47 protein-coding genes and 3 pseudogenes are annotated in these 43,216 nt (G+C 62.9%); 25 read left to right on the top strand and 25 right to left on the bottom strand.

Annotated features, from left to right (window positions below; genetic code table 11):
• Positions 1-51 precede the first annotated feature (51 nt).
• Positions 52-954, bottom strand: a complete 903-nt coding sequence (locus tag IVB47_RS32220) for an alpha/beta hydrolase (protein WP_247467524.1) — start codon at positions 952-954, stop codon at positions 52-54.
• Positions 955-1,384: 430 nt separating this feature from the next.
• Here IVB47_RS32220 and IVB47_RS32215 point away from each other — a divergent pair, with 430 nt between their 5' ends.
• Positions 1,385-1,528, top strand: a complete 144-nt coding sequence (locus tag IVB47_RS32215) for a hypothetical protein (protein ID WP_247467522.1) — start codon at positions 1,385-1,387, stop codon at positions 1,526-1,528.
• Between the two features lie 214 nt (positions 1,529-1,742).
• Here the strand turns inward: IVB47_RS32215 and IVB47_RS35625 are convergent.
• A pseudogene (locus IVB47_RS35625) lies at positions 1,743-1,904 on the bottom strand (response regulator); the annotation flags it as partial.
• 352 nt (positions 1,905-2,256) lie between these two features.
• Here IVB47_RS35625 and IVB47_RS32205 point away from each other — a divergent pair.
• Positions 2,257-2,367: pseudogene (locus tag IVB47_RS32205) on the top strand (IS1595 family transposase); the annotation flags it as partial.
• A 167-nt stretch (positions 2,368-2,534) separates the two neighbouring features.
• Here the strand turns inward: IVB47_RS32205 and IVB47_RS32200 are convergent.
• From IVB47_RS32200 to IVB47_RS32190, 3 genes are all read right to left on the bottom strand, one after another.
• Positions 2,535-3,422, bottom strand: coding sequence for a hypothetical protein (locus IVB47_RS32200; RefSeq protein WP_247467521.1), 888 nt, complete (start codon positions 3,420-3,422; stop codon positions 2,535-2,537).
• Between the two features lie 146 nt (positions 3,423-3,568).
• Complete coding sequence (locus tag IVB47_RS32195; protein ID WP_027569099.1) at positions 3,569-3,757, bottom strand: hypothetical protein; 189 nt, start codon at positions 3,755-3,757, stop codon at positions 3,569-3,571.
• Positions 3,758-3,992: 235 nt separating this feature from the next.
• Positions 3,993-5,954 (bottom strand): PAS domain-containing sensor histidine kinase, encoded by a 1,962-nt coding sequence (locus IVB47_RS32190; protein ID WP_027569098.1) that lies wholly within the window; start codon positions 5,952-5,954, stop codon positions 3,993-3,995.
• Between the two features lie 334 nt (positions 5,955-6,288).
• On the opposite strand from IVB47_RS32190, the gene IVB47_RS32185 reads away from it, so the two are divergent.
• Complete coding sequence (locus IVB47_RS32185) at positions 6,289-7,608, top strand: hypothetical protein (protein WP_247467519.1); 1,320 nt, start codon at positions 6,289-6,291, stop codon at positions 7,606-7,608.
• A 285-nt stretch (positions 7,609-7,893) separates the two neighbouring features.
• The gene (locus IVB47_RS32180; protein WP_081747940.1) at positions 7,894-8,154 is read left to right on the top strand and encodes a DUF1127 domain-containing protein; all 261 of its coding nucleotides are present in this window, start codon (positions 7,894-7,896) and stop codon (positions 8,152-8,154) included.
• A 109-nt stretch (positions 8,155-8,263) separates the two neighbouring features.
• Here IVB47_RS32180 and IVB47_RS32175 read toward each other — a convergent pair whose 3' ends face one another.
• From IVB47_RS32175 to IVB47_RS32160, 4 genes are read right to left on the bottom strand one after another with little or no spacing between them, the layout of a single operon-like run.
• Positions 8,264-8,764, bottom strand: coding sequence for a heme-binding protein (locus IVB47_RS32175; protein WP_247468169.1), 501 nt, complete (start codon positions 8,762-8,764; stop codon positions 8,264-8,266).
• Positions 8,765-8,793: 29 nt separating this feature from the next.
• Entirely contained in the window at positions 8,794-9,477 is a 684-nt protein-coding gene (locus IVB47_RS32170; protein ID WP_247467517.1) for a hypothetical protein, read from the bottom strand.
• 3 nt (positions 9,478-9,480) lie between these two features.
• Complete coding sequence (locus IVB47_RS32165; protein ID WP_247467515.1) at positions 9,481-10,389, bottom strand: DUF1259 domain-containing protein; 909 nt, start codon at positions 10,387-10,389, stop codon at positions 9,481-9,483.
• A gap of 17 nt (positions 10,390-10,406) precedes the next feature.
• Positions 10,407-10,640, bottom strand: a complete 234-nt coding sequence (locus tag IVB47_RS32160; RefSeq protein WP_027569090.1) for a hypothetical protein — start codon at positions 10,638-10,640, stop codon at positions 10,407-10,409.
• Positions 10,641-11,134: 494 nt separating this feature from the next.
• Here IVB47_RS32160 and IVB47_RS32155 point away from each other — a divergent pair, with 494 nt between their 5' ends.
• Genes IVB47_RS32155 through fetB form a run of 3 tightly spaced genes read left to right on the top strand, consistent with a single transcriptional unit; the run spans position 11,135 to position 13,566 of the window.
• On the top strand, positions 11,135-12,169 hold the full coding sequence (locus IVB47_RS32155) for a Cj0069 family protein (RefSeq protein ID WP_247467512.1): 1,035 nt from the start codon (positions 11,135-11,137) through the stop codon (positions 12,167-12,169).
• 3 nt (positions 12,170-12,172) lie between these two features.
• Positions 12,173-12,769, top strand: coding sequence for an ABC transporter ATP-binding protein (locus tag IVB47_RS32150; protein ID WP_247467509.1), 597 nt, complete (start codon positions 12,173-12,175; stop codon positions 12,767-12,769).
• A complete protein-coding gene (gene fetB, locus IVB47_RS32145) occupies positions 12,766-13,566 on the top strand; it encodes an iron export ABC transporter permease subunit FetB (protein ID WP_247467506.1) in 801 nt (266 codons plus the stop codon). Before IVB47_RS32150 ends, fetB begins: the two co-directional genes overlap by 4 nt.
• An 11-nt stretch (positions 13,567-13,577) precedes the next feature.
• Here the strand turns inward: fetB and IVB47_RS32140 are convergent, their stop codons facing one another.
• From IVB47_RS32140 to IVB47_RS32130, 3 genes are all read right to left on the bottom strand, one after another.
• Entirely contained in the window at positions 13,578-14,759 is a 1,182-nt protein-coding gene (locus IVB47_RS32140; protein WP_247468167.1) for an MFS transporter, read from the bottom strand.
• A 115-nt stretch (positions 14,760-14,874) separates the two neighbouring features.
• The gene (locus tag IVB47_RS32135; protein WP_247467502.1) at positions 14,875-16,242 is read right to left on the bottom strand and encodes an NAD(P)-binding domain-containing protein; all 1,368 of its coding nucleotides are present in this window, start codon (positions 16,240-16,242) and stop codon (positions 14,875-14,877) included.
• Between the two features lie 51 nt (positions 16,243-16,293).
• Positions 16,294-16,611: a helix-turn-helix domain-containing protein gene (locus IVB47_RS32130; RefSeq protein ID WP_247467499.1), complete on the bottom strand. Its 318-nt coding sequence runs from the start codon at positions 16,609-16,611 to the stop codon at positions 16,294-16,296.
• A gap of 133 nt (positions 16,612-16,744) precedes the next feature.
• Here IVB47_RS32130 and IVB47_RS32125 point away from each other — a divergent pair, with 133 nt between their 5' ends.
• From IVB47_RS32125 to arsC, 3 genes are read left to right on the top strand one after another with little or no spacing between them, the layout of a single operon-like run.
• A complete protein-coding gene (locus IVB47_RS32125) occupies positions 16,745-17,107 on the top strand; it encodes a metalloregulator ArsR/SmtB family transcription factor (RefSeq protein ID WP_247467495.1) in 363 nt (120 codons plus the stop codon).
• Positions 17,100-17,804: an MIP/aquaporin family protein gene (locus tag IVB47_RS32120; protein WP_247467491.1), complete on the top strand. Its 705-nt coding sequence runs from the start codon at positions 17,100-17,102 to the stop codon at positions 17,802-17,804. The genes IVB47_RS32125 and IVB47_RS32120 overlap by 8 nt, the downstream gene beginning before the upstream one ends.
• Positions 17,801-18,202 carry an arsenate reductase (glutaredoxin) gene (gene arsC, locus IVB47_RS32115; protein ID WP_247288792.1) on the top strand — a complete coding sequence of 134 codons (402 nt, stop codon included), beginning with the start codon at positions 17,801-17,803 and terminating at the stop codon, positions 18,200-18,202. The genes IVB47_RS32120 and arsC overlap by 4 nt, the downstream gene beginning before the upstream one ends.
• A 27-nt stretch (positions 18,203-18,229) precedes the next feature.
• Here arsC and IVB47_RS32110 read toward each other — a convergent pair whose 3' ends face one another.
• The 3 genes from IVB47_RS32110 to IVB47_RS35620 all read right to left on the bottom strand — a co-directional run bounded on the left by IVB47_RS32110 (position 18,230) and on the right by IVB47_RS35620 (position 21,082).
• Positions 18,230-19,207 carry a tripartite tricarboxylate transporter substrate binding protein gene (locus tag IVB47_RS32110; RefSeq protein ID WP_247288790.1) on the bottom strand — a complete coding sequence of 326 codons (978 nt, stop codon included), beginning with the start codon at positions 19,205-19,207 and terminating at the stop codon, positions 18,230-18,232.
• A gap of 74 nt (positions 19,208-19,281) precedes the next feature.
• On the bottom strand, positions 19,282-20,187 hold the full coding sequence (locus IVB47_RS32105) for a VOC family protein (protein WP_247467488.1): 906 nt from the start codon (positions 20,185-20,187) through the stop codon (positions 19,282-19,284).
• Positions 20,188-20,203: 16 nt separating this feature from the next.
• Positions 20,204-21,082, bottom strand: a complete 879-nt coding sequence (locus IVB47_RS35620) for a zinc-dependent alcohol dehydrogenase family protein (RefSeq protein ID WP_247467485.1) — start codon at positions 21,080-21,082, stop codon at positions 20,204-20,206.
• 134 nt (positions 21,083-21,216) lie between these two features.
• Between IVB47_RS35620 and IVB47_RS32095 the strand changes: the two genes are divergently transcribed.
• The 8 genes and pseudogenes from IVB47_RS32095 to IVB47_RS32055 all read left to right on the top strand — a co-directional run bounded on the left by IVB47_RS32095 (position 21,217) and on the right by IVB47_RS32055 (position 26,192).
• Complete coding sequence (locus IVB47_RS32095) at positions 21,217-21,918, top strand: FCD domain-containing protein (RefSeq protein WP_027569077.1); 702 nt, start codon at positions 21,217-21,219, stop codon at positions 21,916-21,918.
• A 94-nt stretch (positions 21,919-22,012) separates the two neighbouring features.
• Complete coding sequence (locus tag IVB47_RS32090) at positions 22,013-22,876, top strand: fumarylacetoacetate hydrolase family protein (protein ID WP_027569076.1); 864 nt, start codon at positions 22,013-22,015, stop codon at positions 22,874-22,876.
• A 9-nt stretch (positions 22,877-22,885) separates the two neighbouring features.
• Positions 22,886-23,479, top strand: a complete 594-nt coding sequence (locus IVB47_RS32085) for an amino acid synthesis family protein (protein ID WP_247288779.1) — start codon at positions 22,886-22,888, stop codon at positions 23,477-23,479.
• Between the two features lie 95 nt (positions 23,480-23,574).
• Positions 23,575-23,848: pseudogene (locus IVB47_RS32080) on the top strand (LysR family transcriptional regulator); the annotation flags it as partial.
• Positions 23,849-24,030: 182 nt separating this feature from the next.
• On the top strand, positions 24,031-25,185 hold the full coding sequence (locus tag IVB47_RS32075; RefSeq protein WP_027569073.1) for a helix-turn-helix transcriptional regulator: 1,155 nt from the start codon (positions 24,031-24,033) through the stop codon (positions 25,183-25,185).
• 190 nt (positions 25,186-25,375) lie between these two features.
• Positions 25,376-25,561 (top strand): hypothetical protein, encoded by a 186-nt coding sequence (locus IVB47_RS32070; protein ID WP_027569072.1) that lies wholly within the window; start codon positions 25,376-25,378, stop codon positions 25,559-25,561.
• A gap of 60 nt (positions 25,562-25,621) precedes the next feature.
• Positions 25,622-25,789 carry a hypothetical protein gene (locus tag IVB47_RS32065; RefSeq protein WP_247359867.1) on the top strand — a complete coding sequence of 56 codons (168 nt, stop codon included), beginning with the start codon at positions 25,622-25,624 and terminating at the stop codon, positions 25,787-25,789.
• A 205-nt stretch (positions 25,790-25,994) separates the two neighbouring features.
• Entirely contained in the window at positions 25,995-26,192 is a 198-nt protein-coding gene (locus IVB47_RS32055) for a hypothetical protein (RefSeq protein ID WP_035961901.1), read from the top strand.
• A gap of 196 nt (positions 26,193-26,388) precedes the next feature.
• On the opposite strand, the gene IVB47_RS32050 is transcribed toward IVB47_RS32055, so the two are convergent.
• Positions 26,389-27,150 carry a hypothetical protein gene (locus IVB47_RS32050; RefSeq protein ID WP_085395547.1) on the bottom strand — a complete coding sequence of 254 codons (762 nt, stop codon included), beginning with the start codon at positions 27,148-27,150 and terminating at the stop codon, positions 26,389-26,391.
• 15 nt (positions 27,151-27,165) lie between these two features.
• On the bottom strand, positions 27,166-27,354 hold the full coding sequence (locus tag IVB47_RS32045; protein ID WP_027516916.1) for a hypothetical protein: 189 nt from the start codon (positions 27,352-27,354) through the stop codon (positions 27,166-27,168).
• Positions 27,355-27,607: 253 nt separating this feature from the next.
• Here IVB47_RS32045 and IVB47_RS32040 point away from each other — a divergent pair, with 253 nt between their 5' ends.
• Positions 27,608-28,594, top strand: coding sequence for a DUF2336 domain-containing protein (locus IVB47_RS32040; RefSeq protein WP_247467481.1), 987 nt, complete (start codon positions 27,608-27,610; stop codon positions 28,592-28,594).
• On the opposite strand, the gene IVB47_RS32035 is transcribed toward IVB47_RS32040, so the two are convergent.
• The 3 genes from IVB47_RS32035 to IVB47_RS32025 are packed head-to-tail and all read right to left on the bottom strand — an operon-like array spanning position 28,591 to position 31,581.
• On the bottom strand, positions 28,591-28,935 hold the full coding sequence (locus IVB47_RS32035; protein ID WP_027569068.1) for a DUF1491 family protein: 345 nt from the start codon (positions 28,933-28,935) through the stop codon (positions 28,591-28,593). The two genes, IVB47_RS32040 and IVB47_RS32035, sit on opposite strands and share 4 nt — an antisense overlap.
• A gap of 56 nt (positions 28,936-28,991) precedes the next feature.
• Positions 28,992-29,687, bottom strand: a complete 696-nt coding sequence (locus tag IVB47_RS32030) for a peptidoglycan-binding domain-containing protein (protein ID WP_247467479.1) — start codon at positions 29,685-29,687, stop codon at positions 28,992-28,994.
• Positions 29,680-31,581, bottom strand: a complete 1,902-nt coding sequence (locus IVB47_RS32025; RefSeq protein ID WP_247467475.1) for a PAS domain-containing sensor histidine kinase — start codon at positions 31,579-31,581, stop codon at positions 29,680-29,682. Before IVB47_RS32025 ends, IVB47_RS32030 begins: the two co-directional genes overlap by 8 nt.
• A 384-nt stretch (positions 31,582-31,965) precedes the next feature.
• Between IVB47_RS32025 and IVB47_RS32020 the strand changes: the two genes are divergently transcribed.
• Positions 31,966-32,391 carry a DUF5330 domain-containing protein gene (locus tag IVB47_RS32020; protein ID WP_247467472.1) on the top strand — a complete coding sequence of 142 codons (426 nt, stop codon included), beginning with the start codon at positions 31,966-31,968 and terminating at the stop codon, positions 32,389-32,391.
• Positions 32,392-32,459: 68 nt separating this feature from the next.
• Positions 32,460-32,891, top strand: a complete 432-nt coding sequence (locus tag IVB47_RS32015; RefSeq protein ID WP_247399201.1) for a SufE family protein — start codon at positions 32,460-32,462, stop codon at positions 32,889-32,891.
• A gap of 5 nt (positions 32,892-32,896) precedes the next feature.
• On the opposite strand, the gene IVB47_RS32010 is transcribed toward IVB47_RS32015, so the two are convergent.
• A complete protein-coding gene (locus IVB47_RS32010) occupies positions 32,897-33,313 on the bottom strand; it encodes a MucR family transcriptional regulator (protein ID WP_027569063.1) in 417 nt (138 codons plus the stop codon).
• Between the two features lie 175 nt (positions 33,314-33,488).
• Positions 33,489-34,361 carry a DUF308 domain-containing protein gene (locus tag IVB47_RS32005; protein ID WP_247467470.1) on the bottom strand — a complete coding sequence of 291 codons (873 nt, stop codon included), beginning with the start codon at positions 34,359-34,361 and terminating at the stop codon, positions 33,489-33,491.
• A gap of 313 nt (positions 34,362-34,674) precedes the next feature.
• Here IVB47_RS32005 and IVB47_RS32000 point away from each other — a divergent pair, with 313 nt between their 5' ends.
• Together IVB47_RS32000 and IVB47_RS31995 are read left to right on the top strand one after the other, a co-directional pair.
• Positions 34,675-36,324, top strand: a complete 1,650-nt coding sequence (locus IVB47_RS32000; protein ID WP_247467469.1) for a glycosyltransferase family 39 protein — start codon at positions 34,675-34,677, stop codon at positions 36,322-36,324.
• A 180-nt stretch (positions 36,325-36,504) separates the two neighbouring features.
• Positions 36,505-37,284: a class II aldolase/adducin family protein gene (locus IVB47_RS31995; RefSeq protein ID WP_007593534.1), complete on the top strand. Its 780-nt coding sequence runs from the start codon at positions 36,505-36,507 to the stop codon at positions 37,282-37,284.
• A gap of 207 nt (positions 37,285-37,491) precedes the next feature.
• Here the strand turns inward: IVB47_RS31995 and IVB47_RS31990 are convergent, their stop codons facing one another.
• From IVB47_RS31990 to IVB47_RS31980, 3 genes are all read right to left on the bottom strand, one after another.
• A complete protein-coding gene (locus tag IVB47_RS31990) occupies positions 37,492-38,886 on the bottom strand; it encodes a M20/M25/M40 family metallo-hydrolase (protein WP_247467467.1) in 1,395 nt (464 codons plus the stop codon).
• Positions 38,887-38,938: 52 nt separating this feature from the next.
• Positions 38,939-40,267 (bottom strand): glycosyltransferase family 87 protein, encoded by a 1,329-nt coding sequence (locus tag IVB47_RS31985; RefSeq protein ID WP_247467465.1) that lies wholly within the window; start codon positions 40,265-40,267, stop codon positions 38,939-38,941.
• 133 nt (positions 40,268-40,400) lie between these two features.
• Positions 40,401-42,029: a helicase HerA-like domain-containing protein gene (locus tag IVB47_RS31980; protein WP_247359878.1), complete on the bottom strand. Its 1,629-nt coding sequence runs from the start codon at positions 42,027-42,029 to the stop codon at positions 40,401-40,403.
• Positions 42,030-42,375: 346 nt separating this feature from the next.
• On the opposite strand from IVB47_RS31980, the gene IVB47_RS31975 reads away from it, so the two are divergent.
• Complete coding sequence (locus IVB47_RS31975) at positions 42,376-42,741, top strand: DUF2267 domain-containing protein (RefSeq protein WP_247288751.1); 366 nt, start codon at positions 42,376-42,378, stop codon at positions 42,739-42,741.
• Between the two features lie 26 nt (positions 42,742-42,767).
• Positions 42,768-43,175, top strand: coding sequence for a DUF4332 domain-containing protein (locus IVB47_RS31970; RefSeq protein ID WP_211382897.1), 408 nt, complete (start codon positions 42,768-42,770; stop codon positions 43,173-43,175).
• Positions 43,176-43,216 lie beyond the last annotated feature (41 nt).

The raw sequence follows: 43,216 nt of genomic DNA, 5'->3' as shown, positions 1-43,216 counted from the left end.
ATCGCCCGCCTTCGCGGGCGATGACAGTTGAGTGTGTGGCGAACAGCGGGCCTAAGCCGAGAAGAACTCGCGCAACGCCTTGGCGGTGACATCGGGGTTCTCTTCGGTGAGGAAGTGTCCGGAATCCACCGGCATGCCAGCGACGTTGGTCGCCCATTGCTTCCAGATGTCGAGCGGGGTGGCGGCGGCTTGCGCCACGCCGGCGTTGCCCCACAGCGCCAGCATCGGAATGGTGATCTTCTTGCCGGCCTCGAAATCGGCCTTGTCGAGATCGTAGTCGAAATAGGCGCCGGCGCGATAATCCTCGCACATCGCGTGGACGCGGGCGGGATCGCGGAACGGGGCGATGTAGTGTTCGAGCGCACGCTCGTCGATGGCCTCCAGCGTCTTCGACCTGGTCTGGCTCGCCATCTTGAAGCGCAGGAAGAACTCGCCATTGCTCGAGATCAGTGTTTCCGGCAACGGGGCCGGCTGCGCCAGAAAAGTCCAGTGATAGATCTTCAGCGCGTAGGCGCGGTTCATCCGCTCCCAGTAATTATAGGTCGGCAGGATATCGAGCACGGCGAGACGCGACAGCCGGCCGGGATGATCGAGCGCCAGCCGATACGAGACGCGGCCGCCGCGATCATGGCCGGCGAGCGCGAAGTGCACGTGGCCGAGTTGCTCCATCGCCTCGACCATGGCGTTCGCCATCGCCCGCTTGCTGTAGGGGATGTGCAGCGCGTCGCTCTCGGGCATGTCGGACCAGCCATAGCCGGGCAGATCGGCGATGATCAGCGTGAAGCGGTCGCTCAGCTGCGGCGCCACGCGGTGCCACATCACGTTGGTCTCGGAGAAGCCGTGCAGCAGCAGAAGCGGCGGTCCCTTGCCGCCGACGCGGGCGAAGATTCGGCCGAAGGAGGTGTTGATCCATTCGGAGGCGAAGCCGGGATAGAGGTCGGCGAGATCGGACATCTTCTGCATCCTTATCTGTCAGCGCGGGATCTGTTCGGTCTTGAGAATGCCCCAAAACAAAAAAGTCGAAAAACAACCCCATGCACAGTAGCGGGGGCATTGAAATCATTAGCCATTTTGGTTGCACCAAATAGGCGTTTGCCGGACCGATACATCCCTGCCCGTCGCGCTGTTCGGCTTTGACTCGTCGGGCAAAACACTGGCAGAATGCCATCATCGAAAGTTCACCCGCGCGGAGCAATCCGCTGCGGGTTTTTTCATGCTGGAGCAGCTTGCGCTTAGAATGGCGGGGCTCGTTCGAGATTGTCCCCGCCTGAATTCGGAACGAACATTCGACCCTTGAATCATTCCACGTCGGCTGAGTGTCGGATGTCCAACCGGGTCGCGCTTAAACCAGTTCGCCCGTGAGGCCGCAGCGGAATTGCTGCGCATGGCAAAAACCACAAAGGATCCCACGGTCGCTGCTGGCTTCGTACAGCGTGCCTCAGACCTGAAAGACCGCACCGGCGAGCTTCCTGCCATCGATGTCGAGGCCATGGCCGAAGAGCCGCCCACGCCCTTGGCGAATAACTAAGGCTGCCTCGGTCGGCGAAGGCTTCGTCCACTCCCCTCAGGACTGAGCGGGCGGAGCTCCGGTGTTCAGAAGTTGAGCTACGGCGGTCACGATTTGCGCAGGGTGCAAATGGCTTGGTCAGCAAGATGCTGTTGGGCACGCCGTGGGCGGGCCATTGATCGGCCGCCGCGCCTGTCATGTAAATCACAGAGATGTCCGGATTTAGCTCCCTGGCGCGATGGCCGACTTGCCAGCCATCGAGCTTTCCGAACAAATTTATATCGGTAACGAGTGCGCGATACTTGGTTTGGTTGCCCTGCAGAAGACTAACTGCATCCTCCCCACTGACGGCGACTTCGGCTTCAAAGCCGCCATCCGACAATGCGTCGGCCACCATGTCGCGGATAAGCTGTTCGTCTTCGACGACGAGGATAGTAACTCCCGCCCCTTGCATGCTGGCCCCCCTGCGCACCCCGCTGTGCGATCGGGGAACGAACTCGCGATAAAGAGTTATGTTCCATTTTGAACACAGCGAGCAAGGGTCCCCCGCCCAACGAATGTCAGCTCGACTTCAGGCGTGCAGCTTCTTGCGCAACTTCCCGATCAATTCGCGAAGGCCCGCGACATGCTCGTGGAGGATGCGCCGCCGGGCCTAATCGCCCTCGCGGACTTTTACTTTTGGCTTGGCCGGCGGCTTATCGCGCCTGACATCACACCAGCCGCACGGGAGTATTATACTTCCCGTACCCGACTTTCGCTACAGCAACCGCGTGGCGCTCGGCGTAAACGATACCGACCGTGCAGAACGTGCCTTGAAGGGGGCCGCTGGGAAGCGGCTCACCTATCGAACGACTAACTAGCCAAGGGGCACCATATGGCAAAAGCCGCCGCTCCCCAAAGGGGAAAAAGGCAAAGCCGAAACCAAAGCTAAGTGACAAAGAGCAATCCGAGCTGTTTATGGAAACCGCTCGGGAGCTTGGCGCTGACGAAGCGGGAGATAAATTCGAGGCGGCGCTTAAACGTATCGCTAGGGAGAAAACTTGAGCCCCCACCTGATGGTGTGGTGCTTATGATCTATCTTCTCAGCAACACGCTCCATGAATGCATGGACCTTGGTATAGGCTCGTAAAGACTGATGCTCATCGTATTGTTTACGGACATGCATCACTTGATTTCGATACTCGTCTTTAAACCCACTTAGATCAGCCAAAGCCCCACTGTAGAACGCGAGAGCATCATCCTTAGGCTTACCTGGGCGGACCTTATGAACAATCCTTTTTGCGTAATTATCCAGTTCGGTAATGATCTCCTGCCAAGTCCCCCATTCGAGCGGCTTATTGCGCGGCAACTGGATCTTCCTCTCTTTCGCTAGAGCCCTGAGGCCGTACTCCGCCACGCGCATGCTGTGAAATACAGACGCAATATTGTGGCCGAGGGCGTAGCAATCTATGGCTGCTAGAGCTTCATGCTTAGCTGTCGGGAACGCTTCATTGATGCGCTTCCAACTGGGGTAAAAACCCTGCATCACCCTAAGTTTGTCGGGCGGATAATGATAGAACATGCATTTGCCAAGCTCGCCAGAAAGCGTTTCTCGCAAAACTCGCACCTCAACGATAAAGTCCTCGGGCTTCATTTTGAAACCGAGAGAGGTGCTGAAAAGCATAATCCGATGATGCGTTGCGTCTAAACCTAGCTGCGTTGCGAGTTGGGAAATCTCGTTCAGTAGCGACTTAGCGCGGTCGCGATCCCAATCCGTAATGGCGGGCTCACCAAGGTTCTTTCCGAGGTCGGCAAGAGTTAGCAAGCCTCCGGGCTGCGAAAGTGGCGCCAAGTTCGAGGGCGGGATTGGACGACGCTCCAACATTCCGAGCATCTGGAAAATGTGAAGCGTCTCAATAAGATGAAAATTCATCATGTCCGCAAGACTCACCAGCCCGAAAGGGAGTTGAGCGGCGGGCGCGAATCGACGACCCCCGGCGCTACTCATGGTAGCACCGAGGTATAATATTCCCAGCCGCACGGCCGCAGGCGGCCTGGATCTAGATCGATCTTTTAACTCTCTCAGGGCTGCGGCGGTTCTTCTGGCGGGCTTGGTGGCGGCAGTCCGTATTCCAAGGCGCGCTTTGCCGCCAGCTTTCTGTAAGCCGCCGCCTGGTTCAACAGCTGAGTTTTGAAGGTCGAATCCTGCTCGCCCGCTGCCAATTTCTCCAGACTGACGGCGCGCTCCAGGTATTCGGTCAACAGTTTCATCGCCGCCCCCGGCTTTTCTCGGACCCGTAAAAATCTCACGGCGCGAAAAAAGGTCAAGCGGGGAAAGTCCGGCTACCGATCCACTCCCTCAGGGTGAGCGCAGTACGGGAATCTTGGTGCCCGTTGAGGCACCAGGCAGACAGGGAGGGATGACGGCTAAGGCCCAGAGAGCGGACGGTGCTACAGTGACCGCCGCTGGCCAGCGGTCAGGATACTACCGCTGGTTAGACCTTGGTCATTCAAACTGATCCAGAATCTCTCGCACCTTCAGCGCTAGTTTGGCTTGCGAGATTGGCTTCTCCAGCAGGTTGACGCCTTCATCAAGCCTTCCCTGATGGACCACGGCATTGCGCGAATAGCCGGTCATGTACAGGATCTTCAGTCCAGGTCTGATTTGATGCGCGCGCCTGCCGAGTTCGCGACCATTGATCCCCGGCATGACCACGTCAGTGAGAAGAAGGTCCACCTTCGAGTCGTCTTGCAGGAGAATGGTCAGAGCGGCCTGGGCGCTGCGGGCCGAGAGGACGCGATAGTTGAGCTCCCGCAGGACGTCAGAAATATAGACGCGCAGATCTTCATCGTCCTCGACGACGAGAACGGTCTCGGATAGCTCACCCTCGGCAATTTCCTCGGGTGCGATTTCCTCGCGCGGTGTGCTTCCGGAAAAGCGCGGAAAGTACATCTTGATGGTGGTGCCTTGCCCCACCTCGCTGTAGATTTTTGCGTGGCCTCCGGATTGCTTGACGAAGCCGTAGACCTGGCTCAGGCCAAGCCCGGTGCCGTGGCCCGGCTCCTTTGTCGTAAAGAAGGGCTCAAAGGCGTGACTGAGAACGTCCCGCGACATTCCGCCTCCGGTGTCAGTCACGCAAATAGCGACGTACTGACCAGGCGCCAGTTCAGGATTGAGCCGGCAGTAATCATCGTCGGCGGAGATGTTGGCTGCTTCCAAAGTCAGCTTTCCGCCGTCGGGCATGGCGTCACGAGCGTTGATTGCCAGGTTGACGATGGCTGACTCCAGATGATTCGCGTCGGCTTCGATTTCCCAAAGACCCGCACTTCCGACGGTCTGGACTTCGATGCGCTCTCCGAGCGTGCGCTGAAGGAATTCCTGCAGGCTATTGACGTAGTTGTTTATGTTGATTGGTTTGGGATCGAGCGCTTGTCGGCGCGAAAATGCCAACAAGCGACTGGTCAACGCCGCGGCTCTCTGCGCGCCTCGTTTGGCGTTTGCGAGCGCCCGGTTCAGATTGGCTCCGGGCGCCTTGGCGTGCCGTTCAGCTGTCTCGAGATTGCCAAGGACGATCATGAGCAGATTGTTGAAGTCGTGCGCGATCCCGCCGCTGAGTTGCCCCACCGCCTCCAGCTTTTGGGATGCGGCGAGTTGCTCCTGAACGTGCTTGAGCTCGTCCTCAGCGCGCTTTCGGTCCGTAACGTCGCGCGTGACTTTGGCGAACCCGACGATGTTTCCGGCCTCGTCCGTGATGCGATCGATGATGACCGACGCCCAAAAGCGGGAGCCGTCTTTTCGCAGGCGCCAGCCTTCCGCTTCGAAGCGACCATGCTCCGCCGCCTCTGAAAGCGCACGCTTGGGCACACCGAGTTCTATCTCTTCAGGCGTGTAAAAAGCGCTGAAATGCCGACCGATGATCTCCGGCGGCGCGTAGCCCTTGATCCGCTCTGCTCCGGGATTCCAGGTTGTCACGTTGCCGAGTGGGTCGAGCTGAAAGATCGCGTAATCGACCACGGCCTCGACCAGCTGGCGATAGCGCCGCTCACTATCGAGAAGCTCTTCATGGGCTTCCTGACGTTCGGTAACGTCTCGCGTGACCTTGGCGAAGCCGATCACTTCACCGGCTTGATTGCGGACGGCATCGATGATGACCGATGCCCAGAAACGGCTTCCGTCCTTGCGGACTCTCCATCCTTCGGCGCTGAAGCGGCCTTCTCGTGCTGCGACGCTCAAGGCGCGCTCTGGAAGCCCATTGGCGCGATCATCTGGCGTATAGAAGGATGCGAACGACTTGCCGATGATTTCGTCAGGCGAGTAGCCCTTCAACCGCTGGGCACCGGAGTTCCAGCTGCGGACTGTGCCGTCGAGGTCGATCATGTAGATGGCGTAATCAACGATTGCGTCGATGAGCAGTTGAAGGCGCGCAGTATCGTCGATCCCGTCAAGTTTTGACTGGTGGGCTTGCAAATGGTCGACTCCGGTGTCGGGGGAAACAGTTTAACCGCGAAGTCTTTTTATTGTTCCGTAGTGCTGCTCCGTGCCAGCCTCGGATGGCATGATCTCTGTCGGGGTCTGAAGTCCGTTAAGGGCGGTTATCGGATTCCAGAAAAAGCGCTGGTGGCATGTCTGCTGAGGGCCAACAAGCGGACTTCGCTGAACTGAGCGCCTATCGGTTTCGGTACCGAAAATGGCGATGCCGCCCCGATGTCGCTCCGCAAGGACCACGGTTTACCAACCATTAGGGTGCTGCGGGCCACAACCAAAGGCTGTTCCACCATCTAGCGAAGAGCCTCGACCGCAGGTGAAATCTCAAGCGCTATTTAAGATTCTTGGCGACACTTGCATCTCCGCTGTGATTGCCGCCTTCTCGGCGGCTTGCGTCTGGAGCGCGGCTGTCGCGATGGGCATCGTGCTCATGTTCGCGCCCGGCTTAATGGTTCTTTTTTTCGCTGCATATGCCGCGCCGTTCATTCTTTTGCCCATCTATGGACTTGCGAAACAGCGAATCGGCTTTGTTTTTGGACCGATCATCCTTGCCGGCATCGTCTATGGCGGTTCGTTCTTACTGATAACGGAAGAAAAGGATCTGTTCATAGGTCTCACATCCTACACGGCCGAACCCGAGCGAAAAAACCATAGGCTGCTCGCGGTTGAAGACGACAACAATAATCTTTGCGATAAGGTCTGTATCAAGGTTCTGGCCACATCCAATCACACGGTTGCGCTTCGATCTAACACTCGGGCTCCCCGTAGTTGGATGCTCTATTCCCAAGCTGAGGGCGCTACATGTCTTGGGAAAGATAACGCCAGACTTGCTCTTGAATTTCTTCTATGGGGCTACCCCGGAAAGTGTGCGACGCGACGGGAAGTCGCCGAATTTGAGGACGGTTTACTGTTACGTATAATAACGTCAGACGCGAGATGGCCACGAAAGTCAGATCTTCCGAAGGGGTTCACGGGCGAAACCGACGAATATTTTGAACGCATTGGCGGCAAGGATCGCTTTCTGGCTCGTCATATCAAAGGTGGCCTCTCGAACCGAACGCAATTCCTGCTTCTGTTTGAAAGGCGACCGCCAGCAATCGATGCAGGGCCGCCGATCGACCGGTTGTCTTTTCTCGCAAACGCTATCGGAACTGACATCGAAACTCTCCGAAAACCAGCCGAGCCGTTCCCATTCGACGAAGTGCTGACTGGCGTTGAGAAATACTTCGATCAAAAGGACGCGATTGGCGCAGATGCGCTCGGAACGGCAAGATGGACCTGGTCGCAGATCGCATCCAATGCATCGAGGACGCAACCTCAACTATTGAGAGAGCGCATTCTTCGTTTGCTCAAAAGTCACGAAGCCTTTCGGATCAACATGGGCATCGAAGCCATATACAACTTGCGATTAGATGAGCGCACTTTTCCAGATGATGTGATGCTCGACCTGGTGTTTGCTCCGATAACGGAACCAGCCACGATTTCACTTCTCGAAAAACAGTTGGAGCGACAATTTGCTCGGGGCCGGCTGGCTCCGGCTGGCGACGTGCTCGAACGAGCAAGAAGTCATTTGAACGACCCAAACCTCAAGCCTTGGCAGTCACGCATCCTCGGTCGCATTAGTCAGCTCCAATGAGAAGATGCTACCATGATGGGGCCACCGCTTCTGCGGCGGACAGAGTCGCTCAGCGTAAACACGCAAGTATGCTCCTTCGCAGAGCTGGAGGAGTAGGATACCCCATGACGTAGAGATAACCACCGACCCACAGCAACCTGAGGTCCGCAATGGGTCACTTGCCGAAGTCGGCAGGGTCGCTTGCGCGTCAAGGACGAGCATGATAGCAAGCGCCATCGGGTCAAACACAACCGCCCGACCAGCTTTCGAGCCAAGCGTTGTTTCGCTCCATTATGGAGGTGAAACATGTCTTGCGACAGCACCACTGGCTCAATCTGCACATCCAACGCAGCCTTCGTTCCTTCTCCAAACCCTGGATGGTTCTGGAAACTCACGCTCGCGCTGCTGGACGGCATCACACGGCGCCGCCAGTACGACGAGCTTCTCGAACTGGACGACCGGCTTCTCGCGGACATCGGCTTATCGAGAACAATCGTTGGGGAAGCTCGACGGTCTTATTTCTCAGGTTGGCGTGACAAATCGGATATTGTCGATTCCTGTCGGTGAGCGCCCGACACCTGCGCGTGCGAAGGCGGCGCGTCTGCTTGTCTCTGCGGATCGGACGGCCGCCAAGCTCGCAAAGGTCTGAAGATTTTTCCACCACGATCTTTACGCCTCAGAAGTCCAGCTTGTCTCGTATGGCGTCAATTCCGGCTTTCGCGCAGGCTTCGTCCGCGTCACCGCCCGGCGCACCGGACACGCCGACCGCTCCGACCAGGGAGCCGCCGGCTTCGACGATCAGTCCTCCGGCGATGACGACCGTTCCGGGAAGGTTGCGAATGCCCGCCTGCATCATGCCCGGCTGGCTGATCGCATTCAGCTCGGTCGTGCTGGTCTTGAACGAGGCAGCTGTCCACGCCTTGCCTGCTGCCGTCGAGGGCGTGTGAGGGCCTGCAAAGCGGTCGCGCAACATCACTTGCGTGACGCCGAAGCGATCGACGACCGCAACTGCAACCTGGTATCCACGGGTGCGGCAGTTCGCCAACGCAGCGCGCGCAAGATCGAGCGCCAGTTCCGGACCGAGGGATTTGTAGGCGACCAGACCTTCCTCCGCCCGTACCGGGCAGATGGACGCAATCAGCAGGGCTGTCACAACGGACAGGCATCGAACGTTCATGGCAATCTCCGGCATAGGTGACCAAGCGCCTATTTGATCCCACCATATGTCAGATCATCGAACAGGGTCACGCTATCTGCCTTGGTCCACAGGCCGATCATGCCGGCGTCCGGAATGGTGGCGTCTTCCACCTCGAACAATTGCTTTCCGTCATAGCTCACCTTGAACCGACTTCCTGCGAAGTCGCAGCGCAGCAGGTGCCATTGCCCCAACGGCACCGGCGCGCTGACGCCATAGCCGCCTCTGCGACCCACGATCTCAAGTGATGTTCGGACGCCATTGGCCGTCTTGTACAGCACGACATTGTCCTCCAGCGCATTCGCGCGGACCACGTAGTAATTGTCGGCATCCTTCGCACGCCAGATAACTCCCGCCGCGCGATCCTCGGAGCCGGCGACGGCCTTGAATTTCACCTCGACGAAGCCGTCACGGATGGACGTATCGCGCTTGATGGCGAGGGGAAACGTCGCTCGTCCGGATTGCTTGAGGACGTTCGGCTTGCTTGGCGCTGTCGACTCGGCCTCGACGGTCCATTTTGGCTGTCCCTTGCCGGTCATCGTCAAAGTCCATCCGTCGGGCGAGGTTCCGGCAGCAGCGTTGTCGAAATTCAAGGTCTCGGCCATGGCGTTCCCTCCCACTAACAAAGCCAGCATGGATGCCAGCGCAAGCATGCCCACGAGCTTGTCCAGGTGCTTGTCCACGTACTTGTCCATGCGTCAGCCCTTCGTGCTCGCCGTCTTGTCGAGCGCCGCACGGAGACCCTCTGCAAGTTTGACGGCATCGTCGTTGGCCCAGAAATGCATGAAGAAGAGACGCGGCTGTTCGTCCAGCATGTGGCTGTGCAGCGCGGTCACCTCGATGCCGTGCGTCCGCAGCGCCACGACGACCGGGTTTACCTCGTCGCTGGTCAGCACGAAGTCGCCGGTGATGGCCGCCCTACCCGCGCCCGTCGGCTGGAAATTGATGGCGATCGCGACGCCCATCGCGCCGACGGGCGTCAACAACATGCCGTCTTCCGTGATGGGGTCGCGCCGCTTCACGTTGAACTGGTAGACGCCGCCGTTCGCCTGCCCCTTGACGCCAATGATCTGATCGAGCTTCGCGGTGTCGAGGTCGATGGCGGGCGGCGGGTTCGCCGGCGCCGTGACCGTCAGCGGAGTCTTGCTTTCGGCCAGCGCATCATGGATCGCCGAGGCCAGTTTGACGGGATCGCCGTGTCCGGCGACATGCATGTAGAACGTTGCCGGGCTCGCACGCAGCAGATGATTGTGCACGGCGGTGATCTCGAGCCCGCTCGCGATCATTTTCGCCATCACGGGATTGATCTCGGTCTCGAGCAGCACGAGATCGCCCATGACCATGGCGCCGCCATGCGCAGGCTTGAACGCGATCCAGCCGCCCAGCGCCAGCGCCGGCTTGATCGCAACCCCATCCAACGTCACGGAGAGATCGCTGCGGGGAAAGCCGTAACGGCGGACGTCGTCCGAGACGGCGGGCTTGCGACCCAGGGTCTCGTCCACCTTCTGCCAGTCGGCATCCTGAGCATATGCCGGGATGAAGGGGCCGAAGCGAAATGCAAGAAGACAGACACCAATGCGGACCACGGCCCAAATGATTCTTTTCATCGCGCTACTCCTCACCTTCAGTTTCGCTCTTTGACCTGGCCGCTGCTGTCGACGACCAGCGTCACCGCCTTGCCGTTCTTCACCGCCTTGGCGGTGATGCCTTCGGCCGTCGACTTGATATCGCTGACTTGCGTGTAACCGGCCGCCTGGATCCTGGCGACGAGCTCCTCCTGCGTCAGAGCGTGCGCGCTCGACAGCCCGCCCGCGATCGCAAGCAACAGGATCGTGCGGAAGATTGGTCGTGTTCGCATGATCATTCTCCTGGTTTGTCCTGCCTCAAGTTTTCTTGCCCCAGGTGAAGTCCGTTTCGCGATCTTCCCCTACGCGACACCCACAAGGCGCAAGAGGCCGCGGGCATTAATGTGCACAGCGACGCGACCGGCGCGGACGCCGTGCCGAAAAGTCGAGCCGGTCTGACGGATGAAATCGGGGATGTATGATGACATGCTGCGCCCTTGGTGATCAGGACGCGATGCTTGGGCATGTCGCCTCACGGGGAGATCGCACATCCCCGAGCCCCAAGTAAAAACCCGAGGGCGGCAGCTGTCAACGGGCCCAGGCTTTGGGCGGCGCACCGACGCCGCCGGCGAACGTCACAAAGAGTTCACCGCTCCGCGGAACCCCGCCGGCCACGCCTTGAAACTGGCGGACGGCCCCGCTACTGTCCTTTGCGTGGGGACAAAGCAGACTCCCCGTGAGGCCTCGGTCCAAGCTCTGCGCAGCACGCCATTTGTGGAGCTTGCGCATGGACACCGAACGACACCCTTCTCACCAACATACCGTCGCCATCCTCTCACGCGGAGACGCTGCCGCGCGGCGGGATGCGACGGCGCAAAACAGCCGCTTCGCGCAGCTTTTCGAAGCGCTCGCCGCCGTCGGCATTGAAGCCCTGCCGGCGATCTATGATGAAGGCTTCGCCGAGGGCGTCCGTGAACAATTGCTCGCGGCGGACGGCGTGCTGGTCTGGGTCAACCCCATTCAGGACGGTCGAAATCGCATTGGTCTCGACGCATTGCTGCGGGACGTCGCGGCGCAGGGTGTGTGGGTAAGTGCCCATCCCGATGTCATCCTCAAGATGGGCACCAAGGAGGTTCTGTATCGTACCCGCTCGATGGGCTGGGGAAGCGACACGGCGCTATATGAAACCGCAGCAGCGATGCGCGCCGAGTTACCGATGCGGCTCGCCGCTGGTCCGCGCGTGATCAAGCGCAACCGGGGCAATGGCGGCCAAGGCGTCTGGAAGGTCGAGAGTCTGCCGACCTCCTCCATGATAAAGGTGCTGGACGCGACCAGGGACGCGCCCGAGGAACTGACGCTGGATGATTTTCTCCGTCGTTGCGCCGAGTATTTCGAGAACGGTAGCGTGATCGACCAACCATTCCAGCCTCGCCTGGGCGAGGGCGTCGTACGTTGCTACATGGCCGGCGATCGCTGTGCCGGCTTCGGCCATCACAAGGTCAAAGCCCTGGTTGATTCGCCAGCCGCACGCGCCGAGGCCGGACCACGGCTCTATTCGTCCAACGCAGACCCGCGCTTCCAGCGGCTGCGTCGCTTGATGGAAGACGAGTGGACGCCGCAGCTGACGTCGTTGCTCGATATTCCGCGGCTCGACCTGCCTGCGATTTGGGACGCCGACTTCATGCTTGGCCCGGTCCTTGCCGACGGGACCGACAGCTATGTACTCGGTGAGATCAATGTCAGCTCGGTGCATCCTTATCCGGACGAGGCGCCGGCGGAGATCGCGAGGCGAGTTGCCGATCGGCTCCGGCGCAAGCTTTGAGACATGCTGACGGTCCGCGCGCTCAAGCGCTTGCACATCTCCGTTTCATTCGACTTGCAGGACGGCGAATGCGTCGCCCTGCAAGGGCCCTCGGGCGTAGGGAAGACCCAACTCCGTCGCGCGATCGCGGATCTCGATCCCAACGAAGGAATGGTCAAACTGGACGGAACGCTCAGGGAGGCGATGCCCGCCCCCGCCTGGCGCAAGCGAGTGACCTACCTCGCTGCCGAGCCGGGCTGGTGGACAGACATCGTGCAAGATCACTTCGGCGGCTGGGATGATGCCTTGCCACTGGTCACGAGACTGGGATTGCCCTGCAGTTGCGGTCCCTGGCCGGTCCAGAGACTTTCGACCGGCGAGCGACAACGGCTGGGGCTGGTGCGGGCGCTGATGCTGCGATCGCGGGTTCTTCTCCTGGACGAGCCGACTTCGGCCCTCGATTCGGCATCGACGGCGGCCGTGGAATCCTTGATCGCCGAACGCATTTCGAATGGAACGAGTGTCGTCTGGAGCACTCACGACAACGCCCAGGCCCGCCGCGTCGGGTCGAGGGTCCTTGTGATGAATGCCGAGGGCGGAATTGAGGACAATCGGCCGTGAGTTACATTCACCTGGCATACGGCGACTTGGTTCTGCCCGCGCTCCTTGTCGTCATGGACGGCGCTCTCTCGCTCGCTCTCCGCCTCAAGCTTGAAAAGCAGCTGGCCATCGCCACCGTGCGGATGGTGGTTCAGCTGGTGCTCGTCGGATACGTATTGACGTTCCTGTTTGCCGCGGTCTCGCCGCTCTGGACCGCCCTCGCCGCCGTCGTCATGGTTCTGTTCGCATCACGGGAAATCGTCGCTCGGCAGAAGCGACGCCTACCGGGTATCTGGAGCTATGGCTTAGGAGCGGGATGCATGCTGCTCGCGGCCGGTACCGTTACGATGTTCGCGCTTCTGACGGAGCTACGCCCGGATCCCTGGTATCATCCGCGCTATGCGCTGCCATTGTTGGGCATGATCCTGGGCAACACCATGACAGGAATAAGCCTGGGGCTGGACGTGCTGACGAATACACTGGTGCGCGAACGAGCCGCCATCGAAGCTTGCCTTGCTCTTGGCGGCACCCGGTATCAGGCGTTGCTGCCGGTCCTGCGAGACGCATTGAGAAGCGGCTTCACGCCAATCATGAACAGCATGGCTGCGATCGGCCTTGTCTCTTTGCCGGGGATGATGACCGGTCAAATCCTTGCAGGCGTCGAACCGATTGACGCCGTCAAGTATCAACTCCTGATCATGTTCTTGATCGCCGGCGGCACGGGATTGGGAACGCTCGCCGCCGTGATGGGAGGTGCTCGCCTTCTCACCGATCATCGGCATCGATTGCGCCTCGATCGATTTTCCACCGCCGAGTAGAATTGCGCGACTCACATCGACTGCGCCCGAACAGACTGGCCCTTCCGCGCCCACAGCAGCGCGAATGGACCCAACGCGATTCCGGCCGCGAGGACGCTGAACGCCAAGAGCCAGCCGGTCGCGCTCTGCGGGCCGCCGGCTGCGTCGAGCGCGGCGCCGGTGCCCCAGGCACCGACCGCCGACAGGCCGAAGCCGACCGTCGAATGCAGGGCCAGGGTCGCGCCGCGATGTTCGGACACAGCCGCCGCGGACATGCCGGCGGTCAATGCGCCCGAATCCGCCGGCACGGTCAAACCGTAGGCGAGCAGCAGCAGCGCAAGGACCCATGCCGGCGCTGTCGCATTGAAGCCGATGACCAGCGCGACGCAGGCCGACGCGATCATCACGACCGTGATCGCGCGATGGCGCCCGAATTTCAGCGCCGCCTCGTTGCCGAGGATGCTGGCCGGCATCGAGATCACCGCGAAGCAGAAGCTCAGCACGACGGGACTCAACCACGACGGCGCGCCTTGGTGGCCGACGACGAAGGTCCAGAACCCGACCAGCCAGGTGCGGATACCGTAGAGCTCGAAGCAATGGGCGCCGTAGCCGAAGATGTATCCGAGCGCCTCGCGATTGGCGAAGACGGGCGCGAAGTTCAAGAGACGTCCCGTCTTCGGCGCGGGCCGCTGCGCCTGCATCAGAAGGCACGCGACGACCATTGCGATCGGACCGAAGCCGGTGACAAGGAAAGCGGTCCGCCATCCCCAGCGGTCGGCGATCACTTGCGCGACCAGGAACGAGAGGCCGACGCCGACCGAGAAGCTCGACGTGTATAGCGTGACGGCGCGCGAGGTGTCGCCGGCGGGAAGCCGGTCCGTCAGCGCCTTCAGGCCCGGCATATAGGCGCCGGCAAATCCAAGCCCCGCCAGGGACCAGATCGCGGTCGCGGACCAAAACCCTTGCGCGAAGATTCCGAACGCTGCGGTCGCCAGTCCGCTGACGATCGACCCCCAGAGCAGAACGAGGCGCGCGTCGATCCGGTCGGTCAACGTCGTCAGCACGGGCACGGCGAGCATGTAGCCGAACGCGTAACCGCTCGCCATCAAGCCGCCTTCGGCCGCCGACAGGCCCCACGCCGGCATCAGATGCTGCGCCAGATTCGCGGACAACGTCACATGCGGCAGCAGATTGCCGACCTGGCCGATGCACATCACCGCGATCAGAGACCGCCCGCTCAAATTACGAATGCTGTCCTCCCGCCCCCACGCCGACACGGCGCACCAACCACAAGGGGCAACTCTCCGGCTTCACCTGCAAGACCCAAATTCATGAACAACCGCAGCCGGAAGCGCCGGCCTTCTTCGCCGCTTCGTCGGCGGCGCAACAGGCCGTTGATTCCTGCTTCGCCGGCCCACCGCAACATCCTGATACGGCGCCGGCGGCTTCGACGCCGCCGCGCGTGCAGACGCCGGTCTCCGGCAGCACGAGTTCCACCCTTGCGGCGGCTTTCTTGTCGCCGGCGAGATCGGCCGCAATCGAGCGCACCTGCTCATACCCTGTCATCATGAGAAAGGTCGGCGCGCGGCCATACGACTTCATGCCCGCCATGTAGAAGCCCGGTTCGTCGTGCGAGAGCTCGCGCGCGCCGTGCGGGCGCACCGTGCCGCAGCTGTGCTCGTTGGGATCGATGAGCGGCGCCAGCGCGACCGGCGCCTCGATGGCGGGATCGAGCCGCAGGCGCAATTCGGACAGGAACGAAAAGTCGGGACGAAAGCCGGTCGAGACGATCAGCTCGTCCACGATCAAACTCCGTCCGCCGCAACCCGAGCCGGCCGCGATCTCGAGGCGGCCTTCGGAGTCCGACAGATGCGTGACGCCGAATTCGGTTTCCACCCTGATCTTCCCGAAGGCAACGAGCGCGGCGAAGGCGCTGCCGAGCTCTCCGCGTGCGGCAAGCTTGTCATTCCGGCCGCCGCCAAAGGCCTTGGCGGGATCGGCGCCGCGCAACAGCCAGATCGCTTGCGTCCCCGGCACCTCATCCGCGAGCTGCACGAGATCGATCAGCGTGCCCACCGCGGAGTGGCCGGCGCCGAGCACCGCAACGGTCTTCCCGGCATATCTGGCGCGGCCGGCACCGCGGACATCGGGCATGCCATAGGCGATGTGACCGGCGCATTCACGCTCGCCGATCGCGGGCAGACCATTGCCTCCGGCGGGATTGGGCGAGAACCATGTGCCTGATGTGTCGATCACGGCATCCGCGCGCAGCACTTCAGGACCTCTGCCGTTCTGGTAGCGGATTTCGAACGGCGCCTGCTCACGCCCCTTCGTCTTCGCCTTGTCGAAGCCGACGCGGCTGATGGCCGTGACACGGCTGGATGTCCGGATCACCTCGCGCAACGGCGTTCGCGTCGCAAGCGGCGTCAAATATCGGTCGATCAGCTCGCCGCCGGTCGGATAGGAGCCCGGGTCCGGCGAATTCCATCCCGTCGGCGCGAGCATGCGCGCGGCGGCCTTGTCGATATTGTAGTCCCACGGCGAGAAGAGCTGGACCTGCTGCCACTGGCGAACCGCGTGCCCCGCTTCGGGTCCTGCCTCGAGCACGATGGGTGACATGCCGCGTTCAAGGACATGCGCAGCTGCTGCGAGGCCGACAGGCCCTGCCCCGATGATGGCGACCGTCTTTGCGTTCATTCGACTTCTCCCATAATTCTAGAATCAGCGAAAAATGCTAGCCAAAAAAGTTCACGCCGCGGTTTGCGTCGTCTTGCATCCGACTTCGTCTGCGCAGCACTCCGCCGCCAGGAAATCGACCAGACCCCGCATCGCGTCGAAGTTTGCGTGGCAGATCAGCGTCGTCGATTCCCGGACCTGGCTGACGAGCCCGACCGAGACCAGGGTCTTGATGTGATGCGACAGCGTCGACGCCGGAATCTTCAGCTTGTCCTGCAGGCGGCCAACGGCCATGCCCTTGTGCCCTGCCCGCACCAGGGCACGATAGATCTGAAGCCGGGTCCGGTTACCCAGGGCCTCCAGGCGTGCTGCTGCGTCGTCGATCTTCATGACCGCCAGGATGCGCCTGCGGATGCCAAGTTGTCAAACCATATTTCTAGAATCTTCGAAATATCGGCTCGGCCGCCCAACGGGCAAGAATTCCGGATTGACGCGCTCCAATTAGTTCCATAAGTCTGGATATATGGAAACAGAAGAAGCCGTCCTGGCGCTCGCCGCGCTATCCCAATCGACCCGGCTGGAGGCCTTCCGTGCACTGGTCAGGCACGAGCCTGATGGTCTCGCTGCCGGCGATCTCGCACGGCTGTTGGAGGTCCCTCAAAACACGCTCTCGGCGCATCTGTCGATCTTGACGCGCGCGCGGCTGGTGACCTCCGAGCGGCGCAGCCGCTCGATCGTCTACCGCGCCAACCTCACCGAATTCCGCGACGTCGCGGTCTTCCTGCTGCGCGATTGCTGCGGCGGACGGCCGGAAGTCTGCGAACCTGTCGTCGAAACCCTGCAAGCGTGCTGCAAGCCGAGACGAAAGGAGCGAAGCCGTGCCTGATCAATTCGATCTTCCGCGGCGTCTCGCGGCCGAGGCGCTCGGCACGGGCATTCTGGTTGCCACGGTGGTCGGCTCCGGCATCATGGCGGAGACGCTGACCAGGGATGTCGCGCTTGCGCTTCTCTGCAACACCCTGCCGACCGGCGCCATTCTGGTCGTCCTGGTCACCGTGCTCGGTCCGATCTCCGGCGGACACTTCAATCCGGCAGTGACCCTCGTCTTCACCGGCAAGCGGGAGCTGCCGGTGAACGACGCCGCATTTTACGTCGTCGCGCAGATCGCCGGCGGCATCGCGGGAACGATGGCAGCGCATCTGATGTTCGGACTGCCACTATTCGATTTCTCTGAGAAGATGCGAACCGGAGGACCGCAATGGTTCGCCGAAGCCGTCGCCGCTTTCGGTCTGGTCGCGACGATCCTGGCCGGCATCCGGTTTCAGCGCACTGCGGTCCCCTGGCTGGTCGGTCTCTACATCACCGCGGCCTATTGGTTCACGGCCTCGACCTCGTTCGCCAATCCGGCCGTGGCCATTGCGAGGTCGCTGACCAACACGTTCACGGGCATACGTCCCGCCGACCTGCCCGGATTCATTCTCGCGGAGCTCTGCGGAGCGTTCGCCAGCGTGCTGCTGATGAATTGGCTGCTCGCAGACGCCCGCGCGGCCGACCCCATCCCAATCGCGGAGACCACCCGATGAGCGTCACGATCTACCACAACCCCGCCTGCGGCACATCGCGCAACACGCTGGCGATGATCCGGCAGAGCGGCGTCGAGCCGGACGTGATCGAATATCTGAAGACGCCGCCCTCCCGCGAAAGACTGGTCGAACTCGTCAAGGCCCTCGGCGTCTCCGCTCGCGCGCTGCTGCGCGAGAAAGGCACGCCCTACAAGGAGCTCGGCCTCGATGACCCCAAATGGTCCGACGACGAGCTGATCGACCAGATGCTCGCGCATCCCATCCTGATCAACCGTCCGATCGTGGTGACGCCCAAGGGCACACGCCTGTGCCGTCCCTCGGAAGCGGTGATCGATCTCCTGGACCGTCCCGTCGGCCGCTTCGTGAAGGAGGATGGCGAGGTGGTCGAAGCGCGATAGGCTTACGAGATCCCTGTCCTATTGGGATCAGATCTTCGGGATCTTCGCCCGCTCCACCACGCCGGTCCATTTGCTGATCTCGGTCTCGATCAGGGCCTTCATCTCCTCCGGCGAACTGCCGCGAACCTCGCCGCCGACGGCGGTCTCCAGACGCTGCTTGAGGTCGGGATCCCTGAGTGCGTCGAGCGTCGCCGCATTGAGTGTGGCCATGATGGCGGGCGGCGTTCCCTTCGGGGCCAGCAGGCCGGCCCAGGTGCGCACGTCGTATCCCTTGATACCGGCTTCCTGAACCGTCGGCACATCGGGCAGCAATGCGGTGCGCGTCGGCGAGGTCACCGCCAGGCCGCGGATCGCACCGGCCTGGATCTGCGGGGCGAGCAGGACCGGCGTGCCGACGATCACCGGAACCTCTCCGCCGAGCAGCGCGGTGACGGATTGGGAGTCGCCGCGATAGGGCACGTGCACAATCTCGACGCTGGCGGCTGCGTTCAACAGCTCTCCTGCAAGATGGTGCGTGCTGCCGAAACCGACCGATCCGAAGGAGAGCGCACCCGGCTTCTGCTTTGCCATGGCGACAAGCTCGCCCAGCGATTTTGCCGGATAATCGCTACGCACCGCGATTACGAGCGCGTAATAGACCAGCGTCGAGATCATCTCGAAACTCTCGGCCGGCTGGTAGGCGAGGCTCTTGTAGGTCGCGGCGGAAATCGCGTGAGCGCCGGTGACGAGCCCGATCGTGTAGCCATCGGGCGCCGCTTTCGCGATGGCATCCGCGGCGATGTTGCCGCCGGCGCCGGGCTTGGCCTCGACGATGATCGGCTGGCCGAGCTTCTTCGAGAGCCCGTCGGCGATGATGCGCGACAACGTGTCGGCCGCGCCGCCGGCGGCAAATCCATGCAGCAGCCGGATCGGGCGCGATGGATAATTGTCCGCCGACGCCGAAGTGGCTGCTAAAAAGCCGCCAAACAGAAAAATCGCCGCAGCAAGCCGCTTCATCCTTCGCATGGATGCGTCCTCCCTTTGACTGTTCTATCGTTGGCCGCGACGAGGCGGCGTTCTTCAAGTCGAGTTTGAATCCGCTAGCGGGCGAACTCCGTGCATTCAGGCGATGGCGGCATGCCCCAGACGTCGCGCGGCAGACCGACCCAGACTTTTGGCCGCTGCGGTCGATCGCGATGCCAGGGACGCGGCTCGAAGTAGCCGAGCTCTTCGTCAGTCATGCGGTCGAGATCGAAGAACAGCTCGACCACATGCCCGTCGGGATTGCGGTGGTAGATCGCGGTGTTGTGCCCGGGGCCATGACGAACCGGCCCCCAGAGAACCGGCAGCTTGTGCCGCGCGAGATGATCGCAGGCCTCGTGCATGTGGGCGGCACCACGCAGCTCGAACGCGACATGATGCAGGCCACGGACGGGCGCGCGGGCGAAGTTCAACGTGTGATGCTCGAAGCCGCTGCGCATGAACACGAAGCGATCCTCGATCCAGTCTGAAACCCGCAGGCCCATCATGTTCGCGTAGAACTCCGAGGCGGCGCGCGGATCGGGCGTGCCAAGCGCGACATGGCCGAGCTTGGTGACGGCAAGCGCACCGATCCGCTCCTGCGCAGGCGTCGGCGTCCAGCCCTGGATCAACTCGAAGCGCGTGCCTTCGGGGTCGCTGAACGACAGCGATTTGGAAACGCCAGGCAGGGGATCGCTATGCAGCTCGGGCCGCAGATCGGCCTGCTTCAGCGCGGCGCCCAGCGCCTCAATCTGGACATCAGGAGATATCTCGAAGGCGATGCTCGTCAGCGCCGCGTCGCCGGGTTCGATCACCAGCGAAAGCTGCTCGGAATCGTTGGCAAGGAAGATGCGGTTGCCGTCGCGGCCGACGAGGCCAAGACCGATCACGGCGCGGTAATAGTCGAGCAACCGCTCGGGATCGGGCGAGGCAAAGCTCGCGTGCCGGAGCCGGGTGAAGCGTGCAATGGGTGCTTGTGTCGTCATCGTGCAATCCACCCCCTCATGGCGTCATGATGATCTTGCCGAGCGCCGAGCCTTGCTCGAGCAGCGTGTGGGCCTGCCTGACCTCGTCGAGCTTCAGGACCGCCGAGATCGCCGGCTTGATCGCATTGCGGCTCAGCGCGTCGATCACGTTGCGCATGAGCGCGCGACGCCCGTCGCGATCGTGGTCGTAGATGTGGAAGGAGAAGCAGCGTATCGCCGGGCAGATGTCGAGATGGTCGCGCATCGCCGCCATCAGGTTTTCTTCCGGCAATCCTGCGAAGGCGTTGTACGACAGCAGCGTCCCCCATTTGCCGAGCGCGCCGAGATAGCCGGTGAACTCGGGCCCACAGACGTGATCGAGCACGAGGCCGACGCCCTCGCCATTGGTCAGCTCGCGGGTCCGCGCCACCACGTCTTCGCGGCGGTAGTAGATGACGTGATCGGCGCCGTTGCCGCGCGCGAATGCGGCCTTCTCCTCGTTGGAAACCGTGCCGATGACATTCATCTGCGCGAGCTTGGCGAGCTGCACCAGCGCGGTGCCGACACCACCCGCCGCCCCGATCACCAGCACGCTGGCCGGTGCGCGCGGATGGCGGCACTCGTTCAGCAGCGCGTAGGCCACTTGGTAGTTCGACAGGCACACGGCCGCTTGCATATCGACATCGTCGGGCAGCAGATGAATAGCGTCCGCCGGCGCGACCACATAGTCGGCGTAGCAGCCGCCGCGCTGCGACAGGTCGCGCGCGCTCAGCAGCACCTTCTGGCCGATCGCAAACCCTTCTACGCCGGACCCGAGCGCGGCAATGCGGCCGGCGACGTCGTTGCCGGGATTGGCCGGCAGCGGCGGCATCCATTTGTAGACGCCACGCCGGATCAGCACATCGGGCTGGCCCACCCGGCTGACGCACCAGCACCGCCCTCATGATTTCATCTCCCGCCCATATTTTCGAAAATAATATCGTTTACGAAAATTATTGCAAGATGCTCGTTACCGCGGCATGTTGGGCCATCGATTCAATGACAGAAACCATGTCCGAAAGCGCCATTCGCCCCCGCAAGGAATTCGGCAAGACCGTTGCCGCCGACATCACCCATCGGCTGCGCGAGGAGATCATTGCCTGCGGCCTGGCGCCGGGCGAGCCGCTGCGATTCGACGTCCTGCGCGAACGATTCGGCGTAAGTTTCACGACGCTGCGCGAGGCGCTGACGGCGCTTACCGCCGAAGGCCTGGTCGACGCGCAGGAGCAGCGCGGATTTCGGGTGGCGCCGGTCAGCCGCCAGGACCTGGTGGAAGTCACCGATGCCCGGGTGCTGATCGAGGTGGAATTGATCCGCCGGGCGATCGAGCGGGGCGACGACGATTGGGAAATCGCCGTCATCTCGACGTTGCATAGATTGAAGCGAATCGAGCAGCGCGATCCCGAACATCCGCTGCGCGATCCCGAATGGAAGATCGCCCACCGCCAATTCCACCAGGCACTGGTGTCCGCCTGCGGCTCCGCTACCCTTCTTGCCATTCGCGCCGACCTGTTCGATCGCGCCGAGCGCTATCGGCATCTGTCGGCCAATTTCCGGCCGCGGCCGCGCGACAAGGCCGGCGAGCACCAGGCGATCATGCAGGCCGCCATCTCGCGCAATCCGGATCTCGCGGTTCAGCTGATCGAGACGCATATCCGCACGACGGCCGACAACGTCGCGACCTACGCCGCGCATCTGCTCGATATCGAATAGGCGGCAACGGCTTTTTACGGCCGTGGGCTTGCGCCCCGCCGGATTTTCGAAAATAATATACAAGATCGAAAATGCCAACCTTTGGGGCGTAACCATGAAGCTGCTGTCGTTCTTGGACGGAAATCGGGAAAGCTGGGGCGCCGTTGTCGAAAATGGCGTCGTGGATCTCGGCCGCGCCCTGCCCCAGTACCCTGTTCTCGCGGACTTCCTCGGCAGCGACGACTATGCGCGGCGCGAGGCCATCGTCGCCGGACACAAGCCCACGATGGCGCTGAGCGACGTCAAATATCTGCCGGTGATCCCGCGTCCGGAGAAGATCGTCTGCGCCGTGCGCAATTATCTCGACCACCACAATGAAGCCGTGGCGTTCGGGATGAAGCGCGAGATCACGGAGTTTCCGCCGATCTTCCTCCGGGTCTGGCGCTCCCAGGTCGCGCACAACGCGCCGGTGATCCGGCCGAAGGTCTCGGACAATTTCGACTGGGAGGGCGAGCTGGCTGTCGTCATCGGCAAGGGCGGCCGTCACATCAGCCAGGCCAACGCCTGGGATCACGTGGCGGGCTACTCGATCTACAACGACGTCAGCGTGCGCGACTGGCAGCGTCACGCCCAGCAGATCGCCTCCGGCAAGAACTTCGTCGGCACCGGCCCGTTCGGACCATGGCTGGTGACGCCGGACGAGATCGGCGATCCCACCAAATTGAAGCTCGAGACGCGCGTCAACGGCGCGGTGGTACAATCCTCCGACACCTCGATGCTGATCTTCTCGATCCCGCGGCTGATCGAGTACAGCTCGACCATCTTCGACCTCGTCCCCGGCGACGTCATCGCCACCGGCACGCCGGCTGGCGTCGGCTTCACCCGCAAGCCGCCTGTTTTCCTCAAGCCCGGCGATGTGGTCGAGGTCGAGATCGAGAACATCGGCGTGCTGCGCAATCCCGTCGTCGACGAAGCATAGCGCCTGCGCATGTCGTCTCAAGACGTGTCCCATGACATCCGCAAGACCGCCCTTAGCGTCGAGACCATCTGGCACGAGCGCGGTCCCCGGCTGGAGAAGCCTCTGCTGGTCGGAACGGCCATTGCGGTGATCCGCAATCCCTTCGCGGGCCGCTTCGAACCTGATCTGATGCCGTTTCAGGCATCCTTGCGCGAGCTCGGGCGCGAGCTTGCAACGCGGCTGATCGCGCAGCTCGGCGGTGCCGCGCAGATCGAAGCCTATGGCAAGGGAATCATCGTCGGCGAGGACGGCGAGCTCGAGCACGGCGCGGTCTGGCACGAGGCCGGCGGCCAGGGCATGCGCGAGGTGCTCGGTCAGCCCAAGGCGATCGTTCCAGCGGCGAAGACCATCGGCGGTCCGGGCACGCGGCTCATGGTTCCGCTCGGGCACATCCACGCCGCCTATGTCCGCAGCCATTTCGGCACCGCGGAGATGACGCTGTGGGATTCACCACGGCGCGACGAGATCGCATTCGGGCTCGTGATGGCGACCGGCGGCCGGCCTCACGCGCGCATCGGAGGCCTCGCGGCATCCGCGATCTCCGCGCACGACGGACAGCGCTGACGGCCCGAGCAGCGCACTCAATGTGCGTCGCACCTGCAGCGCTCATAATCGGCGGGATCGTGGCTGTTGACGACGCCCACGCGATCGCCGTGGTTCAGATCATCTCGAAGACCATGTTGCGCGCTGACGAGCATTTCGTCGCGATGTGAGCGAGCGTTATGTCGCAGCGCCGCCGCCGTCGCATCCGCTGGCACTGAAGGAGAAGCTTCGCACCGCCGATCTCGCCCGCGTCCCCTTGATCGACCGCTGCCATTGCGAGCAAAGCGGCAATCGGAAGACTGGGCCATGGCGCTGGTCGCTGCCGGGGTCGGCATCGCCATTGTCCCGGAAGGCGTGGCGCGCGGCAATCCGGACGTCGCAGTGTCAGAAGCAGCGCGCCAAGTCTCCACGGGGCCGAGCGGCCGTGGCGAACGCGAAGAGATCGCCTCGTCCGCGCTAGCGCATCCTTATTGCAGCGCAAAGTAGCGCTCTAAATCCATCAAATCATGTGCTATGTATATTACGCCGGTTGTTTGCCTAAAAACTAATCAAAGAAGAATGAAAGAGGCGTCATGATCGGTTTGGAGGGGGTTTCCGCCCAAGCGTTATCCGACACCATCGGCGCCATCTACGACTGCGCCCTCAATCCGCAGCTTTGGGCGGCCACCTGCCGGAAGATCGCCGATCTCTGCGAGAGCACGGCGGGCGGCATCTGCGTTCACGACATGAAGCACGTCCAGAACGACCAGCTGTTCGTGTTCGGCTACGAGCAGACGTTTCTGGAAAAGCTCGGCGAGAACTACGCGAAGACGCCGATGGCGGCCGCGGATATCGTCGCCGACATCGGTCATGTCAGCGCGCTCTCGATGAACGATCTCGATGAGCTGCTCGAAAGCCGGTTCTACCGGGACATTCTCCAGCCTCACGGATTGCAGGACATCATCTGGTTTCCAGCTCTGCGGACCGGCGGGCGCATGGCCTCCATGCATGCCTCTCGGACGGCGAAGACGCATCGCTATCAGCAGCTGGACATCAACCTGTTCAAGATGCTGTCCCCTCATGTCTGCCGCGCCCTCACCATCTCCGACGCACTCGACCTCAGGACGCTGCGGTCGGAGATGCTGGAGCGGACATTCGACATGCTTGCCGTCGGTGTCTTCCTGACGGCGCGCGACGGCCGGGTCGTCTACATGAACGAGACTGCCGAGCGGCAGATCAAGACCGGCAACGCCGTTCGTGTTCTCGGCAACCGGATCTTTCCGACCGATGCCGCCGCCCGCGACGCGCTGTCCAAGGCCATCGACGAAGCGTCCCGCGACGATGCGGATTTGAGCGGACACTCGCTCGCGATCCCCGATATCGACGGCGCCGGCTACATCGCCACCCTGCTTCCTGTCGATCGCGGTCAGCGCAGCGGAATCCTCGCCCCGTTTGCCGCATCGGTAGCCGTCTTCATGAAGGACCCCGCCGAGGTGCCGATGATGCCGGGCGAGGCTTTTGCGAGGCTCTACAAGCTCACGGGCGGCGAGCTTCGCGTGCTGATGACGCTCGCGCAAGGTCTCGGCGCGAAAGAGGCGGCCGACATGCTCGGCATCGGCGAGTCAACGGTGCGCTCTCACCTGCAGCGCATCTTTGCCAAGACGAACACGACGAGGCAAACGGATCTGCTTCGCCTGCTGCAAAGCGCGACGCCGCCGCTTCTGCCCGCACAAGGCGCTGTCGGCTAATTCGTCATCTGACATACGCCTAAATCGTCGTCATTTGCCTGCGCCGCCGGCTTGCGCCGCGCTACGCATGCCGGGCGAAATCTCCAGACACGAAAAAATTCGCCGACGACGGTTGCGTTTCATTGGTTCCGATGATGCGGCGATGCGGGATGACTGATTTTCTCATCGTCACGACATCAGGAGATCAACGATGCGGACGGCAACTGGCGGGCGCTGCCTCGATACGGACGACCATCGGCCCGAACCAAAGCGATGGCGTCTCGCGTCTTACGTCTTTCTGATCGCGCTGATGTTGCTGGCCATGTTCGAGCAGAAGCAAGCCAGCGACGTCTCAATTCTTGCCACCGGCCCACTGCCGGCAATCAACATTCCTTGAGTGAGGCCGCGTTGGCGCACCCTTTGCTTCGATTTGGTTTTTATCTGCATTGGACATTTCATGACTCAAACCGCGAGCGATCAAGCGTTTTTGCTCATGCTGATTTCAGCCTGCCTGGGCGCGTGTTTCGTTTGGGCGTTCTGGGAAATCGAGGAAGCCCGCCGGCGCCGGCAACGGTACGACGAGTTCACGCGCGAAGCGCAACGGCCGGTCAGGCCCGGCCATTAGCCCACGGTCCGGATCATCATGCGAGCCCTCGCAACCGCCACCATTGCGAGCGCTTTTGCTCGCGCATTCCCCGCGTCTTCGTTGCGGGCACATGTTCTCAAGCAGCTCACTTTGTGCTGCGGAGCCGTCCTCTTCGTATGGCTGCTGTCGCTGACTCACGGGTTGGATCTCAGCGCCGGGTTCTTCTGACCGATCGGGTTCGACCATGAGCATCATGTCAGTTTGGTCCGGAGCGGCCTCTCAGGCTCCCAACCGCCACGTCGAACCGGAATCGCGAGGCATCTTCGCCTTCATCATGTCGGCGCTGCACGCCTCGCGACGGCATCAGGCAGGTCGCGTCCTGCGCCATTACGAGCACTTGCTCACCAACGAACTCAAACATGATGCCGGAGAACGAGAATGATCGTTGCGAACAGGACAGCTGAGGCAGGATTGACGGTGCGGTCTCCGCAGCGCAGTGAAATGCGTTGGCTCCTGGCGGTCGCAGCCGCATTCCTCGTCGTTCACATCGTCGCCGTGATGATCTGGGGACGCGCGTCGGCGAGCGAGGCCGCGGCTCCAGTGCAGCCGACCATATCGCCCTTGTGCGACTAACTGGGTTAGCCCTTCGAGACGACCGCGCGGCCGTAGGGCGGCTGGGCCGCGACCGGCGGGTTGGCGGTCTGGGCGGCGAGTTCGCCGATCAGGCGGTCGGCATCGGCGGCCATGCCGTCGGGCGCCTGGATCACCAGCCGCTCCAGCCCCCAGCGATAGGACGAGACGCGCTGCTCGAGGCACTGCTGCACCCACTGGATGATCAGCGAATTCTCCTGCATGCGCTCGACCGCGTCCTCCTTCTCCTTCGGCGAGAGGGAGGAGACACGCGCCATGCTGGCATTGCGCTTCTTGTCGAGGTCGATGACGCGGATCGCGGAGGCGAAGAACGGCTCGAAGCGGGTGATGTCGTTGCGCACGTCCTCCATCAGCTGCGTGTAGCGCGAAGAATGCGAACGGTGCGGCTCGTCGATCAGTGTGCGACCATACATGGTGCGGTCGAACACGATCTTTTGCCGCCAGGGCGAGGGCAGCGCCTTGTAGTCGCCGAACACACTCTTCCAGGCGGGCCGCGACAGCGGCGGTTCGATCAGCGGATAGGCGAGGTCGCGAAGCTGGCGCTCTTCGTCGGTGAGCTGGAATTGGGATGGCTTCAGGCCGACGCTGGAGGTGACTTCCGCGCCCAGCCAGCGATGCATGTCGTCGCTGCGCATGTCGGCGCGGGTCCGGCCGAAATCGCCACCACTACAGGCGGCAAGCGTCGCGCCCAGCACTGCGAGCATGATGGCCGTTACGACCGGCCGGATCTGGCGGAGGTTCTCCGGCATTGCAAAGACCGAAGGCTAACGGCGACGACGACGGCGCCCCGGCGCTGTGCCCTGCTCCGGCCCGTGATCGCCGCTGGTTTCGTCGCTCTCGCGCTCGATGCGGATCACGGGAAGGATCAAAATCGTGCCCATGTCCGCGCGCGGAGCCACGTCCCCCGACGCGCTCACCCGGCGACCGGCCGGAAATTCGATGATGGTCCCCATATCAGCTCTCTTCAATTGCCGCGCGACCCGGCGCGCCTCTGCAACATGCATTCATTAAGATCAGTTCATGGTTAACGGGGTGTAAACGTGCCGGCGGGACCGTAACCGCACGGGCGGGACCCGTCGTCCCGTTGCGGCACGAGAACGCTTCAAATAGCCGGTTCGGCTTCACGCCTCGTTTTCCTTAACGAGCCTTTAAAGGAGCCCGCGATAGGCTGGCGGCGAGTATCTCTTCCAGGTCGCGTATCTCTCCATGACCAAGTCGTTGTTTCCAGGATTCGACGGGCTGATGACCCTCTCCCGTCGCGAAGGCGTCGATGTTCGTCCGACGCTGCTGCGCGTGCTGACCGACCTTTATGTCCAGTCGAGCACCCATAGCGACGACGAGCAGCGCCAGTTCGTCGAGCTCGCCACACGACTGATCGACCAGGTCGACGACGCGACGCGCGCGGCCGTCAAGTCGCGGCTTGCGATCTATCCGTCGACGCCCACGCCGATTATGCAGAAGCTCGGACTGTCAGCCGCGCAGGAGGGCCGCAGGGTTCCGCTCGCGCGCGAAATCGCGGCGCCCGTCCCTGCCCCCGCTCCTTTTCCCTTGCCGGTTCGCACGCCTAGCGACGCCGAGCTGCGCATGGCCTCGAACATGGCGATGCAGCCAAAGGACGCGGCCGATATCCACGACATGTTCTTCCGCGCCGGCGCCGCCGAGCGCGCGCTGATCCTGCACAATCTGGCGCAGACGCCGCTGAAGGCCGCGCCGCGGATTCCGACCGTCCGCGCCAAGCGCGCGATCCAGATCCTCGAGATGGCGGCGATCGCGGGCGATTTCGAGAATTTCATCTTCGAGCTCGGCGACAGCCTGATCCTGCCCTCGCGCGTCGCAGCCCAGATCGTCGACGATGCAAGCGGCGAAGCGCTCGCGGTCGCCTCGCGCGCACTCGACATGCCAAGCCCGGTGTTCCAGCGCATCCTGCTGTTCTTCAAGCCGGAGATCGGCAACTCCGTGACCGACGTGTACCGGCTGTCGCGGCTTTACGATCGTCTCAGCGACCGCGCGGCGCTGGTGATGCTGGCCGCCTGGCGCGGCTCGACGCTTGCCGTCACCCGTGCCAAGTACCAACCGTCGCTGCACGACAGCGAGCGCCAGCGCGCACGTGCGGGCGCAAGCCAGACGCGTCCGGGCGTGCAGCCCGGCTCCGCGCCTGCGGTGCGGACGGGGACTGACGGATCGGATCGTTAGGTCTTCGCCAGCTCGAGGAAATGCCGCCCGGCGCGGTCTTCGGTCTCGACGATCCAGATGTCGGAGTCGAAGCGGATCTCCTTGGTCAGACGCTCCTCCACCGCGGACTCCGGCATCGGCTGCGGTGCAAGCGGCACGAAGAAGCGATCAACCGGCCGACCGTCGTCATAAGAGGTCTGCGGCGCCGGCACATAGAGCATCGCATTGCCGTCGAGCAGCGAGACCTTCACGAACACCGCACCCGCCTCCTCGGCGCCGCGACGACGCACCGCGCCGTACACGCCCTCGGTCTGGCACCGGCGCAGATAGGCTGAGACCCAGATGTTTGATTTCAAACGCATGGAGGCCACGATAGGATAGCGCTGCAATCAGCACCAGCCTTCGCACAACATCACGACTATTCGACGGGGTGGCCGATCGCGGCGCCGAGCTCGCGGAGCAGGCGGTCGGACAGCTGGCCGGTGACCTGCATCTTGTGCTCGCGCTCGAATTTCTGGATCGCGGACTGGGTCTCGGCGCCCATCGCGCCCGTGATCTTCAAATTCCCGTAGCCGTATTCGGAGAGCGCGCGCTGCACGCCGGCGATGCGCCGCGCGGCCGGGCCCTGCTGCACGGGGATCGGCGCCGGCGGACGGGTGACGGAGGGCGGCGCCGAAATCGTTTGCTTGACCAGATTGGTCATGGGATCGCCCGAGCGCGGCGTCGATGCAGTCGCCTCGACGGGCCTCTCCGGCGGCTTGTCTGCAGGTTTGGGCTCGGCACGAAACTCCGTCGCTCTCGGCTCGAGCGGAGAGGTATCGGCGCCGACGGGACGCGGACGGGGCAAGGGGTTCGACAGCGCCATGGACGACGGTGCGGGAAGATTGATCACGGTACCGAACATCGGCGCCGGGTGCCGGCCGGTCTGCAGGAACAGCGCATTGGCAACGATCGCGCCGATGGCGGCAACGGCGACGAGACCGGCCAGCGTATCCTTGGGGCTATGCAGCAGCACGCGCAGCACAAGATTGCGCTCGGTCTCGACATCGATGACCGCGGCCTTGGCGCCACGGCGGCGCGGAGCGGCTTCGTCCTTGGCAGACTTCTTAGGCACTTTTCTTCACCAGAGCGGGTTGATCCTGAACTTGGTCGTGAGATTCCTGACGGAGCACCGGCGTCAGCGTCGCGATCTTGCTCTCGCTAGCCTCAAACGTCTTTTGATCGAACGTCTTTTGATCAGACGTCTTGGCCTGCGGCGGCGTGTAGACGAGCGGCAGCTTGACGGTGACGGCGGTACCCTCGCCGAGCCTGCTTTGTACCGTCAATTCGCCGAGATGCAACGCCACGAGGCTCTTGACGATCGAAAGTCCGAGGCCGGTTCCTTCGTGACGGCGCTGATAGGTCTTGCCGGCCTGGAAGAACGGCGCGCCGATGCGCTTGAGATCGTCAGGCGCGATGCCTATACCGGTGTCGCTGACGCGCAGCGCAAGCTGTGAGCCCGAGACCGCGGCTGCGACGGTGACCTGACCGCCGCGCTCGGTGAACTTGACGGCGTTGGCGACGAGATTGAGCACGATCTGCTTGAAGGCGCGTGGATCGCCGGTCATGACAGGCAGGTCCTGCGGCGCATCGGTGACGAGATCGACGCCGTTCTCCCGCGCCTTCAGCGCCAGCAGATTGCAGCAATGCATCAATGATGCACGCGGCGCGAACGGTTCCGACGCCATCTCGAAATTGCCCGACTCCATCTTGGACATGTCCAGGATGCCGTTGACGACCGAGAGCAGATGCTGGCCGGAATCGTTGATCAGCTGGGCGTATTCCCTCCGCTGGGCCGCGCCCAGCATCAAGGTCTGCTCCTGCGTGATCATCTCGGAGAAGCCGATGATGGCGTTCAGCGGCGTGCGCAGCTCATGGCTCATGGTGGCGAGGAAGCGCGTCTTGGCGGCGTCGGCCGCCTCTGCAGCGCTGCGTGCCTCGTCGAACGCCTGCTCTCCGAGCTTGCGGTCGGTGACATCGCGCATCACGGCGACGACATCAGCCTCGCGCGTGGCATCACGGCCCATATCCTGGTCGAGCGGGCGGCACCGCATCTCGACCCAGATGAAGTCAACCTGGCCGCGTTCCGAGCCGGCACGTTCCCGGCGCAACCGGAACTCGACGCTGCGCACGTCGCCGCGCGCAGCATCGGACAGCGCCGTCAGATACGCCGGCCGATCGGCGACATGGACCCGATCGAACAGGCCGTGGCCGAGCAGTTGCGCGACGGGCACGCCGAGCATGGCTTCCACCGCCGGTGAAATGAACTGCACCGCGCCGTTGCGCTGATGCCGCGAGATGACGTCGCTCATATTCCGCGCCAGGAGGCGGTAACGCTCCTCCTCACGCGACAGCAGCGCCACGCTGGTGCGCGCGAGCGATTCCGCACCGAAGGCCAGGCCCGCGGCATAGAGCGTCGCCGAGGCGACGCCGAACGCCATCAGCACGCCGCGTTCCGCGGCGCTAGTGTCGCCAATCGGCAGCCAGCCGAGCTGGCTGACGAGGATCAGGATGCCGGCGCAGGACAGTGCCAGCAGCGATGCAAAGGCCGCGACGCGGCGCGAGGCCGACAGCGCAGCTTCGAGGGGAACCACGACCAGCCAGATCGCGGCGAAGGATTCGATGCCGCCGGTCGTCACCGCCACCGCCATGATCAGGCCCGACAGCGCCAGCGACGACAGCACATGCGCGCCTTCGTAACGGCCGGTGCGCGACAGGAACCAGGACAACAGGATCGGCGCAATCAGCCAGGCGAAGGCCGCGACCTCGATCGCGCTCGGCGCCCCGCGCATGGCGAGATAGACCGGGAATGCGGCAAAAGCGGCCAGGCTGCCGAGCAGCCGCGGGGCCATGAAGGCACGATGGCGCGCTCGCGTCAGCGCGTCGTAACGCGCGGAGGGATGCAGCAGCGCATCGAGACAATCGCGGATGATACTCAAAACTGTCACGGGTCTCGCGCTTCGGCTCATTCGTCGGGAAGACGCGCCGGAACGCCTCCTTATCGTTGAGCCACCGTGTCAGAGCGACCTTAAACGAACACTAAGGCAGCGCGGCGCGCCGCCGGACACCGCGTCATCGCAGGGCTTTTTAGACGATTTGACGACGTCATCGGCGGGGATGGTGAACACAGGGTTTCCCCGTGATCCGCATGGTTTCGAAATGGTGGACGGGCGTGGCGGCAGAGCTCACGGCACGGACGTCAATCGAAAATTTACGACACCGTCGATTGCAAAGATTCTTGAGTCAATTTTCCGCGAATTAAGCGGAAGGCAATCACTTGCGATTTATCGAGAGTTGCTAGGTCCGACATCCGCGGAGATCGCCGCGACGGGGTCTAACATACAGGTCGCAAGATGCGCTTTCTGCTTCGCATCACATTCTGGCTCGGGCTGGTGCTGGTGCTCCTGCCGCGGGGCAAGACGCCCGAATCGGACAAGCTGCCGCAGATCGGCGCTGCCGACGCGGTGCAGGCTGCGACCGCGGCCGTCTCCGACATGACTCAGTTCTGCAAGCGCCAGCCGGCGGCCTGCGAGGTCGGCGGACAGGCCGCCACCATCATCGGCCAGCGCGCGCAGGACGGCGCGAAGAAGATCTACCAGATCATCAACGACAAAAAAGAGCAGCTCGAGAAGCCCGACAAGAAGGCGCCCGACCACACCGGCTCGATCGCGCTGGCCGGCGAAGGCGATACCGCAACCAGCGAAGCGCCGCGCGACACCCTGTCCCAAGACGACCTCGCGCTGGAATGGCGCGGCCCTGCGCCCGCGACAGCGAATTAGCGCCCAAACCCTATCGATTTCGGCGCTTTGCGTCCCTATATTGGCCTGAACGGGAACTTTGGGCCAGCATGACGACGATCGACGAAATCAGGGATAATTTCGAGATTCTGGACGATTGGGACGACCGCTATCGGTATGTCATCGAGCTCGGCCGCACCCTGGAACCGATGTCCGAGGCTGAGCATTCGGCCGAGAACAAGGTCAATGGCTGTGTCAGCCAGGTCTGGCTTCAGAAGCTGATCGATCATCGCGATGGCGGCCCGCCGGTCCTGACATATCGCGGCGACAGTGACGCCCACATCGTGCGCGGGCTGGTCGCAATCGTGCTGTCGCTTTACTCCGGCCGCACGCCGCAGGAGATTCTTGCGACCGACGCCATTGCCGTATTCGACGAGTTCGGCTTTCGCGATCATCTGACGCCGCAGCGTTCCAACGGCCTGCGCTCGATGGTCGAGCGCATCAAGACCGACGCGAAAGAGGCGCTCGCGGAAGCGTCGTAGAAATTCTACTTCCGCTTCCGCTGCTGCTGTCCCAGTCCCATCTGCTTCGCAAGCTGCGAGCGGGCCACCGCATAGTTCGGCGCGACCATGGGATAGTCGGCCGGCAGGCCCCATTTCTCGCGATATTGCTCCGGCGTCATGTTGTATTGGGTGCGCAGATGGCGCTTCAGCGACTTGAAGCGCTTGCCGTCTTCCAGGCAGACCAGATAATCGGGCGCGATCGACTTCTTCAGCGAGACCGCCGGCTTCGCGGGCTCAAGCGGCACCGTCTCGGTGCGGCCCGACGAAACGCGCACTAGCGCGCCATGCACCTGGCTGATCAGGTTCGGAATCTCAGCCGCAGGCGTCGGATTATTGCTGAGATAGGCCGACACGATGCCTGCCGTCAGCTCAATGAAATTCTTAGCCCCGGCATCCGACATCGGCCCCGCCTTTCTCCACCTTGCGTCTCACGGGAGAGACGACGTCAGAGTATTCCGTGTCAACAATACGTTTGGCTGAAATGGGACGACTGAGGAGTATGGGCTGATTTACTGACGAACCAACAAGAACGCCAGCGCTTTACTTGGCTGCGCCAGAGTTGCCTACGCCCGCTCTTCAAGCGCCCCGCTGGTCAAGGTGGGAGCGCAGTTCGTCGATCGAGGCAAAGCGCATCATCCCCTCCGGCATCTGGGCTTCGATCGAGCCATCGGAGTAGAGCGAATAGGCCATGCCGTCGACGATGCCGGATTTGAGCACGGTCACGGGCGCCTGCTCGGCCGCGGCCGTCGGCTCCGGTGCAGGTGGCGGAGCAGCCTCCGCGAAGGTCGACGGCGAGCGTGGTGGCGGGCGCCGCGAGGCGGCCGGCGGCTCTGCAGGCCTCATGCGATCCGGCTTCGGCCAGGCGTCGTCAAAGCTCGCAGGCGGCGCCTCCGGGGCGGCAGGCTCCCCCGACGGCTCGGCATGCGGCAGGGGCGGCACGCCCTCGCCGGTCTTCGCCTCCGCGCGCTCGCGCTCCTTGCGGGAGGTCGAGGCGAACAGCAAGTTGCGCCGGCGCGGCGGCTCCGGAACCTCAGGCGGGCTCGGAGCTTCGGGCGGTGGCGGAGGTTCGACGCGCGGTCGCTCGCGCGCGGCTGCTTCGTTCTGCCAGGGCGGCGGGCCTGCGGCCGGCAATGGCGGCGCCGGCTCCATCTTCTCCGCGCCCGGCTCAGGCGAGGGGGCAGGCGTTCCAGGCATCCCGAGACCCGGCAGTACGGGCCGGACCCGAACGTCGGATGGTGCGATTGATCCAGCGAGCCGGCGGGCCATGCCCTTCAATTCCGCGACCACGACGTAGAGGCCCGCCAGTAACATTCCGGAGCAGACGCCGATGGTGCCGGAGATTATGAGGGTACTGCCGAGACTGAATTCCCTGACGGTGAAGCCGAACAGGATCGCAAGGAGGCCCGCCAAAACGGCGAAAATCCCCGCGATCAACAATGCCAACGCCATCGAACTCACCCCCGGCCGCGCAGCCACACGCGACACTCGTCACGCCACGATACCGTCATCCGGTGTTCCACGCCAACGTCGAATTATAGCCTGCGTTCCTAAAGGAAAGGAAATCAGGGACTTATTCACATTCCCTTCAGCTACGGCTCGCTACTTCTAAGCTGCTCTCGATGTGGTCGGATTTGCTGCGTTGCATCAGGAATTTAGCCATAATGCCCAATTACTTGGTAATGGAACTGCGCTATAGGGATTCCGGGGAGCAGGCCCGCGCGCACCAGCAGGGCCAAGAGGGGATTCCGGGTCACCAATAGCCATGACATCCATCACGACTTCGGCGATCGACACGCCTCTGCGGCGCTCGGTTGAACGGACTTGCGACGATCTCGCCATGCTGGTGCTGGCTGCGGTCGCCGTCATTGCCGGTTTGACCTTCCGCGACTACGGGCTCGGCTGGGACGACTACACCCACGCCGAATATGCTGACCTGCTGCTGCGCATGTTCGGTTCCGGTTTCAAGGACACCGCGGCACTCTCCTTCGCCAACCTTTACATGTATGGCGGCGGCTTCGACATGGTCGCGGCTCTCCTGCACAAGGTGATTCCGCTCGAACTGTTCGAGACGCGCCGTCTGGTCGGCGCCGTCGTCGGCGTGATCGGACTTGCGGTGACGTGGCGGCTCGGCCGCCGCGTCGGTGGCCCCCTTGCGGGCCTTGCCTCGCTCTTGCTGCTCGCGCTCTGCCCGACCTTCTACGGCCACATGTTCATGAATCCGAAGGATGCGCCCTTCGCGGTGGCCATGATCATCCTGATGCTGGGTCTCGTCCGCCTCGCCGAGGAATATCCGCAGCCTTCGCCGCGCACGATCCTGATCGTCGGCCTTGGTGCCGGCCTCTCGCTCGGCACCCGTATCCTCGGCGGCCTTGCGCTGGTCTATGCCGTGATCGGCTTCATGCCGCTGTTCCTGGAGGAACTGCGCAGCGAGGGCCTGCGCGAGTCGGTCCGCCGCTTCGCTTATGTCGTCTACGTGCTGCTGCCCGGCCTCGTGCTCGGCTACCTCGTGATGGGGCTGATCTGGCCGTGGTCGATCATGGAGCCCGGCAATCCCTTCGAGGCGCTGACCTACTTCTCGCACTTCTTCGAGAAACCCTGGAAGGAGATGTTCGACGGCGCGATCGTATCCGTGCCCGACATGCCCTGGTCCTACCTCCCGACGCTGTTCGCGCTTCAGTTGCCCGAGGTGATGCTGGTGCTGATGTTCGGCGCCGTGATCGGCACCTTCGCACTGCTGCCGCGTAGCGAGGTTCCCGCCCGCCGCAAGACCATCATGCTGATGCTCACGCTCGCCGCGACGCTTCCGCTGGCGATCGCGATGGTGAAGCGGCCCGCGCTGTACAACGGCATCCGCCATTTCGTCTTCGTGATCCCGCCGATGGCGGTGCTCGGCGGCGTCGCCTTTGGCTGGGCCATGGAGCGCCTGCGCGCCAATCACCGCACCTGGCAGCCGGTCGTGCTCGCCACCTTCTGCTTTGGCCTTGCGCTCTCGCTGGCCGAGATGATCCGCCTGCATCCCTATCAATACACCCACTTCAACCACATCGCCGGCACCGTGCGCGGCGCCGACGACCGCTTCATGCTGGATTATTGGGGCTTGGCGCTGAAGCAGGCCTCGGACGAATTGCGCGAGCAGCTGGTGGAACGCCAGGAAGTGCCGCCGCGCAACCGCAAATGGAAGGTCGCCGTGTGCGGTCCGCAGCGCCCCGCCCAGGTCGCGCTCGGCCCCGACTTCACCATCGGCTGGGATTCCAATGCTGCCGACTTCGCCATGACGCTCGGTGAGTTCTACTGCAAGGGCCTCACCGCGCCCGTGCTGGTCGAGATCAAGCGCGACGACGTGGTGTTCGCCCGCGTCTACGACATCCGCGGCAGCAGCATTTCCAGCCTGCTCTCGATTCCGGCACCGTAATAAACTCCTCCGGACCGTAGCCCGGATGAGCGCAGCGACATCCGGGGCATATCAGGCAGACCCGCATGTCCCTGTGCTCATGCGGGCTACGCTGGACTGCCGCGCTTTGTGTGCCTTGCTGGCAGCTCGCGGCAGGACTACCCTCCCTCCCCGCAACAACGATGTTCGGAGAGATCAACCATGTCGCCAGCGGAAGCGCGCCTGAAGGAAGTGCCGTCGAACATGACGGAGGCCGAGTGGCAGCAACGGGTCAATCTCGCCGCCTGCTATCGCCTCGTCTCGCTCTACGGCTGGGACGATTTGGTCGACACCCACATCTCCGCGCGCGTGCCCGGCCCCGACCATCATTTCCTCATCAATCCCTACGGACTGATGTTCGACGAGATCACGGCGTCGAGCCTCGTCAAAGTCGATCTGCACGGCAACCAGCTCTCCGAGAGCGAGTACAGCATCAACCCCGCCGGCTTCACCATCCATTCGGCGATCCACGAGGTGCGCGAGGACGCCATCTGCGTGCTGCATCTCCACACCCTCGACGGCACCGCGGTCTCGAGCAGCGCCGAAGGCCTGCTGCCGCTGAACCAGACCGCCCAGCTCGTCACCCACGACCTCGCCTATCACGACTACGAGGGCATCGCGCTCGACCACGACGAGCGGCCGCGGCTGCAAAAGGACCTCGGCGACCACAACCACATGCTGCTGCGCAACCACGGCACGATGACGGTCGGCCGTTCGGTGGCCTCGGCCTTCGAGCGCATGTATCACCTTGAGCGGGCCTGCTCGATGCAGGTACGTACGCGCGCGCTGGGCACGCCGGTCTATCCGGTCGACGATGTCGCGATCGACAAGAACACCGAGCTGCTCGCCAACCGCGACCGCGCCGAGTTGCGCGCCACCAACCTGGTGTGGCCGCCACTGCTGCGCAAACTGGACCGCGAGCTTCCGGGCTACCGCTCTTGAGATTTTCGGGATTTGGTGTAGGGTAGGTCTCAACACCCTCTACACATTTTCGGAATGAAACGCCGCCCAATTCCGGGCGGCGTTTTTATTTGGCCCGTCATTGCGAGGAGCGAAAGGAGCTTTTGCGACGAAGCAATCCAGACCGCCCTCCGCAGAGAGATTCTGGATTGCTTCGCTACGCTCGCAATGACGAGGACAGAGCGCCCGCTATTTCACCTCCGCCAGCGCCGCGAGGATGCGCGCCCAGGAGCGGATGCCTTTCTGGAAGCTGCGGAGGTCGTACTTCTCGTTCGGCGAATGGATATTGTCGTCGTCGAGACCGAAACCAACGAGCAGCGAATCCAGCCCCAGCGTGCGCTTGAAGTCCGCGACGATCGGGATCGAGGCGCCCGAGCCCATCAGCACGGTCTCCTTGCCCCATTCCTCGGTCAGCGCGGTCTTGGCCGCGGCAAGCGGCTTCATGTTCCAGTCGAGCGCAATCGCGGGCCCGGCAGAGTGGTCGCCGAACTCGACCTTGCAGTCTCCCGGAATGCGCGCCGTCACGTACTCGCGGAAAGCCTTGCGGATCTTCGCGGGATCCTGGCCTTCGACCAGCCGGAACGAGACCTTGGCCGACGCGTGCGACGGGATCACCGTCTTCGAGCCCTCACCGATATAACCGCCCCAGATGCCGTTGACGTCGCAGGTCGGACGCGTGGAAGCCTGCTCGACCAGGAGCCTGCCCTTCTCGCCGGCCGGTATCGATAGCCCAACCGGCTTGAGGAACGTGTCCGGCGTGAAATCGAGCTTCTTCCACTGCGCGAGAATGTCCGGCGGCGTGTCCTTCACCCCGTCATAGAAACCCGGAATGGTGATACGGTTGTCATCATCGAACAGCCCGCCGAGAATTTTGGTCAGCACCCGGATCGGGTTCATCGCGCTGCCGCCGAACACGCCGGAATGCAGGTCGCGATTGGCGGCGGTGATCTTGAGCTCCTCATAGAGCAGACCGCGCAACGAGGTCGTGATCGCCGGCGTGTTGCGGTCCCACATGCCGGTGTCGCAGACCAGCACGTAGTCCGCCCTAAACTCGTCCTTGTTGGCTTCGATGAAGGGCACGAAGTTCTTCGAGCCGACTTCCTCCTCGCCTTCGATCAGGAACGTGACGTCGATCGGCAGCGACCCCGTCACCTTCTTCCAGGCGCGGCAGGCCTCGACGAAAGTCATGACCTGCCCCTTGTCGTCCTCGGCGCCGCGCGCCACGATGATCTTGCGGCCGTCGGCATGGTCGGTCACAACAGGCTCAAATGGCGGACGGTGCCAGAGCTCGATCGGATCGACCGGCTGCACATCATAGTGGCCGTAGAACAGCACATGCGGCCGGCCGCCCGCGACGCTCTTGCCGACGACCGCGGGATGGCCGGCGGTCGGCCTCACTTCAGTCGCAACGCCGAGGCTCGCGATGTCCCTGGCAAGATGCTCGGCCGCCGCCCTGCAATCGGCCGCGAAGGCCGGATCGGCGGAGATCGACTTGATCCGCAACAGCGAGAACAGGCGCTCCAGGCTGTTGTCGAACTCCTTGTCGATGTGGTCGAGCACGGATTGAAGCTGCGCATTTGCCATTGTCGTATTCCCTGCGTTCGAATCCCAAGACGTCGGGGCTCAAGCTGTCTTCTCAAGAACTATCGGCTTTTAGCGCTGCCGCGGCGTTGGGGCCAGCCGCAACCGGCGGATGCCGGATGTGCCATGCGAGACTAGCTGCGAGGACCGCTGTGGCGACGAGGTTATTGCCCCAGGCCTGAAAGACATTGGGAAACCACGGCAGTGCCAGCAGCATGAGCATGCCGGCGGCGCCAAGGGAAAGCCAGGTTCCCAGGCGCACGTTCGCCCGCTCGTCGAAGGCGGCACGATGCATCAGCACCGTCATCGGGAAGAACAGCCACATGAAGTAGTATTGCCGCGCCAGGGGCGATGCCACCGTCATCAGGCAGAACAGGATGCCGAGCTCCTCGGCGTCCGAGCGCGCCGTACGCCGCGCTTGCCGTGGCATGACCGCGACGAAGCCCAATCCGAGCAAGGCCGACAGCGCCAGCACGATCCAGTTCGCCGTCCTGAAATCGACGTCGATGACATTCATCGTGCGCGGCGGCTTGTTGGAATCCTCCTGATTGTAGTTGATCGGCCGGACCAGCCGGTGCGTGACGGCAATGAGTGACTGGTTCACCCACGACCAGTTCTGCTCGTCGCGCTGGCCAAATCCTTTTTCCGAGCTCGACCCGACCATGCCCTGATACCAGGTCTTGACCTCGGCGGCGTTGCGCTCGAAGCCGCGTATGGGGGCCGGCACGATATAGAGAAGCATGCCGGTGAAGGCGACCGTAGCGACGGCGGCTCCCCAGTTTCGACGCCAGACCAGATAGGGCAGCACCGCAATGGGAAACACCTTGATGGCGGTGGCGAGCGCGAACATCAAGCCTGCGAGCCAGGAGCGTTGATGCTGCAAGCTCCAGAAGCCGTAGAGCATCATCGCCAGCAGCACGAGGTTCGGCTGGCCAAGATCGAACATGTCGAACACGAAGGTCACGGTGATGAGAGCCGGCAGCGCCTCCAGCCAGGGGCCAGGCGTGCGGCCCGAACCGGTCATGGCGTTGGAGAGCATCCCGGTGTACCACCACGCCGTAATATTCAGGATCGACAGCACGCTGTAGAGCGCGATCTTGCCGAACCAGCTCGGGATCGCCAGCAGGATCGCCGGCAGCGGGGGGTAGATGAACTCGAAGTACGCACCGATGTCGCCGGGATAGAGCGGCCCACCCTTTAAGACCTGCTGCCCGGCCCAGTACCACAGGCCATAGTCCTTGGTTTTGCCGTGCCCGAAGATCTCGGGTCCGAGGACATCGGCAGCCAGGATGAAGCAGCAGAGCAGGAAGAGCAGGTCGAGCGGCGCACGCAACGACAGGTTTCGGAATGCGCCGGGTCGGACGAAAGATTCAGGTGAGGTCACGATGTGGTCCAGTCAGGGGCCATAGCACCTAGCAGACCAACGGACGCTTGGAGAGTCCTGATCACCCGAATTTGTACCCGCCGCGCACAAGCGGCGGGTCTGCGGATGAATTGCCTCAAACGAGGCTTTCTGCCTACCTGCGCAGCAAGCCGCCGAGCGCGCCGCGGACCAGCGTGCGGCCGATCGAGCCACCAAGCTGGCCGGCGACCGACTTGCCGATATTGGCGGCCATCCCCCCGATCACCTGATTGGTGACCGATCGGGTCATGTCGCGCGCGATGACCTGCCCCGTCGAGAGGCGGCCGCGCTTGACGTTGGTACCGAAGATGGTGCCGACGATCGAGCCGATCTGGCCGAGGATGCCGCCGCCTCCATTTCCGCCAGCCGCGCCGGGATCGGCAGTCGCAGCAGTGCCGGCAATGCGCTTCTGGATCATCTCGTAGGCGGACTCCGCATCGACGGCGGTGTCGTATTTGCCCTTCACCGGGCTTGCATCCATGATCGCCTTGCGCTCTTCCGGCGTGATCGGTCCGATCCGGGCCGATGGCGGCCGGATCATCACTCGCTCGACCATCGCCGGCGTGCCGTTGCCTTCGAGAAAGGACACCAGCGCCTCGCCCTTGCCGAGCTCCATGATCACCTTGGCAGTGTCGAGCTTCGGGTTGGGCCGGAAGGTCTGGGCCGCGGCGGCGACCGCCTTCTGGTCGCGTGGGGTGAAGGCGCGGAGCGCGTGCTGCACCCGGTTGCCCAATTGTCCGAGCACGCGGTCGGGCACGTCGACCGGGTTTTGCGTGACAAAATAAACGCCGACGCCTTTGGAGCGGATCAGGCGCACCACCTGCTCGATCTTGTCCATCAGCGCCTTGGGCGCGTCGTTGAACAGCAGATGCGCCTCGTCGAAGAAGAAGACCAGCTTCGGCTTGGGCAGGTCACCGGCCTCGGGCAGCTCTTCGAACAGTTCCGACAGCATCCACAGCAGGAATGTCGCGTAAAGCCGTGGGCTCTGCAGCAGCTTGTCGGCGACGAGGATGTTGACCATGCCGCGGCCGTCGCGGTCGGTCTTCATGAAGTCTTTCAGCGTCAGCGCCGGCTCGCCGAAGAATTTGGTGGCGCCCTGATTCTCCAGCACCAGAAGCTGGCGCTGGATGGTGCCGACAGTGGCCTTGGTGACGTTACCAAAACCCTGCGCCGCCTTCTTGATCTCGGCAAGCGGACTCTCCTCGGCATCCGCCCCCTTCTTGCCGGCGTCGGGCACGATGGCATCGAGCAGCGCGCGCAGATCCTTCATGTCGATCAGCGTCAGCCCGTTGTCGTCGGCGACGCGGAAGGCGACATTGAGCACGCCTTCCTGCACATCGTTCAGGTCGAGCATACGTGCGAGCAGCAGCGGGCCCATTTCCGTGACGGTCGCCCGCACCGGGTGGCCCTGCTCGCCGAACACGTCCCAGAACACCGTCGAGAACTGGTCGGGCTGGAACGTCAGTCCCATCTCGGTGGCGCGCTTGACGATGAAATCTTTGGCTTCGCCGACTTCGGAGATGCCTGAGAGGTCGCCCTTGATGTCGGCCGCGAACACTGGAACACCAGCGCGCGCAAATCCTTCTGCCATCACTTGCAGTGAGACTGTCTTGCCGGTTCCGGTTGCACCCGTGACGAGGCCGTGGCGATTGGCGAACGCCAGCGTCAGCCATGCCTGCTCGCTTCCTTTACCGACGAAGATCTTGTCGTCGGTATCACCGAGCTTGCTGTCCTGTGCGGTCATTATGCCCTGATCTCTCTGCCTTGTTTCGCATATCGAAACTCAAATGCACCAGTTCCGTAGTTTAACGCATATCGCGCGCTGATTGAAACCATTCAACGCGCTCCGGGCATGCGACATGGTCGGAAACATGCGAGTGACATCCGTCGAAAGTAGGAACGACGCATTCGCATCGCGGCATTTTTCTGCCGATTTCATCTCCGCCCTTGCATCGCTGCAACACTTCTCGCGCGTTCGAGAATGAATCGGAACGTTGACGGCGTTCATCGCTTGTATTTCACATCACACCGGCTCAAGATCATTTTCGAAAGCAATACTCCGGCATGTGAACCGGCTGAGGGGCGGCCATATGGACGAGCTGATCGGGCGGCTGGCGACAAACGCCAGCATAGATGGTGCTGTCGCTGAAAAGACCGTCGGCATTATCCTGGGCTTCCTCCGCAACGAGGGTCCTTCCGACAGCGTCCAGGTCCTGATCGACCAGATTCCAGGTGCAGAAGCGGCAATCGAGGCGTCCCGCAGCGGCGGAGGACTGTCGCGGCTGATGGGCGGCGGCTTGATGGCGGTCGGCACGCGCCTGATGGGCCTGGGACTTGGCATGTCCGAGATTCAGAACATCGCCCGTGAACTTTTTCGCTTCGGCCGAGACAAAATCGGAGCGGATCAGATGGGCAAGATCATCGCGGGGACCCCGGGCCTCAGCCAGTTCGCCTGACGCCTGCGCATTTCACATCGAGTATCATGACATATCCGATCTCCGAGATTGAGGGCCTGTCGACCTTTGCCGCCAACAAGTTGAAGGCGCAGGGTATCCGCACCACCGATGCGTTGCTCGAGGCGGCTTCGACCGTGAAGGGCCGCAAGGCGCTCTCCGCCAAGACCGGCATCAGCGAGCAGTTGCTGCTGGAATGGGCCAACGTCTCCGACTACATGCGCATCCCCGGCATGGGCCGGGCCAAGGTCGGCCTGGTCCGCGCCGCCGGCGTCACCACCGTGCGCGAGCTCGCCTACCGAAATCCGGCAAGGCTGGCCCAGAGCATGCGGGATGCCAACGAGAAGAAAAAGCTCCTCCGCATCCTGCCCTCGGAAAAGTCGGTCGGCGACATCATCGCCAAGGCGAAAAAGCTGCCGCCGAAGATTTCATATTGATCCGGGGACAAGGCTGGGCAGATAGAGCACCGCTCCTTCCC

Origin of the sequence: Bradyrhizobium sp. 62 (genome assembly GCF_023073035.1) — a bacterium.
Classification (GTDB): Bacteria; Pseudomonadota; Alphaproteobacteria; order Rhizobiales; family Xanthobacteraceae; genus Bradyrhizobium.
The sequence above is the reverse complement of the archived record's forward strand: the minus strand, read 5'-3'. Positions and strand labels throughout refer to the sequence as shown.

Excerpts from the sequence above, each read along its gene's own strand:
- IVB47_RS32215 (WP_247467522.1), top strand. The coding sequence starts at position 1,385 with ATGGCAAAAACCACAAAGGATCCCACGGTCGCTGCTGGCTTCGTACAG.
- arsC (WP_247288792.1), top strand. The coding sequence starts at position 17,801 with ATGAGCGTCACGATCTACCACAACCCCGCCTGCGGCACATCGCGCAAC.
- IVB47_RS32020 (WP_247467472.1), top strand. The coding sequence starts at position 31,966 with ATGCGCTTTCTGCTTCGCATCACATTCTGGCTCGGGCTGGTGCTGGTG.
- IVB47_RS32170 (WP_247467517.1), bottom strand. The coding sequence starts at position 9,477 with ATGGACAAGTACGTGGACAAGCACCTGGACAAGCTCGTGGGCATGCTT.
- IVB47_RS32095 (WP_027569077.1), top strand. The coding sequence starts at position 21,217 with ATGTCCGAAAGCGCCATTCGCCCCCGCAAGGAATTCGGCAAGACCGTT.
- IVB47_RS32085 (WP_247288779.1), top strand. The coding sequence starts at position 22,886 with ATGTCGTCTCAAGACGTGTCCCATGACATCCGCAAGACCGCCCTTAGC.
- IVB47_RS32105 (WP_247467488.1), bottom strand. The coding sequence starts at position 20,187 with ATGACGACACAAGCACCCATTGCACGCTTCACCCGGCTCCGGCACGCG.
- IVB47_RS32220 (WP_247467524.1), bottom strand. The coding sequence starts at position 954 with ATGTCCGATCTCGCCGACCTCTATCCCGGCTTCGCCTCCGAATGGATC.
- IVB47_RS32150 (WP_247467509.1), top strand. The coding sequence starts at position 12,173 with ATGCTGACGGTCCGCGCGCTCAAGCGCTTGCACATCTCCGTTTCATTC.
- IVB47_RS32160 (WP_027569090.1), bottom strand. The coding sequence starts at position 10,640 with ATGCGAACACGACCAATCTTCCGCACGATCCTGTTGCTTGCGATCGCG.
- IVB47_RS32050 (WP_085395547.1), bottom strand. The coding sequence starts at position 27,150 with ATGCCGGAGAACCTCCGCCAGATCCGGCCGGTCGTAACGGCCATCATG.
- IVB47_RS32180 (WP_081747940.1), top strand. The coding sequence starts at position 7,894 with ATGTCTTGCGACAGCACCACTGGCTCAATCTGCACATCCAACGCAGCC.
- IVB47_RS32070 (WP_027569072.1), top strand. The coding sequence starts at position 25,376 with ATGCGGACGGCAACTGGCGGGCGCTGCCTCGATACGGACGACCATCGG.
- IVB47_RS32025 (WP_247467475.1), bottom strand. The coding sequence starts at position 31,581 with ATGAGCCGAAGCGCGAGACCCGTGACAGTTTTGAGTATCATCCGCGAT.
- IVB47_RS32175 (WP_247468169.1), bottom strand. The coding sequence starts at position 8,764 with ATGAACGTTCGATGCCTGTCCGTTGTGACAGCCCTGCTGATTGCGTCC.
- IVB47_RS32135 (WP_247467502.1), bottom strand. The coding sequence starts at position 16,242 with ATGAACGCAAAGACGGTCGCCATCATCGGGGCAGGGCCTGTCGGCCTC.
- IVB47_RS32035 (WP_027569068.1), bottom strand. The coding sequence starts at position 28,935 with ATGCGTTTGAAATCAAACATCTGGGTCTCAGCCTATCTGCGCCGGTGC.
- IVB47_RS32165 (WP_247467515.1), bottom strand. The coding sequence starts at position 10,389 with ATGAAAAGAATCATTTGGGCCGTGGTCCGCATTGGTGTCTGTCTTCTT.
- IVB47_RS32155 (WP_247467512.1), top strand. The coding sequence starts at position 11,135 with ATGGACACCGAACGACACCCTTCTCACCAACATACCGTCGCCATCCTC.
- IVB47_RS32005 (WP_247467470.1), bottom strand. The coding sequence starts at position 34,361 with ATGGCGTTGGCATTGTTGATCGCGGGGATTTTCGCCGTTTTGGCGGGC.
- IVB47_RS31980 (WP_247359878.1), bottom strand. The coding sequence starts at position 42,029 with ATGACCGCACAGGACAGCAAGCTCGGTGATACCGACGACAAGATCTTC.
- IVB47_RS32090 (WP_027569076.1), top strand. The coding sequence starts at position 22,013 with ATGAAGCTGCTGTCGTTCTTGGACGGAAATCGGGAAAGCTGGGGCGCC.
- IVB47_RS31975 (WP_247288751.1), top strand. The coding sequence starts at position 42,376 with ATGGACGAGCTGATCGGGCGGCTGGCGACAAACGCCAGCATAGATGGT.
- IVB47_RS31990 (WP_247467467.1), bottom strand. The coding sequence starts at position 38,886 with ATGGCAAATGCGCAGCTTCAATCCGTGCTCGACCACATCGACAAGGAG.
- IVB47_RS32000 (WP_247467469.1), top strand. The coding sequence starts at position 34,675 with ATGACATCCATCACGACTTCGGCGATCGACACGCCTCTGCGGCGCTCG.
- IVB47_RS32140 (WP_247468167.1), bottom strand. The coding sequence starts at position 14,759 with ATGTGCATCGGCCAGGTCGGCAATCTGCTGCCGCATGTGACGTTGTCC.
- IVB47_RS32130 (WP_247467499.1), bottom strand. The coding sequence starts at position 16,611 with ATGAAGATCGACGACGCAGCAGCACGCCTGGAGGCCCTGGGTAACCGG.
- IVB47_RS32045 (WP_027516916.1), bottom strand. The coding sequence starts at position 27,354 with ATGGGGACCATCATCGAATTTCCGGCCGGTCGCCGGGTGAGCGCGTCG.
- IVB47_RS32200 (WP_247467521.1), bottom strand. The coding sequence starts at position 3,422 with ATGATGAATTTTCATCTTATTGAGACGCTTCACATTTTCCAGATGCTC.
- IVB47_RS32075 (WP_027569073.1), top strand. The coding sequence starts at position 24,031 with ATGATCGGTTTGGAGGGGGTTTCCGCCCAAGCGTTATCCGACACCATC.
- IVB47_RS32010 (WP_027569063.1), bottom strand. The coding sequence starts at position 33,313 with ATGTCGGATGCCGGGGCTAAGAATTTCATTGAGCTGACGGCAGGCATC.
- IVB47_RS32110 (WP_247288790.1), bottom strand. The coding sequence starts at position 19,207 with ATGCGAAGGATGAAGCGGCTTGCTGCGGCGATTTTTCTGTTTGGCGGC.
- IVB47_RS32055 (WP_035961901.1), top strand. The coding sequence starts at position 25,995 with ATGAGCATCATGTCAGTTTGGTCCGGAGCGGCCTCTCAGGCTCCCAAC.
- IVB47_RS32195 (WP_027569099.1), bottom strand. The coding sequence starts at position 3,757 with ATGAAACTGTTGACCGAATACCTGGAGCGCGCCGTCAGTCTGGAGAAA.
- IVB47_RS32125 (WP_247467495.1), top strand. The coding sequence starts at position 16,745 with ATGGAAACAGAAGAAGCCGTCCTGGCGCTCGCCGCGCTATCCCAATCG.
- IVB47_RS31970 (WP_211382897.1), top strand. The coding sequence starts at position 42,768 with ATGACATATCCGATCTCCGAGATTGAGGGCCTGTCGACCTTTGCCGCC.
- IVB47_RS32015 (WP_247399201.1), top strand. The coding sequence starts at position 32,460 with ATGACGACGATCGACGAAATCAGGGATAATTTCGAGATTCTGGACGAT.
- IVB47_RS31995 (WP_007593534.1), top strand. The coding sequence starts at position 36,505 with ATGTCGCCAGCGGAAGCGCGCCTGAAGGAAGTGCCGTCGAACATGACG.
- IVB47_RS32040 (WP_247467481.1), top strand. The coding sequence starts at position 27,608 with ATGACCAAGTCGTTGTTTCCAGGATTCGACGGGCTGATGACCCTCTCC.
- IVB47_RS32065 (WP_247359867.1), top strand. The coding sequence starts at position 25,622 with ATGACTCAAACCGCGAGCGATCAAGCGTTTTTGCTCATGCTGATTTCA.